The organism is Gimesia benthica (genome assembly GCF_009720525.1).
GTDB classification, from domain to species: domain Bacteria; phylum Planctomycetota; class Planctomycetia; order Planctomycetales; family Planctomycetaceae; genus Gimesia; species Gimesia benthica.
The window spans coordinates 2,743,258-2,800,928 of record NZ_CP043930.1; the positions used below are offsets into that span (position 1 = coordinate 2,743,258).

Below are 57,671 nucleotides of genomic sequence, written 5' to 3' on the forward strand. Positions count from 1 at the left end.
CTATCAGGAAAAGAAGCTGACCGCGGAATTCCTGTCAGCGTTGATCCTGAAGAAAATGAAACAGGATGCGGAAAAAGACATCGGTGCGATCACCAATGCTGTCATCACCGTGCCCTATTACTTCAATGACGTTCGTCGTAAAGCCACTCAGGACGCCGGCCGGATTGCCGGGCTGAACGTGATTGACATCATCAACGAACCAACAGCAGCCACCCTGGCCTATGCCTGGAAACGGAACGAGCTGGGTAATCCCGATGCCATGCCTGACGGCGAACGCACCATTCTGGTTTACGACCTAGGGGGTGGTACATTCGACGTCACAATCGTCCGCTATTCACCGACACAGTTCCGCGTACTGGCAACCGACGGGGACGTGATGCTCGGTGGTCTGGACTGGAGTCAGCGAATCGTGGACCACGTCGCGGAACAGTTCAAGAAAAAGTTCGGCAGCGACCCGCGCGAAGATCCCGTCACCATGCGGACCTGCGTGCAGGAGTGTGAAGACGCCAAGCGGGAACTGAGTCAGAAAGCTCAGGCCCCGGTATCAATTTATCACAAAGGAAACACACTGACAGTCGCGTTGACCCGAGGCGATTTCGAACGCATGACCGCCGACCTCCTGCAGCGTACCCGTGACACCACCGAGCTGGTTATGCAGCAGGCAGGTGTCGAAAAAGGGGAACTGGACGACGTCGTGCTGGTGGGTGGTTCAACCCTGATGCCCGTGGTCGAAGAGATGCTTAAGACCGTTTGTGGTCGCGAGCCATCCCGCAGCATGAACCCGGAAGAAGCCGTTGCCCAGGGAGCCGCGATCCATGCGGCAATTCTGGAAGCCCGCGCTACCGGCGGTGAAAGCCGTATGGCCCAGGCAGTTAACAAGCGTCTGCGTAACGTCAGCACGGCTGATGTGAACTCGCACTCGCTGGGTGTGAAGATCACCGATCCCAACGACCGGACTCGGAAGATCAATCACATCATGATCAAACGCAATACCGAAATCCCTGCCAGTGTCAGCCAGAAGTTCGTCACGACTTCAGACAACCAGCAGCGGATTCACGTGATTATTCTGGAAGGGGAAGCCAGTGATCCGGATGCCTGCACCACCATCGGTGACTTCCGCATCCTGAATCTGCCTCCCAACCTTCCGAAAGGTTCTCCGGTAGAAGTCACCTACCGCTATGATGCCAACGGCCGAATTCATGCGTCTGCCCGCGAACTGACCGGGAACAACGAATCGGCAACGGAAATTGTCCGCGATTCCGGGCTGGATTCCGAAGGCATTGACCGCTTCGAAGTTCTAGCCAGAGACTACGTGGTCGAGTAAAAATCAGTGCGGCGGGTCATCTTCGCCCCGCCGCACCCTTTCTAATAAGTGTCGCTGATGTTTTTCAATTCGTGATTTCACAACACAGAGCAAGGAGTTCTCTCAGGTGGCAATTGACGTCTACAAGGAATGGCTGGGAATCCCGGAAGGCGAACGTCCTCCACACCACTACGACTTACTGCGTCTGGTCAAATTCGAAGATGATGAAGAGAAGATTCGAGCTCATTACAAGAAGCTGAATAATCACGTTCGAAAATACGCCGCCGGAAAATACTCCAACGAATCTCAGGAACTGCTCAACGAACTGGCCAAGGCCATGCTCTGCCTGACTGACCCGGAGCGGAAACGCGAGTACGACGAAAGCTTGGGCCGCGAGTTTGATGAAGATGAACTCACCGGTCCACAGTCCGTTGAACAGGTACTGGTCGAACAGGGACACATCACCAAAGAGCAGGCAGCCGAGCTCAAAGGTTTTGCAGATCAGCGTGGACTGACCATGCGTGATGCCGCCGTCCAGATGCGATTGGTCAACGCGGCCACCGCCACACAGGCCATGGCTCGCTCCCAGGGCATGCCTTACATCGACCTGGAGGAAACTCAGCCGGATAACGATATTCTTCTCGAACTCCCCCAGCACGTCGCCAAACGAAACACGATTCTGCCGCTGTTCATCGACGATGACATGCTGCTGGTTGCCTGTGCGGATCAACCCACCCACGAACTCGAAGATGACCTGCGGATGCGATACCAGGTTCCCTCTCGCTGGGTTCTCGCGATGCCCCGCTCGATCAACGAGGGGATCAAAAAGTACTACGCAGCCGCCGAAGAGAGCGAAGCAGAAGAAGAAGTAGTAGTAGAAGAGACCACTTCCAAAAAGTCAGCCAAAGCTGCCAAGCCGGCCAAAAAGCCCGAGAAAAAGAAACCCGCGAAGGGTGGAAGTCAACTCGCGCCTGAGCAGCTGAAGGAGAGGAAACAGCTCTCGATCATCTTCAGTGGCTGGGCTTTCATCGCCGCCCTTCTGGTCGATCAGTTTGTTCTGAAACCCTATGTCTTTTCGCAGACCTGGCCTTGGCCTTGGGTGCTCTCCACCCTTTCCGTGCCAGCGATCGCGTTCTACTGGATGTCGGGCATGTGGAAGAAATAATTACAGGCCCCCAAACTTGTCAATCTTCTTTCTCTTCAGATTCAACGGGTGGCTGAGGCTTGAGTTCTGCCACCAGATGACCCAGCTTGCGGACTTCGATCACTTCCAGTTGATAACCCTGCCAGTCGCAGACATCGCCTACTTCAGGAATGCGTTCCAGTTTTTCGTGGAACATACCGGCTACGGTCAGCAGACCGTCATCGGCAATTTCATATTCCTGCTGCAGCTTGCGACAGAGGTAACGCAGGGTCGTAATTCCCTCGACGTGGTACACGCCCGGCTCGACTTCACGTACCGGATCACGGCGTAAAATGCGTCTGGCCCGACTCGGTTCCGGAGACAAAATGGTATCAATGATATCATCAAAGGCGACGATGCCGATCGTTTCCCCATATTCGTCGACGACAGAGGCGAAGTTACACTCTTCTGCCTGAAACCGGGTGTAGACGTCTGCCAGGTTAGAACACCAGGGCACATGAATGACCCGCTTCGACTTCTTATTCAGCGAAGAAGTCGAAAACGAAGACAGCTCGGATAAGGAAATAATGCGATCGATCTCTTCCGAGTCCACCCCCTGCTTACGCAGGATGATGTAATCGGTATTGGGGGTAATCCGGGTCAGGTCTTCCAGTTGCAGAGGCATGTTAAATGTGAGATAGGTCCCCCGGGGACGCATCGCCTCTTCAACGAGGATTTCCGAAAGGTCCAGAATGTTATGCAGGATCTGCCGCTCGTGGCGAATCACTTCTTCACTGGCACCTGACGCATCGACGGCACGTTCCAGGTCTTCGGAATGCAGGTACGACTCTTTCTGAATATGCGGCCAGAAAGTCCGTCGCATCATACGACTGATTTTCTGTAACAGCGGAATCACCGGATCCAGTACGCGAATCGAAAATGCCAGTGGCCAGCTGACCATGATCGCAATCTTCTTGCGAAACACAATCGAAAGACTTTTGGGAAGCACTTCCCCAAACAGAATGATCGCCAGCAGGCTGCCCACCGTGAAAAATCCGGCCGCAGCAGTCTGTCCCTCGTCTGCTAATTCCTTGGCTATCACACCGGCGACCGCAAAGTAGGACAGGTTAATCAGCAGGTTCCAGAATAGAACCGCCGTCAACAGGCGATCCGCATCGGCGGCCAGAGCAGCAACAATCTGTTCGCTGGACTTTCCCTTGCTAAACTGCCGGAGCTCAGCACGAGAGAGATAGAAGATGGCAGTCTCACTACCGGAAAAGAATCCGGAGGCACAGATCAGAGCCAGCAGAGCCAGGGCTCCGGGAAACCAGATTGCAATCGTATCAATTAATGCGATCATCGTGAAACGGGACGGCCGCTCTATCCTTTATCGTAAGTAGTTTTTCCCAGGGCAACATCGAACTCAGATACTGCGGGAATATACATGGAAAGCACGGGCAGACCGTAGGCAAACAGAATCGTCACCAGCACACCCAGTGTGCCTCCCAGTAAAAACGAAGTAATAGCATAAAAGGTCAGGAAGGGAAGCAGCCAGGCGGAAATCGCCAGAGCCCGCGATGGGTTCCGGTGTGTCAGAGCCGAATGCAGGGCGGCACTTCCCACGACGATAAACACCAGGAAGCTCTGCAGCTGCAGGGCAAAAGACGAGCGGGCCTGCACCAGCAGGATCATGAAAATCCCGATCCCGATAAACAGGAAGAACATCGTTCCCAGACTGCCGCCGATAGCCGAACGGCTGTTGTCATAGGTCAATCCCATGTGCAAACCTAGCACGATCGAGAAGATCATCAACGCCAGGAAGCCGATCAGGGCGCACAGGAAACCTTCGACCGAAAATGCCCCCTGTGCCACGAGGTAGCACAGAATCAGTACAGGCACCAGGATCAGTTCTTTGCTGTTATAGAAAATTCCGCCCAGCTTGCCGAGCACGAATTCCTTCGCGGAAATATCGGTCACCAGCAGCAGTTCAAGTGTTTTACTGTCTTTTTCCGAGGTGATCGACGTCACCGCCTGCGTATTCGCCAGAACGAGGCTCAACCAGGCAATCCCGGCAAACGCGAGCCCCTGAGGCGGGATCACTCCGAGGTACAGCATTCCTTCCGCAGCCGCTTCAGAACTGGTCGCCGACCAGAGCAGGAAACCGGCCAGCAGAAAGTAAGCCAGCTTGATCACAAACACTTTGCGACCGTAGGCCTTCGTCATGATCTCACGCCAGATGACCGGGTTCGACCAGATGGCACGTGACTTTTCCTTAACGATGACTGGTTGCTGTTCAGCCTGGGCTTCCCCTTCTTTTTCTGCTTTGGGGGTCGCTTTGTAAACCGAGCGGGACGGATTCCAGACACGCAGCCGGAAGACGGTAAACACCCGCAATGCGATTCCCAGCACTGCCAGGCTGATCAGTGAAGGCCAGGCACTCACGGAGATGGACGAGAGACCGGTATTCAGCGAGAGCGGATTCAGAATTTCATACAGGGCCCGGAAAGGATTCAGGCCGGCGATCCAGGGGCGAATTGCTGATATGGGTCCGATCAGACCGACCAGCAGTTCTACAACTCCCAGAAAGACCACCATCCCCAAAACACTGATGGCCAGCGTCTGGAACGTTTTCTCACGCCAGAACGCCACCAGGGCAGCCCAGCTTCCCGTGGCATACACGGTGATCAGGCAGATCAGTTCCATCCAGAGAATCTGCGCCAGTTCGACGCCTCCCAGCAGATGCAGGAAGATACACACGGGGACCGACGCCGCCAGCAAGACGTACACAATCAGCAGACTGGACTGGGTTTTCCCACTGACCAGCTCCCGGTCCTTGAGTTCGGTCATCAGCAGCAGAATCAGGGTGCCGCGATCTTTTTCCTGCGCAATGCTTCCCGCAGAAAACAGGAGTGTAAAAAACATCACCAGCAGCAACTGCAGAAACGAGATCATTTGAAAAATCAGATTTCCCAGCCGGGCAAATTCACCAATGGTGGTGGTCTGAATCTGCTGCGTTCCCAGGATCGTCTGGCCGGCGGTGAAAATCAGGATGAATACCGCAGCCACATAGCCGGAACGAATCAGGTAATGCCGAATCTGTCGGGGTGACGTCAGTGCTTCCCGAATGAAAATAGGATTGTTGAACAATGCTCTCTGGCCTTTTTATCCGATATATGACTGCAGTCAGTCAGAGACGCCCTTCTCCCCTCGACCGGTTATGTTTTTATGATATTAGATCGATCTCTGGATGGCAAATTCGGTCAGTTCCTCAAGAATCTGTCGTGTGGGTGAAGCGGCACATACCTTGAGCGATTCCCGCGCCTGGCGGGCAAAATCCCGTGCCCGGTTAGCGGCATATTCGATGGCGTCGCTATTCTTGATGAACTGTGCCAGCCGCGCTTTGGTCTGCGGGTCGGGTTGTGAGAGGATTTCCTGAATCGTCGCCTGATCGGCAGGACTGCTCTGGTCCAGCAGGCGGATCAGGGGGAGTGTCAGCTTTTCTTTCTGCAGGTCTGAACCCAGTGATTTGCCCATCTGCTCTTCGTCTCCGAGCAGGTCGAGCAGGTCATCGGTAATCTGGAAGGCGACTCCCAGGGCGCGACCATAATCTTCCAGGGCAGTCACCACGGTCTCATCGGCTCCCGCATACAGGGCTCCGAGCTCGGTACTGATGGCACAGAGTTCCGCAGTTTTCCCGTTGATGATCTGCAGATACTGTTCTTCCGACAAGGCCACGTTACCCCGTTCGTAGATCTGGGCCAGTTCGCCTTCGCAGACCAGATTGGTCGCCCGACCAATCAGTCGACAGGCACGGGCATCGCCCAGGCTGGCACTCAGATGGAACGCATGGGTGAAGAGGAAATCACCGACCAGTACGCTGGTTTCGTTATTCCAGCGGGAATTGACGGTTGCGACATGTCTGCGGATCAGGGCGTCGTCCAGAACATCGTCGTGCACCAGCGTGGCCAGATGAATCATTTCGACCACGGAGGCCAGCACATAGTGGCTCTCTTTGATGCCACCCGTCGCGGCAGCAGAGAGCAGCAGCAGAATCGGACGGAGCCGTTTTCCCTGAAAGCGGGTGATATGCTGCAAAACGTCGTGCACGTAAGGATGCTTCGAGCTGACTTCGCTCAAAAAGACCTGCTCTGCCTGTGCCAGTTCACCGCCAATTAACTCTTCGACACGTGCCAGCAGGTCATGTGTCGTAAGATGCTCCCCCATTACAGCCTCACCACAATATCGAATCGATTTCCAGTTTTCGTCTGGCGGTCAGTTATTTATCAAATACGGAACATATGAATCGCTTCCGCCGATCATATTCCGCGACCATTGTAAGCATTCTACCGGCAGATAGGAATGCAAACAGGGGCCTCTGTTGGATTTCGGGGATGAAATCAGACTTTCCCGTCTGCTGGGGTAAGTCAGCAGGGTCAGGCCAGCTCAGCGTGAACGATACTGCCTCTCACATCACGATGCTCAGGCATCTTTGCGGATAAAATGTCCGCTTTTGCCACCCGATTTTTCCACCAGGCGGGTCGGTCCCAGACTCATTGCCCGGTCAACGGCTTTACACATGTCGTAAATGGTGAGCGCTGCAATGCTGACGGCTGTCAGGGCTTCCATTTCCACCCCCGTTTTGCCATCAATCTTGACGGTGGCGATGATCCGGATCGTAGTCTCGTTCTGAACTTCATAATCCAGGCGCACGCTGCTGATACTCAACGGATGACACAGGGGAATCAGGTCTGCCGTCTTTTTCGTCGCCATGATCCCGGCGATCCGGGCAATCTCAAGCACGTCTCCCTTAGAGACCTGTCGATCCAGAATCAGCCTTTGCGTGGCTGGCTCCATTGTGACGAAGGACTCTGCCACCGCGATCCGCGCGGTCACATCCTTGCCCCCCACATCAACCATGCGGCTGGCGCCCTCGTCATCAAAATGGGTCAGTTCAGACATCGCTACCTCGGCTGTATCAAAGAAAAGCGGTCGGCCCCCTCAACTGCAACCGGATACGCAGCCACTGTTTAAGCGGCTTCGGAGGCCCCGTCTGCGCCGGAGCTGGACTGTTTGAAGTGACCATCTTCGCTGATGTCATCAAACCGGACTGACATCCGCTTGGAAACCCCGGACTGTTCCATTGTAACGCCATACAATACGTTACCAACAGTCATCGATCGTTTATTATGTGTGATCATAATGAACTGGGTCGTTTCCTTGAAGTCATCGATCAGACCGGCGTAACGTTCCACGTTTGCTTCATCCAGCGCGGCATCAACCTCGTCCAGAATACAGAACGGGCTGGGCCGGCTGCGGAAGATCGACATCAACAGCGCCACCGCGGTCAGAGTCTTTTCACCACCGCTGAGCAGCGTCAGACCGCGCAATTCTTTTCCGGGAGGCCGGGCGACGATTTCGATTCCACATTCGAGCACATCATCCGGATCTTCCAGAATGATATCGGCTTCACCACCGCCGAACAGTTTACGAAAGATTTCCTGGAAATGACCCCGCACCACTTCGAACGTATCAAAGAACAGCCGCTTACTTTCGACATTGATCCGGCGGATGATTTCTTCCAGTGACGATTTGGCTTCGTTGAGGTCATCCAGCTGCGACTTCATATACTCGAAGCGGCACTCCAGTTCGTCCAGGTCTTTCAGACTGTCCGAGTTGATGCTGCCCATCATCTTGATTTTCCGCCGCAGTCGGTTTACCTGGGCTTCAATCTCGGGACGGATTTCGAGGTACAGCTCCGCATTGAAACCCGGTTCAGTCAGCGCATCATCTTCGTTGACCAGCTCGATCTCGACCGGTTCTTCCGGGGTCGCTGATTCGAAGTCTTCACTGAGCGCATCCTGCTTGATCGCGTTTTCTGCTTCCGGATCTGTTTCCTCTACCTGCGCGACTTCGGTTTCTTCCTCAGCAGCCTGTTCCCGTTCCGCTTCCGCGATCTCTTCCAGGTGCTGTTTGAGAATCGATTCTCCCGAGGAGACGATTTCTTCCAAAGTGAGCTGGTACTCTTCCTCAATTCGCTCGGCCAGCGTCTTGATTTCATGCTCAATGTCGCGCGTCTTGAATTCCTCTTCGTGCTTCTTATCGCTCAGCTCACGACGTTCCTTGCGAATCGCTGCCTCTTCGGAACTCAACTGTTTCTTGTACTGGCGTTTCTCATCCCGCAACTGAGTCAGGTTGCGTGCCTGCTCCAGGAAGTTTTCCTGAACCAGCAGCTGTTCATCCAGCAGGGCACGCGTATTCAGAATGTGCAGATTGATCTGGGAATTCTTCTCCAGAGAAGATTCGTACCGCCGATTCGATTCTTCCTGCTGCTGATGACGCTGTTCCGATTCACTGTTGAGACGACTGAAACGCTGTTCCAGACCGGCCAGACGTTCCTCATGCGTCGCCAGCTCCAGCTTGCGTGCATTCTGCTGTTCTTTCAGTTCCTGGACTTCGCATTGCTTATCGAGCAGCTGTTTTTCACCTTCCTGAATCAGTGCGTTCAGGCGATCCAGTTCTGCTTCCAGCTCCTGCTTCTCGACCAGCACCGCTTCCGCTTCCGCAGTCAGTTTCGCGGAATGTGCTTCCAGATCGTGCAGGTCACCGAGAACCGTTGCCAGTTCTTCGTTCAACTGTTCCCGTTTGTGTTCTGCCGAAACCTTGGCTGCTTTTTCCGTGGCCAGTGCTTCGGACGCTTCCTGCATCTGCTCCTGGCAGGCACTGCGTTCCCCGTCCACCGTCGACAACAGCTCGTCAAGCTTCTCCAACGCAACTTCGTTATCATTCAATGTACGGTCGATGCGGATCAGATCATTCTTCAGTTTTCGCAGTTCACTACGGCGCGTGAAAATCGCTGATTCTCCACCGATTGCCCCAACGAAAATCGACAGGTTTTCCTCGACCAGTTCGCCCTGCAGAGTAACGAATCGACACTGCTTCCCTTCCTCGCGGGAGAGGCGAACAGCCGTCTCCAGGGAATCCACGATCCAGGTATCGGTCAATAACAGTTCGGCAAGCTGACGGTTCTGGGGAGTGTCTTTTACCAGCTGATCGGCACGATAAATCACTCCCCGTTCGCTGCTCAGATCCAGCACACCTTCCGGGGAATTCGTCGTTGTTTCCGACTCTGCCGTCGGTACGCCAAAGCTCTCTGGAACCAGGGAATCTGCCGACAGTGTGAACCCACTCGCCGCATTCGGTTCGGCTGCATTCGCAGAGGGATGCGTGATAAAACCGACGCGACCGGAAATGGAATACTTGCCCTCTTTCAAAAACTGATAGAGGGGATCAAACTCACTGATTACCAGCAGTTGTGACCGACTGCCCAGAGCGACTTCAAGGAGAGCCGCCTGTTCCAGATCGACATCCAGCAGATCCGCCACGCTCCCCAGGATGGTATTCCAGGGAGGATAGTTTGAGGTCTGGGCGCGGTTCAGAATGTCTTTTACCCCGATACTCAAGCCTTCCTGCCGACGTTCCAGATCTTCCAGAACGCTTTTGCGAGCCTGGTAAGCAGAGCGACGTTCCCGCAATTCGGAGAGCTGTTGCGTCCGCTGATCCTGCTGACTGAGCAGATCCTGTTGTTTTTCATCGACGGCAGAGAGTGCCTGTGCGAACTCGGCGACTTTATCACCCGCGGTACGGAAGCGTGCAGTACGCTCTTCGACGACCGCCTCGGCTTCTTCAACACGTGCTTCCAGCTGCAGGCGTTTTTCATTCGCCTTGGTCATCGAGTTGCTGACGGTTTCCTGCTGAGTCTGCATGGAAAACAGACGATTATCCAGGGCCAGCGACTGCTTGTTGCACTCGTGCATCTGCTGCCGCTTCTGCTGGATTTCTTCGCTGATCGCATCCAGTTCCGCATTGACCACGGTAATGCGTTCCTGGGCTTCCTGCAGTTTTGCCCGCTGCAGTTCAAAGCCGGCTTCGGAATTTTCTTTCTCCTGTGTGACCGCTTCCAGATCCCGCTGGATTTCCGTCGTACGCCTGGCCATCAGAATCCGCTGCTTACGAAGCCGGGTGATTTCGGTTTCGAATTCCGTTTTCCGCTCGAGCTGATGTTCGATGGCAGTCTGGTTTCCGGCGATCCCTTCGCGGTGAGTGGACAGCTGCTTTTCCACGGTTCGAAGCTGATCCTCGAATTCGGATACTTCTGCGTCGATGGCGCCCAGCTTATCTTCGTATTCCTGGTAACCCGCATTCAGTTCATCGATCCGCTTCTGGTACTGACCGATCTGGTTATGCAAGTTCGAGAGTTGTGCGGTCAGATGTCGCCAGTCATCGGCGGCCATTCCCATCCAGAGTTTGCGCAGCTCGGTTGATGCCTCACGGTATTTCGCCGCCTTGGAGGCCTGGCTCCGCGTTGAGTTGAGCTGGGCTTCCACCTCGTCGACGATGTCCGTCAGGCGGAGAATATTCTGTCCGACCCGTTCCAGTTTCCGTTCGGCGTCTACCTTGCGGGCTTTATACCGGCTGATACCCGCTGCCTCTTCAAAGACGACGCGCCGGGTAGCCGCATTAGCCTGCAGAATCTGATCAACACGTCCCTGCTCAATAATACTGTAAGCCGAGGTGGCGGCTCCAGTCCCCATGAACAGGTCACGGATGTCTTTCAGGCGTACCGGATTCCGGTTGAGCAGATATTCCGAATCGCCGTTCTTCCAGAGTCGGCGTCCGATATGAACTTCTTCAGCGTCGATATCCAGAAACCGTTCGGTATTCTTGAACGTCAACGTTGCTTCAGCATAGGCGTTTGCTTTACGACCTTTGGATCCGTTGAAGATTACATCGGTCATATCCTTGCCGCGGAGGCTCTTGGGACTCTGGTCACCCAAAACCCACTTGATTCCGTCGACAACGTTACTCTTACCACTTCCGTTGGGCCCGACAACGCAAGTAATGCCTTCCGAAAATTCAAAGATGGTCCGATCGGCAAAACTCTTAAAGCCGAACAGTTCCAATGATTTCAGCATCACTAAACCTTAAACGGGAAATTAAACAACAGACGTCTTATTGAGCAGGGAGTCAGGCACGGTTATTACAATCAAGATGCCTGACCGTCCTTGCCGGATTATTTTTTGAAGTAACGTAACCAGCTATCGAAGGCACCTCGCTTCACGAATTTCCCTTCCTCATCCGTGGGACTGGCTTTCGGCTTCCGTGTATCAGACAGACTGGCTTCACCTTTGTTGTCTGAATCACCTTCTGCCTCTGCCCGTTCCCGCATTTCCTCTTCATATTCCGATTTTTTGGAACGTTTCGACTGAGGAGCTCCATCGTGGAAGATATTGGGGACCATATTTTCGTTCCCAACGCGTGAACCTTTACGACGTTTCGGTTTTGTAGATTTCATTTCGCCCGATTTCAGAGCCATCAATGAATCTTCCGGTTCAGGTCGGAAATACATCCGGCCCCCTTCCGGCAGTGCGTCGATTTCAACCTGTGCGTCAATGTTTCCCTGGCGGTGTGCCTGCAGGATCATGGCGGCGATATCGGGATAGCTGGCTCCCATCTCCACGGCGGTGCGAATCACAACGGCAATGTTCCGTGAGACTTTCTTCCGCTGGTCGGGTTCGCCGACTTCGTATTTACTGACAATCACTTCCTCACTGCCGGCAGCCCCGGTCACCAGCACTTCGCCGGCCCGCACTGCCATGGGAACCCGGAACTCCTGCTCAGAACCAAACAGGACTACTTCCGGATGCTTCCGGTGCGTGATATGAATCATCGGCCCGCCATTACGGGCATTGCTGCCCTCTTTCTGATCGGGATCGTGACTGGTTGCCTGCTCCAGTTCCGTCTGCAGAACGTGCAGCAGGAACTGACCATTCATGTCTTCACCACGAATAAAGGGATCATTTTTATCCAACGTCCAGAGTGCCCGGAAAGCCCCGTAACGGGTTTCGGCACTGGTCATGCACATCAGATCCCGCAGGTAGAGGTGTGCCTCCGGCTCGTCAATTGCCGACATCGCAGCCAGGGCATAGACGCGGAACGCAGGTTCCTCGCGGGCGGCTTCAGCCAGATGCTTCAGCCCTGCTCCTTCTCCCAGGTAAGCCAGTGCGACCGCAGCATGGAAGCGGACTTCGAGCAACGGGCTCTTCAACGCCATCTTGAGAATCGGAATCGATTTCTTACCGATGGCCTCCAGTTGAATGGAAGCCCGTTCCGCTTTCTCGGGGATCATAATTTCTTCACTCAGCTTCTGCATACGTACACGCTGCGCCACATCGGTTTCCCGGAAGGCGATATACCGTACGACCTGCAGATAACGTGAATCGTTGTGTTTGTAGCGTGGCTTGAGTTTCAGTACCACTTTCTTATCGGTCTTGGCTTCGGCTAAAGGCTCTTCGATTCCGTATTGATCATAATGATGGAACCGTGTGCCGATCTTGTTGGCGATACGCTGCGCGTTACGAATACTCTTGAAATCGTTTCGCAGGTACAGTGCCAGATCCCGGTCTTCCGCGGTGGAGATCCCCCCGGCCAGAATACGACCACGGCGGAGCATCCCGTTGGCAACTTCGACATCTTCACCCATTGGCGGAATCAGAATTGGACCTTTGGCTTTCGCCAGGATATGACCTTTGAGCAAACCGCGTCCCTGAATCATTGCCTGTTCAGCCAGGTATGCTTCCATCAACCAGCCTCCTTCCAGGCTGGTCGCTTCACTGTTACCGGGCAGGTAGACTTCAACATCGAAGCTCTCCCCTTTGCGAATCAGCGGAGGCAGATAGGCTTTCACGATAACCAGCGCGGTAGACGGGCTGCGTAAAATCATGTTCGGGTTTTTGACATTCCGGCGGCGCATCTCACGCAGCAGTGCTTCACGGTGCACGGACGGAGGCGGATTGCCGCCGGTCCCTTTGAGGCCGGTCACCAGGCCGACCCCCTGCAGGGCGATCAGGTTCTTCCCGGTAATCTGTGTGTAATCTCCCACAAAGGGCGTTTCGACCTTTGTCTCGAATTTTTCCAGCTCGGAGAAGTCTTCCTCCTCATCCTCATCCGGGCTTTGCGACCGCATGTTGACATTTTTCAGCCAGCTTTGTGGCTTCAAATCGAGTTCCTGGCATCCGGCGAACGAAAACGCCAGTGTGATCAGCACGATGAACGGATTGACAAAGTTCTTCACAGCACGACCCCGTTTGTGAGAATACAGTCTTTTCAGAATGTGTGTTCTCCACCTTAACCGATGCCGGACGGACGTTGATCAACAGGCAGACGGACCGTTCGCGAGAACCTGTCCCTGCATCAGTAAAATTACTGAAATGGACCTGAGGAATCAGACAGTGCCGGAATCGACAAAGTAGAAAACCTGAAGAGAAATTGAGATTTGATTTTGAGAGAGATTAATGTGGATCGGGAGCTTATGGCATTGTGAAAAGCAGGTCAAGAGGGATTTTTGGACCTGTCGAGCGCAGGCAAAATCGTGTTTAAACCGCTCGAAACCTACTTAAGCAGTTGCAGGAATTCAGTTTTCGATATCTTCTGGCTTTGAGCGGACGCTGACCGGCGAGGCCGAATCTCGAACTCTACCTTTGAGATTTGATTAAAAATATCGTATTCACTGGGTGCTGAAGCTTCGAATCGAATTTGATCAGTAAGACGCCTATCGCGTTCATCAAAACTCACCAGATCAGTGGCCGTAACTCGAAACGTTTTTGAGTCCCTGGAACAGACGTCAATCTTGACCGCAACAAGCTCCGTGGTTTTCTGATTGGCAGTGCTGAGCAGAGTGACAGTCCCCTGTCGCAGGTTTTGCAGGACCAGATGTGTGCCATCCTGATCATGAAACAGAGCTGCCTGCGGTGCATACATCCGCAGTTGACCGGAGATGTTCTGAATTTCGACATTTCCCCACAGATTGAAATACATCTCATCCGAATTTTTCCAGGAAACTTCAATGGATTGAGCAATGAAACGCGTATACCCACACACCAGACGAGCTTTACCTGAAATGACAATGCTGCGTCGCCCCTTACTATGCAGACGGACCTTCAGATCCGATCCCTGCAAAACGAACGGGCCAAACTCCAGTGTCTGATCACCGGTCACACTCACTTTATCATGATCCGCTTTCTCCTGACGTGGATTGTCCTCAGCAGAACAGATCACCTGCAGCCCGGCCAGGCATACCAGAATCGCAACAATTCGAGACAACATTTCTGAACTCCGTTTCAGTTTTATTGAGTGAATTCAGCTCCTTTAAAAACTAAATTCTTACAGCCGGGGCAGGCTCTGGCCGGTGTTCTAACAGACAGTTTTTAGAGGGTCCATGCCAATTGTGAGCGAATTCGCCTCTTTACCCGATCAGGGATAATCTGGACTGCAGGTGTTTTCAAACGCGGCGGATTCAGACATGATATGAATACCAAGCTTAGTGACCACTGTTTAAGAAGTTACATCATTCCTGGTTCCTGCGAGATTCCTCTAATGAAATTACCACAAAAATATCTTGTCAAAATTACAATCCCTCTCATCCTGGCGGCCTGCTGGTCTTCCAGCCTGCTGTACGCGGATGGCCCGAAGGATAATCTGCCCGACCAGGTCCGCCGCATCCCCGCGCTGGGTGTCGAAGTTCCTGAGAAACAGCGTGCTCAACTGGAAGAGGGGCTGGCGAAACTCAAGTCGTCAATCGATCAGCTTAAAAAGACTAAGGATGCCCGCATTCGTTCCCTGATCCCCGATGTCGAAATCTACCATCGGGCCGTTCGCTGTGCCCTGGAATACCAGGAGTTTTTCCACGAACGGGAAATCGGCGTGGGCTCGAAGCTGCTCGAACAGGGACAGGAGCGAGCCGACCAGCTGCTGAAAGGGGAAGCCCCCTGGACCAAACAGACCGGCCTGGTCGTCCGCGGCTATATCTCGAAAATTGATCAGACGGTTCAGCCTTACGGCCTGGTCATTCCCGAGAGCTACACGTTCTCGGGTAAGAGCCAGTACCGCTGTGACCTCTGGTTCCACGGACGGGGCGAGCGTCTGAGTGAAGTCAACTTCATTAACCAGGCACAGCGTTCCCGCGGGCAGTACACTCCGACCGACACGATTGTCCTGCACCCCTACGGCCGTTACTCGAATGCGTTTAAATTCGCCGGCGAAGTCGATGTCCTGGAAGCACTGGAATCTACAAAAGAGAATTACCGCATCGACGATGATCGCGTTGCGGTCCGTGGATTCTCGATGGGAGGCGCTGCCTGCTGGCAGTTTGCCGTCCATTATGCTGACCGCTGGTTTGCCGCAAATCCAGGAGCAGGCTTCTCCGAAACCCCGCTCTTCCTGGATGTCTTCCAGAACGAAGAACTGAAGCCGACCTGGTACGAGAAGAAACTCTGGCAGCTCTACGACTGCCCGGGGTATGCCTTGAACCTGTTTCAATGTCCGACGGTCGCCTACAGTGGTGAAATTGATAAACAGAAGCAGGCAGCCGATGTGATGGAAGAAGCACTCGCCAAAGTAGGCATCGACATGGTCCACATCATCGGCCCGGAAACCGCACACCGGATTCACCCCGACTCCAAGGTAATTATCGAAGAGAAAATGGATTCCCTGGCCCGCGTAGGACGACAGCGGATTCCCGAAACCATTCACCTGGTGGCTTACACCCTGAAGTACAACCGCATGAACTGGGTGATTCTGGATGCGATGGACGAAGAATGGGATCTGGGGCGCATCGATGCCCGCCTGCTCTCCGATAACCGGGTCGAAGTTAATACAAATAACGTATCTGCTCTCACGCTGAAAATGTCAGCCGGTGAATGTCCGCTAGACATGACCCAGCCTGTCACTGTGAAAATCGACGGATTGAAAATCAATGTTCCCCGCCCACTCTCCGACCGTTCCTGGGAGGTCTCCTTTCACAGAGAGAACTCTACCTGGGAACTCGGCCCCGCAGTTTACGAACCGGGACAACTGGTCAAAAAACACAACCTGCAGGGTCCGATCGATGATGCTTTTATGGATTCGTTCATCTTTGTCTCTCCGTCCGGCAAATCTGCCTCTCCAACGGTTGAGAAGTGGGTCCAGTCAGAAATGAAACATGCGATCGTACACTGGCGTCAGCAGTTCCGCGGTGATGCCCGCGTAATGCAGGACTCACAGATCACGGACAAGGAAATCGCCGCGAGCAACCTGGTGCTCTGGGGCGACCCGCAGAGCAATCAGATCCTGAAAAAAATCATCGACAAGCTGCCGATCCAGTGGAATCAGGAGATGATCGTTGTGGGCAACAAGCAGTATGCTGCCGACCACCACGCTTCTGTGTTGATCTTCCCTAATCCACTGAATCCAGAGAAATATGTGGTTCTCAACAGCGGGTTTACTTATCGCGAGTATGCCTATCTGAATAATGCCCGCCAGGTGCCGATGCTACCCGACTGGGCAATCATCGATTTACGCACTCCGGCTGGCAGTCAGTATCCCGGGAAAGTGGTTGATGCCAACTTCTTCGATGAATTCTGGCGTTTGAAATGACCCAACACTTCCCCGGGCAATGTGCCCGGGGAGTATTTATGTTCGATTCTTTTTAATGGTGAACTCACTCATGAAATCCCTGACGAATCTACTGACAGCCGTTGTACTCCTGGTACTGACCGGATCGGCCTCGGCCGAGGTGGCCTACCTGAATCCATCCGCTGAGACAGGAATCTCGCAGTGTGCTGTCGTCAAAAACAGTGTGCTCGCACACACTTCTCAGATCCTGCCGATCAATTTCAATGGGGGACAGGTAGCAGCTGGAAATGCGGGAGATCAGACTGCGATGGTACTGCAGAATCTGGATTACCTGCTGGGCAAAGTCGATGCCACCCTGTACCGCGTTGTGAAACTAAATGTTTACGTGGCCCGGGAAGAACTGGTCTCCGAGGTCAAACAGCGACTGGTCAAAGAACTGAAATTCAAAGTTCAGCCCGCCTGTACTTTCGTGGTGACCAAACTCGCAGATCCCAAGGCCCTGGTGGCCATGGATGTCGTGGCGGCACTCGACTCAGATAAAAAAATCGCGAAGACAGAGATCTACAACGACAATGTCTCCGGGTTCCGTGTCGCCCTGTTACCCGCGGGACGGACCGCCTACATTTCCGGTCAGGCCGTCAAAGCGGACACACTGGAAGAAGCTACAAAAAAGACCATGGAAGAACTTCACCAGACACTGAAGTTCCTGGGTGGCTCTCCCGAAAACATCGTGCACCTCAAAGCGTTTCTTACACCGATGAAACAGGGAGAGAGTTCCGCAGAGGTGATCGACAGTTTCTTCCCCGAGAAACGCCGCCCGCCGGTCACGCTGGTGGAATGGTTCTCCACCCTGCCGGTCGAGATCGAAATGATCGTCGCATTACCTGAGCCGGCACCAGCCTCCCGTCCTGCGGAGACCATCGTCTACAAGACGCCGACCGGGATGAAAGCTTCCCCCGTCTACAGTCGCGTCGCGATTGCCGAAGTAAGTGACCGGATCTATGTTTCGGGAATCACTTCTAAAGAGCCGGGTAATTACAGTACACGGATTCACAGCGCCTTCGACCAGTTGAAAGCGATTGTGACGGAAGCAGGCAGCGATATGGAGCATCTGGCCAAAGCGACCTACTATGTTTCCGACAATGAAATCAGTGGCGACTTCGGTAAGATCCGCCAGGAATACTATAATCCGAAGCGGCCCCCGGCAGCCTCCAAGGCGACCGTCAAAAGCGTGGGCATTCCGAACCGGATCCTGCTGATGGATATGATCGCGGTTCCCGTCAAGTAAGCAAATCCGCTTCGATCGAGCAGACAAAAAACGCCCTGCTGTAATGCAGGGCGTTTTTCATTGATTCTCAGTTGTCGTCAGTGCGTCTGCCATTAAGCAATGATGTCATGCACGATGCGGCTGGGCTGACCATCAATCAGCGTCTGCTCCGCCCCGTTGCGGGTGAAGGTCAACTGCTCGGCGTCGAGACCAAACAGATGCATCAGAGTAGCATGGTAGTCGCTGTGACTGACTTTGTCTTTGATGGCATGATGACCAAAGTCATCGGTTTCGCCATACGTCATACCGCTCTTCAGGCCACCGCCGGCCATCCACTGAGTGAAGCCATAGGTATTATGATCGCGGCCCTGCTTGGCGACTCCGGCATCGTTCTGGATCACGGGGAGACGCCCCATTTCACCACCCCAGTGGACCAGGGTTTCATCCAGCAGACCACGTTGCTTGAGGTCTTTGACCAGACCTGCGGAAGGTACATCCACCCGCTTACAGGTTCGCGGCAGTGAAGTCCGCATGCTGGTATGGTGGTCCCAGTGCTGGTTCCCCGTCATGATCTGTACGAAGCGGACACCCCGTTCAATCAGGCGGCGGGCAATCAGACAGCGTTTGCCGAACTCAGCGGATTCCGGCACGTCGATACCGTATAACTTCTGAGTGGCCAGTGTTTCCTGGCTCAGGTCGAGTGCCTCGGTGGCTGCAGTCTGCATCTTGGCTGCCAGTTCATAGCTGGCGATACGAGCTGAAAGATCGTCTTCACGAGGATGCTGGCTCAGATGCCGCTGGTTCAACTGACCGAGGAAGTCGAGATATTTTTCCTGGGCTTTGCCACTCAGGTGCGGCGGTGCATTCAGGTTTAGAATACGTGGTTCTTTCGGACGAATGACCGTACCCTGGTACAACGAGGGCAGCCAGCCGTTGGTCCAGTTATCGACACCCAGAACGGGTGCGCCGCCGGGATCGACCATGGCGATATAAGCGGGCAGGTTTTCTGATTCTGATCCCAGACCATAAGTCAACCAGCTACCCAGTGTCGGGCGACCGGGAAGAATGCGACCACTGTGCATCGCGTAGATCGACTGTCCGTGGTTGTTGACGCCGGTGTGCATCGAACGCATCAGCACGATGTCATCGACGACCTCTCCCAGACCGGGCACCAGTTCAGACAGCTCCATGCCACATTCGCCGTGCTTCTTGAATTTCCAGGGACTGCCCAGCACTTTGGAACTGGCCTGGGCGGCGTTGTCGTATTTGATGTCGCCGGGAAACTTTTTGCCGTCGTACTTCTGCAGCATCGGCTTGGGATCGAACATGTCCAGGTGACTGGGGCCGCCCTGCATGAACATGGAAATCATCGACTTCGCGCGAGCTGGATGATGCGTCGGTTTGACCTTGAGGTCAAAGACTTTCTTTTCCAGTTCCGGCCGTGCCACGGGATTCTTCGCCTGGGCCTGCTCGTGATTGAGCAACCAGGACAGGGCGACCGAACCAATGCCCATGGAACTGGAGGCCAGAAAGTGACGGCGGGAATGCGGGGCTGTCAGGGGGGCTTGTTTATGCATAGTGCGATACCATTCGAGTATCTGAAGTTTCAAAACATGTGAGACATAAAAGGCGTGCGGCTGAAATTCAGCGACCCGCCTCAGTCGACATACAGGAATCCGTTACTGCTGAGCAGTGCCTGGCAGAAGGTTGCCAGTGCCAGCTGTTCCGGAGTTTTGCCTGCACTGTTTTTCTTATCAAACTGAGGAATCTGTGAATCGATGAACGCGATTGACTGTTTAATTTCTTCGGCCGTCGGTTCTTTACCGTAGGCCAGCATCCAGGCCAGTTTGACCTGTTCCGCTTTGTTGTCGGCCCGTTCTTTCTGCAGACGTTCTGCGAAATACTCGGCATGTTCCACCATGAAGCCACTGTTCATCATCAACAGTGACTGTGGAGCCACGGTGGATGAGGATCGTTTTTCACAGTTGGGCTCCATCTTGGGAGCATCGAACATATCCAGTACCGCCAGCGGTTTACTGCGGCTGACCGCGACATAGATGCTGCGGCGGAACTGGCGATCATCCATCTTGATATTCTTACCCTGACGACCGGCAGAATCGACATTGGAGATGCCAACCACGATCTGGCCGACTTCGTCTTCTTTGACGGGAACCGGAGTACCATACAGGTCGTTCTTCAGTTTACCGGTCACGGCGATGATGGAATCGCGAATCGTTTCCGCTTCGAGACGACGGACCGGCATATGACCGTAGAGCAGGTTGTCTGGATCGACGACATCATATTCGTCGGATCGTTGTGAACTCTGCATGTAAGCGGTAGAGGTCATCATCATCTTGTGCAGACGTTTAATTTTCCACCCGTTGGAAACGAAATCGTGAGCCAGCCAGTCCAGCAGTTCACTGTGGGTCGGCGGAATGCCCAGCTTACCGAAGTCGGTTGGAGAAGCCACGATCCCTTTCCCGAAGTGATGCAGCCAGAGACGATTCACGAACACACGTGCCGTCAGCGGATGCTCTCCGTTCGTGATGTACTTCGCGTACGCCAGGCGACGCCCGGTTGTGGGAATGTCTTTGTTCTGAACCGGAATTTCTACCTGCTGGTTCAGACTGGTTTTGACGACTGACAGGCCTGCAGGTTCCAGTTCATGTTTGGGTTGTTCAAAGTCACCCCGATTGAAGAAAAAGGTTTTTGGTACTTTCCCCGGGACTTCAGTGAGAACACGAATGAATTCTTCCTGCGGTTTTTTCTCGCGGATCTTAGCCGCTTTGTCACTGTATTCCTTGAGGATCGCCGTGGTCTTCAGATCGTTAAACCGTTTGGCTTCGTCTTTGAAGTGCTGTACCTGCGCAGCTCCTTCAGGATCGAAATCCTTCAGATTCGTGGTCGAAACCAGGAGACCAGGGAACTCTTCGATAATTTTCTTCTCATCTTCAGTCCGCTTTTTCGCGTCGGCTTTCTGTGCAGCCAAAGCCAGTGCTTTGCGGTCTTCCGGAATTTTGGCCAGCGTTTCTGTTTTGACTTTTTCGACCAGGTCGCGCGCCAGTTCCTTGGATTTCTGAGTTGCTTTGCTGGACTGCTCATACAGAGTCCGGTCGTAGAGATACAACGAACCTGCAGAGAGACGGTTAATACGGGGATAGTCCTTCAGCAGGGCCACCTGTTCCTTGGTCCGATCTTTACCGGCCGTTTTATAAGCTTTGCGGGCGGCTTCCCGCTTCTCTTCAGGAACGTCCAGCAGTTCACGCTCGAGAGTACGGTCGATGAACTTGTTGACCAGTTCGGTTCGTTCCGCGAGAACTTTCTGGGCTTCTTTTTCCAGCTCGTTCGCTTTCTGGCGATCGGCGTCCGACATGATCGAAATCCGACGTCCGGCGGGGGTCCGCCAGTTTTTCCAGTCGAGGGCCGGTTCGAAAATGGCACGGAAACGATAGTAATCGTTTTGTGGAATCGGGTCGTATTTGTGATCGTGGCACTGGGCACACGCGACAGTCATACCCAGGATGGAAGACGAAACAATGTCCACGGTGTCTGTCACAACCTGGTTTTTCGCGACTTCCTTTTCAGCAGGGTTACTGCCGGTTCCATCCGGGGCCATCCGCAGAAAACCGGTGGCGACCAGCTTCTGCATGTCTTCCGGACTCAACTTGTGATAAGGCGGCTTGACCATTTCATCGCCGGCCAACTGTTCCTGCAGGAACTGATCGTAGGGCTTATCCTCGTTGAACGACTTGATGACATAATCGCGGTAGCGGAAGGCCCAGGGGCGTTCCTGGTCTTTGTTGTTGTAGCCTTCGGAGTCAGCATAACCGGCGACGTCCAGCCAGTGACGTCCCCAGCGTTCTCCGTAATGCGGCGAAGCGAGCAGACGGTCGATCAGTTTTTCGTAGGCGTCCGGACTCTTGTCATCCAGAAACTGCTTCAGTTCTTCTGGAGTGGGAGGCAGGCCAATCAGATCGTAAAACGCACGTCGTGCCAGCGTTGCTTTCGCTGCTTCCGCCGTGAAGGTCAGATCCTTTTCTTCCAGTTTGGACAGCAGGAACGCATCGATTGGCTGGCGGACCAGTTTGGGTTGTTTTACCTGTGGTACGGGAGGATTCTTAACAGGCTGGAATGACCAGAAAGCCAGGTCGTCAGGAGCGATATAATCATCGCCGATTTTTTCCGGTTCGGGACGCAGCGTATGCGCGCCTTGATCGACCCACTGTTTGAGAATCGCAAGCTCCTCGTCAGACATGTGCTTGCCTTCGGGAGGCATCTCCTTGGCTTCGATGCGGGCGATCAGTTCGCTCTCGCCACTGTTGCCCGGCACGATGGAGGGACCGCTGTCGCCCCCTTTGACCATGAACCGCTTGAGTCGGAGATCGAGACTGCCTTCCATCTCGCCATTTTCGCCATGGCAGTGCAGACAGTGGACTTTGAGGATCTTGCGCACATCGTTCTCAAAGGAGAGCGTATCCGTTTTTTTCTCAGACTCAGCGGCCTGAGTTGAAGTCAGACAGACGGATGCAGAAAACAGAGACGCCAGGAAAAGTCGACCGATCATAGAAGAAGACTCTCGTGGTAAGGTTTATGGTGAGGGCTACCCGGCGGAAACAGGCAGTCTAAATGGAGGGCTCATGAGCAGCTCAAAGTCGAATAATAACTAAAAGTTGCTTATATATTATGATATCGGTTTTACCCCGAAGTGCAAGAGAGGATTTTCAAACGGGTTGGATTAATCAGAAACGGTAAAAAGATCCGGGTTACATAAAAAAGAGCGGTTTGGTGACCTTTGACAGCACGCAAACCGCTCATCTATTCGTAAAGCATTATTTTAAATATACTTACACAATCTACTAGCCAGTCACCAGTTTTTCCATGAATTCCCCTTCGTTCAGCGTGGGGCGTTCCGGACTTCCCTTGTGGCGATATTCCAGCTTCATGTTACTCAGACCGAGCAGGTGATAAATGCTGGTGTGAATGTCTTTCACATGCATCCGGTCTTCGACGGCATAGAGGCCCAGTTCGTCGGTCCCGCCGATCGTCTGGCCCCCTTTCACACCGCCACCGGCCATGAACATGGTAAAGCCGGTCGGGTTATGATCGCGGCCATCCCCTTTTTCACTCATCGGGGTTCGGCCAAATTCTCCGCCCCAGACGACGAGAGTCGAATCGAGCAAACCACGCTGCTTGAGGTCCTTCAACAAGCCGGCAACACATTTATCCATGCCGCGACAGAGTGCCGAATGACGTTTTTCAATGCCGGAGTGTGAATCCCACTTACTACCAGCACCATTGTAGAGCTGCACGAAGCGGACGCCCCGTTCGACCAGGCGGCGGGCCAGCAGACAGTTGGTGCCGTAGACCTGGGTCTCTTTCTCGTCCATCCCGTACATTTCCCGGGTCGCCTGGGTTTCCTGTGTCAGGTCGACAGCCTCGGGAGCAGCAGCCTGCATACGGAACGCCAGCTCGTAGGATTCAATTCGAGCATCCAGTTCAGACTGCTGTTTGCGTGACGCAGCGTGCCGCTCATTCAGCTTGGCAAGCAGATCGAGTTTGCCAGACTCCTGAGTGACAAACACATCATCAGGACGGTACAGATTGGAGATAGGTTCCTTACCTGTATTCAAGCGGGTTCCCTGGTATACGGCGGGAATGAAAGCCGTTCCCCAGTTACGCGGACCATTGACCACCGTACCGTTGTTGTCCTGAATGACGACGAAGGCGGGGAGACTTTCGTTTTCTGTTCCCAGTCCATAGGTCACCCAGCTCCCCAGTGAGGGACGGCCGGCGAGCGGGATGCAGGTATTCATCTGGCAGACACCACCGGCGTGGTTAATCCCGTTGGTCCAGCAGCCGCGTACGACAGCGATGTCATCTACGCAGGTTGCAATGTTCGGCAGCCAGTCAGAAACCCAGGTACCGGCTTCGCCGTGCTGTTTCCATTTGCGTTTGGAAGCCAGCAGGGGGGCGTTGATTTCGCCCATCGCTGTAATCGGCTTCTCGAAACTGTCGGGCAGCGGTTTGCCAGCCAGCTTCTGCAGTGCCGGCTTGGGATCGAACATGTCGATGTGGCTCGGGCCGCCTTCCATGAACAGGAAGATCACACTTTTTGCTGTTGCCGGGAAGTGCGTCTGCTTGGCTGACAGAGGTGAAAATGATTGCGTAGGCTTCTTTGGTTTCGTCTTTGCAGCTGCTTCGGCCTGCTGTGCGAGCATGGCGTTCAAAGCGATCCCACCGAAGCCGGCTCCAGCCTGCATGAGGAGCTGACGACGATTGACGACAGTATTGATGTCCTGATATTGATTCATGAGATTATCTTTCCGCAAAAGCGTTTAATGATCACGGGTGTTTGATGGCGTTTCTGTCTGATCCTTAATCGAGATACAGAAAACCATTGGAGTTCAACATCACGTGACACAAGTCAACGAGGGCCTGCTGTCGTGCATCGGCGCCTCCCGAACCAGCGGGAGCAGACAGGTGCAGACGATCAGCCAGACTGTTTTTCAGCAGTCCCTGCTGTGTATTAAACTGCCAGAAACCGATGACCGACTCGGGCCGCAGTTCCGGCTTATTAATCAAAAGTTCTTCCGGGGTCAGTGCTGCACGAGACAGCCGGACATTGTCGAGCATCCCGTTCCAGCGACTGCCGGAGGTTTTCTCGCGACCACCCAGAATAAAATCATGCCCCGGACGATAGTCGCCGACGACCTGATGTTTTACTGCAGCCGTCTGCACAGGTTCCTTCGAGTCAAGGGCTTTTACAAAGAAGTGAATGCCGGACTCTCCGGTTTCTGAGATGTCGACGGTTGCGGCGACGTAATAGGACTTATTGAGTTCCAGGTGGATGTTGGAAGGCACAACTTCGTAAGTCAGTTTGCCTTCCTTGTTCTTACCGACAAACTGCAGAATCAGATTCCGCGGCTTATAAGCAGACTTCTGACTGGTGACTCCGAGCGACCAGCCCTGCTGTTTATTATTACCGGTCCAGTGAGAGGCAATCGTATTGACGGCGGCGTTCTCATAGATTGAATCCAGTTTGACCGTTGCTTCGATTGTGAAATCTTCATCGGGCAACGCGTGGGCTGGAGACAGGTGCAGATCATTCAACGTCGAGCCTTTACCCAGCTTGACCGCTTCCGCATCATTCTGCGTGATCTGACCAACGTAGGTCTGCTGTTGAGATTCGGCTGCAGCGGAAACTCGTTTTTCCTGTGACTTGAGGAAGCCGAGCATGAGATCAATTTCCGCCGGTTCTGGTTTCCTGCCGTAGGTTTTCTGATGCAGGAACGATACCAGCTCCCGGTCATTATTAAATGATTCCGACTTAACTGTGCGGGCCATGGCTTTGGCACGCGAGAGGAACCATTTTCCGTTGAGCATCAGCAGGGCCTGGTTTGCGGTCGTGGTGACATCCCGCTTGGCGGTACTCTGAATACCGCCCGGCAGGTCGAACGCCCCGAGGACTTCATCCTGCTTATTCCGCTTCATGATGGTGTAGACACTGCGTCGCGGCTGGCTGGCACTGACACTGGGGCCGCCCAGTTTTGTATCCAGTTCACCTGAAATGAGCAGTGCCGCATCGCGAATGTCTTCCGCATTCAGACGACGGATATTTCCCCGCCAGTGCAGACGGTTCTGGGGATCTTTCAACTCAGCCGGTCCCGGATTGGGATGAAAGGCCGACAGACGGTAAGTCTTCGAATTCATAATCAAGCGGTGCAGACTCTTGATACTCCAGTTATGCTCCACGAAATAGGAGGTCAACCAGTCGAGCAGCTCGGGATGAGTCGGTGCTTCTCCCATGTGACCGAAGTCGTTGGAAGTCGCTACCAGTCCAGTACCGAAATGGTACTGCCAGACCCGGTTGGTCATCACTCGGGTTGTGAGCCGGTTGTTGGGATCGACCATCCAGTTCGCCAGTGCAGTACGTCGCCCTGAAGAATGCGGGGCGGTAGAAATCTGCATAATCTCGGCTTCTCCTGGCTTCAGCAGCGAGAGGAATCCGGGATCAATGGGCGTATGGCTTGGATCATCGGGAATCGTGGTGACTGGTGGTGCACCGGGTGCGTCAGTAACACTCATACCGGTTGGCAGTGGTTTGGGCTTCAGATCATCGAAGGCCGCCAGCTGCTTGAGCAGTTCCTTGTATTTCTTGCCGTCATCCTTGTCGCTCTTCTTCAGAGAATCCAGTGCGCGACTTTCCTGAATATCGACCTGCCGCTGAATGAGATCGGCCAGCTGGTGTTCCAGCGCGGTCCACTCTCCTTGCGGCTTAGCCATAATTTCCTGGAGGTCGGGTGGGAACATCTTGATCTGATTCGCAGCGGCCCGCTCCAGCTTACTTTTGGTGAGCTCATCAATTTGAGCACGAATATCAGCGGTTTTCTTTTCCCAGACTTCAAGTTTTTGATTGTATTCCGCCAGTTCCCGGGGTGTTACAAAAGGAACGTCATCGCGGGGCATCAGCGGAGCGAAGAAGGCCCGCAGGCGATAATAGTCCTGGTTGGGAATCGGATCGAACTTGTGATCGTGGCAGCGGGCACAGCCCATGCTGACTCCCAGGAACACATCCCCGGTGGCGTCGGTGATATTATCCAGAATGTCATTCCACTGAGTTCGGGAATCTCGCTGGTTGTACTCGTAGAGGTAGTGTCTCAGGAAGCCGGTAGCTGCCAGGGCATTGGGATCTTCGGGAGCGATTTCATCGCCGGCCAGCTGCTCCTTGACGAAGCGGGAATAAGGCTTGTCTGAATTGAATGACTCAATGACATAGTCCCGGTAACGCCAGATTTCCGGTCGGAACGCATCCTGGTTGAAACCATCCGATTCCGCATAGCGTACAACATCCAGCCAGTGACGGGCCCATTTTTCGCCGTAGTGCGGACTCTCCAGCAGCTCATCAATCAGGCGTGGCCAGGCATCGGGAGAAGGATCGTTCACGAAGGCGTTGATCTGCTCGACGGTAGGAGGCAGTCCCAGCAGGTCGAAGTAGGCACGCCGAATCAGTACCGTCCGGCTCGCTTCATCCGCGGGAGTGAGCCCTTCTTTTTTCAGACGGCGATAGACGAAAGCATCGACCGGGTTCTTTGACCACTGTGCCTGATCCACCTGGGGAACCTTGGGCTCCTCGACCGGCTGGAAGACCCAGAAGCTGCGATCTTCTTCGGTGAAGAAGGTCTCGTTTTTCCGCTGCTTGATAACATGATCTTCGTGCTGTGGCCAGAATGCGCCTTCATCCACCCAGCGAGTCAGCACGGCAATCTCTTTATCGGAGAGCTTCTTCTCGGGTGGCATTTCGTATGATTCGTATTTGATCGCCTCGATCAGCAGACTTTCGGACGACTTTCCGGGCACGACCGAAGCGGAACCGCTCTCTCCCCCCTGCAGCATTGCTTTGAGGGAGTCCAGCCGCAGCTCGCCTTTCTGCTTCTTTTCGCCATGGCATTCCAGGCAGTGTTTAATCAGCAGCGGGCGTACATTTTTCTCGAAGAACTTCAACTGCTGATGCGCATCAGCGGCGTTCGGAGTTTGAGTTTTATCGGCTGCGTGGACTGCAGGGACCGAGATTAACAGCAATAGACTAACAGCAAGGAGTCTCATGAATTTAGTCTCTTTCATTTAGCGACGCTGAAAATAAAAGGGTATCTATCTTCTGAACGTACTCGAATATATTCTTCTGAACGTACTCGAATATATTGTTATGCAGTAATGCAGTTATTTTTCAGTGGTATGTTTCAACGGAGGGAACCCGGCAATAAAGACCGGATCGACAATGTCCTGGTTGTCGAGGGCATCCTGGAGGAAGATTCCATCGACAGTCTGGCCTTCCGGGACTCCCAGGTCGGACAGATCAATGCCTACAGCCAGAGCTTTCGCGCCGACTACATGCCAGTTACCACCATTGCCGATGGCTGATTCCAGTTCGCTGATCGATTGAATTGCATCCTGCTGACTCTTGTTCTTCTGCTGGAAAATATGCAGCCAGAATTTCTCGAGCAGCTGTGCTTCTGGAGAAGCCAGATCGATATCAAACTGTTCAACTTTGTGTGTTTTCAGTTTTGAGGAAAAGGGGAGCGGTGTGACATAAAAGGCATCGCCAGTGGTGCTATGCACGATGACCTGCAGATCGAACAGCACGATATCCGGACCGGCGTCGTTGACGATCGGCTGATGGAAACGAACTGCCATACCTGGTGTATTTGGTTGACTGGGATCATTGACCGGATTCATCACCGGTGGAGTTGTCAGGGGACTGGTAGCCCCACCCGGATTGACAACGCCTGTCAACAGACAGTGATCCTGATCGAGCAGATGACGACGAAGCGTTTCTGAATGATCGTCGTTACCCGGATCGACGCCGTCATTCCGGGTCAGGAATGATCTCCCGGTGTAGTGTGTCAGCTCGACGCCAATCAGGTCTTCTATTTCGTATTGATATTGTTTTCCACCGCGCTGCACAGTCACGCATTTCAGGTCCTGGGCACGGTTACTGGGTCCCCTGGATGTCGTATAAGTCACGATCCGGTCGGGCAGCTGGGAAACGTACTGGCTCTTGTCGAAGGGAATTTCGTCTACAACCAGACCGTTGTTGGTAGTCAGCCGCTGCGCCATGCCCCGGGTCAGACGTTTGGGAGGAATTTCGCAGGACGGGTCCAGCTTGACGGGCCGGACATCGGTTTCCCCTTCAATCACCTGCACGTCGGTGATACCTGCTTCTGAAACATTCACCGAGAAGCGGGTGCCGTAATCGACAACGTTGGAGAGCGGGGTTTCGACGGTAAAGCCTTCTGCTCCATCGGGAGCATAAACCGAACAGGCACCGTAGCGTACCGCCAGATGCTCGCAGCCCTGGCTCTCAAAGACAGCAGGACCGGTCAAAATCACTTCCGCACCGTTGGCAAAAATCAGCTGCAGTTGACCGGCCGAAATCGCATATTCCTGACCTTCCTCGATCGGGGAACCGACTTTCAGCAGCGGTGCACCTTCTGCAAAACGGACTGCTGCGGTCTGGGAAACTTTCGCGAGCGGTGATTCGTCCAGAGCAGGAATAGCGGGCCCCACCTGACTGAGCAGAGCGGGTACCTGTGGCTGACTTAGAGCGACGAAACTGACGATGACTGTCACACAGATCAATGCGCTCATCAGCAACAGAACCTGGGACGTTTTCCAGACATTCTCGGGCAGCGTATTTGTCTGACTGGCGGGAGAAATATGCGGTTGAAATTCAAAGTCCGCGTCAGTCTGCTCGTCGTGCAGACGATCGAGATTCAGGTGCAGGTCCAGATAGTTGAAATACTTTTTCCGGGCATCGGCATCGGTAGCCAGAATCTCTTCAAGCTGCTGGTGCTGCTCGGGCGTGATGCTTTCATTGCACAGTGCACCAAACAGCTCATACAGGATTTCGTTATGCTGATTGTTCTGGCTCATTTTCCCTCTCCTGTATATGACAACGTGCGTTCAATACAGTGAGTTAACTGACGGCGGATCTGATTCAGTCTGTTATATAACGTCTGAATGGCCGCTCCTGCGGCGTCCGCCAGTTCCTTGACAGGAGTCTGCTCACGATAGACCTGATTAATCAGTTCCCGGTCTTTATCTTTTAATTTCTTGATACATTCCTGCAACGTGCTGGCTCGTTGATCGAGTTTCAGCTGAGGAATCCCGGCCCGCTCGTCAGCAAGCTGTTCAATCACATCTTCCCGGAACTGCAGTCGTTTGCGTTGTGCCACCCTGATGAAGTTCTTGACCTCATAAAAGGCAACGCCACAGGCCCAGGAAAAAAAACTGCTCGACTCATCGTATTCGGGGAACTTCTTCCAGAGGATCAGACTGGTCCGCTGAAAAACGTCCTCAGCGTCATCCCTGTGAGGCAGCAGAGAAAAAATATACGAATAGATCTGGTTCCGATGCTGGGTAAATACATGCAAAAATTTCACATGCAAATCGCCGGAGATGTCAGTCGGGTGCTGTTCATTATCCATCGGAACGATTTCATTCATATTGTTGATTAATACGATACTGATTCGCGACCTGCTTTTCAAAAAGAAAGTCGCCTTATTAAGCTATCGTACACATAAAGAGCGACTTACCCCATCAATTGGGCAATATTGATATAGATCGGAATTTTTCAAGGCTTAAACCCCGCGACTGCACGCCCGCCCACTGCCCCTGCCGGCAAAATATGAGATATTTGTCAAATTTCAAAAAATATTCCGGTAAATCAACGTATTCACATACGAGTGCTTTACTGGGGCTCCTTGTTTGTTTTCTATTGCGACAAGGTCTGGTGAAGCCTTTCTATTTCGCCCCTCTTTACGTACTACGTTTCTCTGGAATCATTATTTTTCATTTGCTCCAGCTGAACAAACTATTTCCTCATAACCAGTTAAGAATACAGGAACGACTCAATGAAGAATGCACGTCGCTCAAATCGCCAGCGGGGTTTTACCCTGATCGAACTGCTGGTGGTCATCGCTATTATTGCTATTTTAATTGCTCTGCTGTTACCAGCTGTACAGCAGGCTCGCGAAGCAGCCCGCCGCAGTACCTGCAAAAACAATCTGAAGCAGATCGGGCTGGCCATGCACAACTACCATGAGACGTTCGGAATGTTTCCCCCGGGATACGTGGAAGAAGTTCTGCCCTCCAATGGCGGTTCAGTTGTTGACAACGAAGGACACTGGGCCTGGAACGCCATGCTGCTTCCATACCTCGATCAGGCACCTCTGTACAATCAGTTGAATGTCGGTACTGTTCCCGTTTCGACCATGCTGAATAATGCCACGGTCCGCGGCTCCATGCAGAAAACACTGCCCGTATTTCGCTGCCCCTCTGATACCGGCCCACAGATTCATGTAGAAGCTGGCCGCCGGATCATGGCCACCGGTGGATCTGAATTTGGTCTGGCCGTCACGAACTACATTGCCTCCAACAACTCATACGGTCTGAAGAAAGACGCCGGTACCGATCCGACCAACTACGCCAACGGTGCGTTTTACCGGAACAGTAACGTACGGATGCGCGACCTGACCGACGGGAGCAGTAATGTGATTCTGGCTGGGGAACGGGCCTACAAGCTGGGTTCGAATAATGCGTTTGCTGGTGCCCTGTATGCTGCCCGTGACTACAACGCCACTGGTCCTGCTATCAGTTCTGCCGGTTCCAGTTCCAACCAGGGACTGATCTCCATCTTTGGTGGTGGAGCCGCTCCCATCAATGCGAATGCTTCAACCGGACAGGGTCGTATCGCATTCAGCAGTAAGCACGTTGGTGGAGCACACTTCCTGTTTGGCGATGGTCGCGTTGCTTTCCTGAGCGAGAACATCGATCACCGTGCCGCCTCCATTCCAGCCGACAGTACGTTCGAATATCTGATCGGCATCAATGACGGCAACGTCGTCGGCGAGTTCTAAACGAAGCGGTCGTCCAGAGTGAATCTGTTTTCTTGAGAGACAAGCGGCCAATGCTGCTGCTTGTCTCTCTTATTTTGGATTACGCCTCTCTGCGCTGGGTTGAGATTCCACAAGCCCTGCCCTAAGATCGTCCTTTGCTTTTTCCCATACTTACCCGGCGAATCGTCGTCGAAACGCGCTCAGGAGATGATGAATGAAATCGACAGGTACACCAGCCTGGTTCTTATTGTTTTGTGCCCTGTGTCTGCCGCTGGTCGGCTGTGGTGGTGCCCCGACTGACCAGCCCGACCTGGGAACCGTCACCGGGACTGTCACCATGAATGGACAACCACTGACCGACGTGATGGTGGTATTCAGCCCCGAAAATGGTCGCTCTTCCATGGGCGTAACCGACGCCGAAGGAAACTACGAACTGGAATACGTGGGCGACACCAAGGGAGCCAAGATTGGCCAGCACAAAGTGAGTATCACAACAGCCCAGACCGACAGCGATTCTGAAGAATCCGGCGGCGAAGAGAGTGGCGCTCCGGCGAAAGAAACGATTCCTCCCATGTATAATTCACAAACCACTCTGACCGAAGAGGTCAAACCGGGGGAGAACATCATCAACTTTACGCTCAGCACTGAATAATTCCACCCGCTGACCACAAAACATCAACGCCCCTGAATTCCATGGAATCAGGGGCGTTTTTTATGGTGTTTCAGTGTTGTCTTCTCAGTTTTCCAGTGACAACAGATAAGCGATCAGATCAGCCATCTCCTGTGTCTGAATCTTTTTCTCAAAGCCTTCAGGCATCAGTGACTTGCCAGAACTTTTGATCTCGTCGATATTCTCTCGCAGGATGGTGACCTTTTTATTCTCCGCCTTCTTGAGCGTAATGCTGGAGGGCGTTTCATTGACAATGATTCCCGTTTCAATCAGCCCCTCATCGGTGACGACTACAAATTCCAGGTAGTTGGGAGAGACCTCTTTATTGGGGTCGAGCACATGCACCAGAATTTCGGAAGCAGTCCGGTTTTTAATGGTCGCCAGGTTCGGGCCGACTTCATATCCTTCCTGTCCCAGCCGGTGACAGGTCAGGCATTCACGTTTAAAGATCCGCTTCCCAGCTGAGAGATCTGTCTTCGCTGACAACGCAGGCTGATAGGCGGCGATAATCTCCCGACGCGGCCCCAGCACTTCACCGGCAAATAACTGTTTTGCCTGCTTCTGAATTTCCGGATTCGTACTCTTCATCAGAATATCGCGCCGGACCTGCGGAATCTGGCTCAAGGAAACCGTGCGATCCTCGAGTGCAGAGAACAGCTGCAGAATCCAGTCCTGCCTTCTGAGCAGACGGTCCACAATTTCTCTTCTGATCGCGGGAGTCAACGAAGGATATTTTTCCAGCAGCAGATCCGCCACTCGGGGATCGGCAAAACTGGTGAGTGCGACCACCACCGCCGACTGCAGCTCCTGTGTTTCGCGCGCATCCAGTAACGGCAGCAGGGCTGACTGTGCAGCAGCCAGATCGGTACAACTCAGCAGGTCGATAGATCCCAGCCGTCTGGCAGAGGTTTCCCGCCGGTAAGCTACGGTTTTCTTTGCCTGTGAGATCTGCGTGCGGATCAGGCGAGCGGCATCCGTATTCTCAGCGGTCGCGTACAGCAACAGTGATTTACCGCTGCGCTTCAGCCCCTCACCCAGTCCACGCAGGAGCTCAGTCTGCACCGCGGCCGTCTGCCGGGGTTTATCGGGATAATTATAGCGGGCTGCCAGTTCGAGGATTCGATTGACCTCTGCTGGCTGCTGACGAGTCCCGATCACATTGGCCAGTTGACTTAACAGGGGACGTGCCTGAGGGCTGGCTGCAAATTTGACATCCGAAAGCAGGCTGGCCAGGAAATCCGCCGTCGATTCGGACAACGAACTGAGCACCGCCGTCCGGATCCAGGGATCACCGTAATCCTGGCGCACAATCGTGTAGAGTGCTTTCGCTGCTTCCGGTCCTGTCACTTCTCCCAGGGTAAAAGCCGTCTGGAACCGGACGCGGGAATCGTCGTCTTTCGCCAGCGCAATGACTTTCTTGTTCAACGCTGGACTCTGATTCAATTCCGGCTCCGCCAGCCTGACCCCGGCCCGCCTGATTTCCGGTTCACTGTCGGACAGGGCCTGCAGCAGCAGTTCTTCATTCAGTGCCTTGAGTCCCTGCAGAGACCAGAGCGCGTGCAGTCGTGCCAGGGCAGACGGGCTCTGCTGGAAGAGTTGAATCAGCAGCGGGATCGCCCGGCGATCCTGACGTTCATAGATCAGTCGATGCGCGGTATCACGCCACCAGACATTCGGGTTTTCCAGTTCAGCAACCAGTCGATTGATATCAGCTTCACCCAAACGCGGCGGTTCCGGTTTCTGGAAGCCATCCGGATATTTCGCGGGCAGCATCCGATAGATGCGGCCCCGGTCACGTCCGCTGGTGAGATCCAGATGTGCCTTGATATCCTCGGGCATCGACCAGGGATGCTCGATGTTCTCGCGATACATATCGAGCACGTGCAGCGTCCCATCGGGGGCGTTCAGAAAGTTGACTGGCCGGAACCAGTTATCGGTCGACGCCAGGAATTCCACCTTTTCATGGGCGCGATCTGCTTTAAATGTAACCCCGTCCGGTTCAATCCGATACCGCATCACGAGATTACCGGCCACTTCTCCGATAAAGGCGTTGTTGTAATACTCGGACGGATAAGCGGCACCTCGATAGAGTGTGACTCCCGACGAGGATGTCACAAAACCAGTGGCATATTTCGCACTTTTGGGGGAACGCGAATTGGGATCGTTGGCGACGCGCTGCGCATTGATAATTCGCCAGGGTTCGGGAGGACTGGCTCGAAAGACGGCAATTGCATCGCCGGCATCCGCGACGTCATTGATGGCCGAAGTCACCGGCAGATAGCGATTTCGCTGCAGATACTTTGTTGGCAGAACGATGTGCATCAGCGGGTTGCGGATGTTACAGAGGAACCGGTTGCCCCAGTCGTCGAAAGTATTTCCGAAACGGGCGCCCCCTGAGATCACTTCGAACGTTTCTGTATCTGCATCGAAGCGGAAATCACGACGTCCCATGTTGATCGGATCACTCTTGGGAGCCCCTACGACCTGGATGACTCCGCCGTTACTCCCCCCTGCACCATAGATCTGATGATCGAGGCCCCACTTGAGGTTATTCATTACAGCCTGCACGTTGTACTTGCGAAAGCCGGTGAAGACTTTCCGTTTGATATCGGCTTTATGATCGCCGTCTGTATCTTTGAAATACCAGATATCGGGAGTCGCTGAGACATAGACGCCCCCTTTCCAGAAAGCCAGTCCCGTGGGCCAGGAGAGCCCCTCAGCAAAGATCGTTGAACGATCGAACTTGCCGTCCCCGTCGACATCTTCCAGCACCCGCACTTTGCCGATCGGTGCTGACTTCTGCTCAGCCCAGGCTTCATCTTTCGATTTATCCGTGTAGGGATAATCATTCATCTCGATCACATACGCGAGTCCGTTCTCGTCATACTGCATCGCTACCGGATCGGTGACTAAAGGTTCCGCCGCCAGCAGTTCCATGCGAAAGCCGTTCAGCAGGCGGAAGGTCTCTTCTGCTTTTTCCGGTGCGGTTGGTTCCAGGTGCGGCAGCTTTTCGGCCAGCGAATCTTGCGGCATCGGACGATTCTCAGCGGAAGTGATGCGACCAGCGTTGATCGCTCCGATCGCAAGAATGGTTCCCACAGTGAGTAGCAGAGTCGGTTTGCAGAGAATAGAACGCATCAGAAACCTCTCAACAGCTAAAGTGACATCCTGCAGTGCACAGAACATTAAGAAGGAAGGTTAATAAATTGTAGGCGCAGGTCCTGCCTGATTACAAGCGAGCTCCTCTGGGACCCCGACTTTTGAGAACCGCGCATAAAAAAACTCTCTCCGCCGACAGCGAAGAGAGTTGAGTTCGTGTAGCTGATACTGCGCTTAAACAGCAGGCTGTCCGGTGAAGTATTCCGGTTCCATGCCTTCTTTCCATTTAATGTTGCAACCGATGCTGGGCTTCTGATTTTCGGTAACCGGATCCCCGGCGATCACGGCATCACAGGCTGCTTTGAGGTCGGCACCAGTCACGGGTTTGTCATTCCCGGGACGGCTGTCGTCGAACTGGCCACGATAGACGAGTTTCTGTTCCTGATCGAACAGGAAGAAGTCGGGAGTACAGGCTGCTTTGTAGGCCTTGGCAACTTCCTGAGTCCCATCGTAGAGATAAGGGAAGTTGTAGCCTGCGGATTTTGCTTCTTCGACCATCTTTTCCGGACTGTCGTCTGGGTGAGTGGCCACATCGTTGGCGCTGATGCCGACGACTGCCAGTCCTTTAGCCATGTATTCATCGGCAAATGCAGCCAGTGCCTCACGAAGGTGAATCACGAAGGGGCAGTGATTGCACATGAAGATGACCAGCAGGCCTTTGGAATCTTTGAAATCGCTGAGCGATACGGTCTGTCCGTCGACATTCTTCAGCGAGAAGTCGGGGGCCTGCGTTCCGAGGGGCAACATTGTTGAGGCAGTTTTCACCATGGTATGTTCTCCTTTCTCAATCGATCAGGAAGTATTACGCTATTCCTGAGCAGAAGTTTTTGATGCAAATTTTTCGATCAGGGGGGCAACCACCTGACGGGGTACGAAGTCCCTGAGTTTTTCTTCAGCCACATCACCACCCAGCTGCGCGATCTGTTTGATCAGCGAACTGGAGATGTGCGTGTATTTTTCACTGGCCATCAGGAAGACCGTTTCGATATCACCTGCCAGCGTGCGGTTAGCCAGCGACATCGTGAATTCTGCTTCCACATCGGTCAGTGTGCGCAACCCGCGAAGCATGACACCGCCGCCACACTCTTTTACGAAGTTGACAGCCAGCCCCTGGAAGCATTTGACTTCCACATTCGGAAAATTCTGGACGAGCAGTTCCAGCAGTTGTTGTCGTTCCTCGGGGGAAAACAGCGGACGTTTATCGGGGTTGATCCCGATGCCCACGGTGATCTTGTCGTAAATCACGGCGCCCCGTTCCACAATATCCAGATGACCCAGGGTTGGTGGATCAAAACTGCCGACATAAACAGCATGATGTGGATTGAGCGAACCTGTCACGACACTGCCTTTCCTCTCCGGGGGTGATCAATAACTCCTTTCATTGTAGCTGGATTCGCAATTGATCCAAACGGACAGCCTCCACTTTCTCTGATGAATCAACAGATTTGAATTCCAACCGCGGTCTGAATTGAAAATCAACTCGACACCTAGTGTAATAGGATCTGTACTTTCAAGTTCAGGCAAACCGGGAAAGCCGGGTTGCCTCTGCCATAGAATCTTCCCTGAACTGCCAGAGAGCATTTACAGAGATCATTTACCAGGAGTCTCCTGCCATGCGATTGTTACCTCGCCCCTCAACTGTCTCGCTGTCCGTCTGGGCCGGCGTAATGCTGTGTCTCATCAATCCGCTGACCGCTGCACCTCAGACGCTGCAGGAAGTTTCTGAATTATTACAGGCTCCCGTCAGTCAGGCTAATCAGAAACAGGTGCTGGAATTTTTCAAAAAGAAATACCAGAAAGAAAAGGATCTCACCAAAGGGGACCAGAAGTATCTGATTCAGAAGACCGACGATGGTGGCGGTTACGCCGGCTGGTTCTTCAAAGCACAGCCGGGTGACCAGGTCGTTATTTTCGCTGAAAAGGGCCGCTCATGGCCCATGATCGAGCTGGGAAATACCGGTTACTTTGCCCGGGTAGAACGTTTCCCGAACTTCTCCTCAGTTCATTATCGTTATGACGTTAACGGAGACCGTTTACCGGCCGGCAAAAACAGTCGCTTCGGGTTCGAAAGCTATGAATGGAAACCCGAAAGCGTGAAACAGCCTGGTGTACCCGAGGGTACGCTCACCAAGATGCCCGCCTTTGAAAGCCAGAAGCATTATCCCGGCACCGTCCGTGACTGGTGGGTCTATGTGCCAGCTCAATACAAAGACTCACAGACTCCTGCCAAGCTGATCGTCTTCGCAGATGGCGGCGGTTACTGTCACAATGAAGGAAACGCGACCATCGTGCTGGACAACCTGATCCACGCGAAAAAAATTCCGGTGACCATCGCCGTCTTCATCAATCCGGGCGTCTTCCCTGCCGGCACGAAAGGGAAGCAGGAAGTCCGCAACCGCAGCAACGAATACGATACCTGCACCGCGCAGTATGCCACATTCCTCGATGAAGAAATGCTGCCTGTCGTTCGCAAAGAATACCGGATCTCGGACAAGCCGGAAGATCATATTTTCTGTGGTGCCTCTTCCGGAGGAAGCTGTGCCTTCACGGCCGCCTGGCATCGTAATGACCTGTTCGGCAAAGTGATCTCATTTGTGGGTAGTTTCTGTGACTTCCGCGGAATCGACGATTACCCGTCCCGCGAAAAAAACACGCTGCCTCTCGACCAGTTTGGTCCCTGGAAAACCGCCCACGACTACCCGGGGCTGATCCGTAAACAGTATCCTCAAAAGAAGATCAAAGTCTTTCTGCAGGACGGAGATAACGACCTGGACAACAAGCTGGGCAACTGGTTTTTGAACAATGAACGGATGGCAGCCGCGTTGGCTTACAGTGGCTACGAATACTGGTTCGTTGAAGGACATGGCATGCACAGCAGTCGGCACGGAAAAGCGGTTCTGCCGGAAGCACTGGTCTGGATCTGGCAGTCCGATTCAGAGAAATAACGAGCAGGGTTTCGAGCGAGTTATTTCCCTCGAATCGTACCATTCGTTCACAATTTTATTTGACGAACGAGAGACAGCTCGATAAATTTACTTCATTAAATATTCAGTGGGGGATCCTCCGGTTGCGGGCTTCAGCGACAGGACCCTGGAGCCAGCGCCTGTTCCGTCTCCCCTGAATTTCAGGAAGTATTCAATTAAGATTTACGCTGACAGAAATGAGCTTAGCGTTCTACCCGGTGTGGAACAGTGTCTGCTGACTGAAGTTTCCAGAGATTGCTGCCTCAGAGTTACCTGCCTTGAACGTCATCACAGCCTGGATTGTGCACTGGCTGGAACACAAGTGATTGTCTGTTAGTACTTTTACTGATTTCAAGGAGGATCGCTTATGACCGTCGAAACCTACTCTCAAAAAGCCAAGAAGCTGTCAGAAAAGATTGAACAGACCATTGCCCTGAGAACCGGCAGTCAGGTTCAGTCGCTGAAAGTGGATATTCTGGGAGAGATCGTCGTGCTTTCGGGACGCACTGATTCCTTTTACCACAAACAGCTGGCAACCCACGCCGCACTGAGTGAAATCGATCAGTACGCCCTCACCAACAACATTCGCGTTGAATCCTGATCGAGGTCTGCTTTCCTGCAGGATTCAGGGAAGGTCTCACACCGTAATGGAATCTGAGCCAGCGACAGGATCAGGATGATCTCTCGCGGCTGATTCCCCGACTATCAACCGACTCGAAACCGTTCAGCCCTCTGACTGCTCACCGGCTGAGGTGGACTCGGTGCCCTCTTTGTTTCGGCTGCCGAACTGAAACTTCTTCTCTTCCCCCCGCATGATCCGTCCCAGGTTGCTGCGATGACGGATAATAATCAACAGGGGAACCGCGATACTGAATGCGGTCAGACTCCATTTTTCCCGCGTGAAGGCTGCACTTCCCAGTTGCACGAACTGGGCGATGCCAAACGCGAGTGCCGCCACAATCGAACTGAGCGCCACGATCCGCGAGACAAAAAATGTCAGCGCAAATGCCCCGACAGCCGCCAGGGTTGACCAGGGTCCTAGTACCAGAATCACACCCAGACTGGTCGCAACTCCTTTGCCTCCGCGAAAGCCAAGCCAGACCGGAAACATGTGCCCGACGATCGTGGCGATGCCACTCAAAACGCGGGCATGATCGAAGTCGGGGGAATCCGGGCTGACAAACAGCGCGGGGATAAACAGGACCGGCAGCAGTCCCTTCAGTGCATCGAGCACCAGTACCACAATGCCCCATTTGGCGCCCAACGTGCGGGCCACGTTTGTCGCACCGATGTTTCCACTGCCGACCTTACGGATATCGGTTCCGGCAACCAGCCTGGCTGTCACCAGGCCAAAAGGAATGGAACCGGCCAGATAGGAGAGGACCGCGACAAAAAACCAGAAATAATCTGTAAACATCAGCAGGGGCGATTCGTATAATAAAGTCAGAGGCATGACAGGACGTTTTCTGTGCTCGTGATAATACCCGACAGCGGTAGATGAGCACAACGACAGGTCCTGACGCCAGTTACAAATAATCAACATCAGTACCCACCAGCCGGGGTCCAGCGATGATTCTATTCGCCTCCCCGGTTAAAAATCTGACAAACTGTTAGCCCTGTCCCCTTGAATGTATTATTCTGAACAGGACAGGGCTCCCTTCTTTGATACTCTGTTTCTCTCTCTCACAAAACCATGACAGAAAAAGCACTCCCTATTCTCTCGTCCGGCAATGCGTCTCCAGCGGATCGCGATCAGGGTCTGTATCCCGCGCGCTGGTGGCATCGTGAGGGAGAAAAAATCGTCTGTGATCTCTGTCCCCGTGCCTGCGCCCTGGGGGAAAATGATCGAGGATTCTGCTTCGTCCGCCAGAATCTGGGCGGCGAGATGGCACTGACCACCTTTGGTCGCAGTACCGGATTCTGTGTCGATCCGATCGAAAAGAAACCGCTGAACCATTTTTATCCCGGTTCAAGCGTCCTGTCTTTCGGAACCGCAGGCTGTAACCTGGGTTGTAAGTTCTGTCAGAACTGGGACATTTCCAAATCGCGGGAAATCGAACGTCTGAGCGCCCGGGCTTTCCCGGAAGAAATTGCCCATGTCGCCGCACAACTGGGCTGCCAGAGTGTCGCGTTTACCTACAACGACCCGATCATCTGGTCGGAATATGCGATCGAAACTTCCAAAGCCTGTCATGCCCAGGGCGTCAAAACCGTCGCCGTGACAGCAGGTTACATCACCGAGTCAGCCCGCGCGGATTTCTTTGAACACATCGACGCCGCCAATATCGACCTCAAAGCGTTTACCGAAGAATTTTACTACCGCATCACGTTGTCTCATCTCCAACCTGTCCTGGATACCCTGGGCTGGTTAAAACGCGAAACGGATGTCTGGTTCGAAATTACCAACCTGGTGATTCCCCAGGCCAATGATGATGACGACGAATTCCAGCGGATGTGCGACTGGATCCTCAACGAAGTGGGAGACGAAGTCCCGCTGCATTTCTCTGCCTTCCATCCGGATTTCCGCATGCTGGACCGGGGTGGCACTCCCCCAGAAACTCTGATCCGGGCCCGTGAGATCGCACTCGCCGCCGGTTTGAAATATGTCTACACCGGAAACGTGAATGATGTCCGCCGACAGAGTACTTATTGTCCCTCTTGTGGCGAGACACTGATTGAACGCAACTGGTACCAGCTCGGAAAGTATGCCCTGAATGGCAACCGCTGTCAGTATTGTAATACTCAGGTTGCCGGGCATTTTGATCAACGACCGGGCGACTGGGGTCAAAAGCGACTCCCCGTGGATATGCAGTCATTTTTGAAACAGCATCCACTTCCTTCTTCTTCCAGCGAACAGCAGAAAGGTTCCACGTCGATGCAGAGCGATTCCACGACTGCCAGGATCGAACTTTCTCCCGAACATCATCAGAGACTGCTGCAGAAAGCGGCTGCGGTGGTAGTGGGAACAGCGACTCGCACCGTGCCGGCCGAGATCGCTTTGGAAGACCTGGAGAACATGGTCATCAACGGCGCATTTGTCAGCCTCAAACGACAAGGACAGCTCCGTTCCTGCTGTGGTAACTTCGGTCAGCCTCTTCCGCTAGGACAGGCGCTCCATCAGGCAGCCATCCGCGCCGCGAAAGACGACCCGCGGTTTCCCCCCATCTCACCAAGTGAAATCGAACAACTGGACGTTGAAGTCTGGCTGCTCTCCGATCTGGAACTGGTAGAAGAACAGGGCCTCGATCGTTTGAAAGCGGTTCAGGTCGGCCTGCATGGACTGCAGATTCGCGCCGATGGCCGCAGCGGATTATTACTGCCCGGGGTGCCATTGGATCATGGCTGGAGTGAAGAGGAATTTCTGAACCAGACCTGCATCAAAGCGGGGCTCCCTCCGACCGCATGGAAAGATCCGGGAACCACCCTGCTCCGCTATCAGGGCGTTTCCTGTAAGGGCAAGCTGGTCGAGATGCTGGACACTCCGCTGGAGAAAGCGGCGCCTCAGATTCTGAGTCACCGCGAGTTCGCTCAGTATCAGCAGTACATCCAGTCAACGATCGAAGCATTACGATTGGGACAGGTTCCTTCCTACTATTGCCCGCAAGTCTCGGATGCCAATATTCAGGGAGTGGCCCTGATTCTGATTCACGGCAGTTCTTCAGAAGAGCTGGTGCTCTCTAAATGGGCGTTGAAGCAGTCGTTCCCGATGCAGTCGACCGTCTTCTCGATGTGCCAGCAGCTCGCACAGATCATTGCCCGACAGAATTTGAGGCCGGGTGAATTCCAGGTCAAACTGGTGCTGGCGACTGATCCCGCCCTGCATGGCCCGGTCGAAGGACTTAATCTGGAGAACTTCGATTCCCACAACCGCAGTCTGCTCGTGATGGAGGGTCAGAAAACGGGCTGGTTCTATCAGCGGGAAGAGTCCGCAGCCGAAATCATCGCACGGGCCCAGGAGTCAATGTCACTGATGCAGTTGGAAACTGCCCAGGTCGCCAGCATGGCCACACAATCAGCCCTGCCCCGGTTTGAGATCGTCAATCGCCCCCGGGCAGAACTGGGAACGGAAATCCGCCCCACGGGAGTTGCAGGCACGTTTTACCCTGCTGACCCCGAGAGCGTGGAAACGCAGTTGGACGAACTGTTTCGCGATGAAGCGGAACCTCAGTCGTGGGCTGCAGCCATGGTGCCTCATGCAGGCTGGAAGTACTCCGGCAAGATCGCTGCTGATGTTCTACAGCGAATCAAAGTGCCCTCCACGATCATCGTGATCGGTCCCAAGCACACACGGGAGGGTGTGGAATGGGCGGTGGCCCCTCACAAGGTCTGGCAACTGCCTAATGGAAACCTCGAAGCAGACGTCACTCTCGCACGCCGACTGGCTGAGGAGATCTCCGGGCTGGAACTCGATGCCGCCGCACACCGGAGTGAGCATGCCATCGAAGTCGAACTCCCCTTGATCAAACGTCTGGCCCCCGATTCCCACGTCGTCGGCATCGCCATCGGCGGAGGAAACCTGCAGCAATGCGACGAATTCGCGGCGGGGCTGGCTCGGGTCATCGAACAACTGGACGAACCGCCTCTGTTGCTGATCTCCAGCGATATGAATCACTTCGCCACGGATGCCGAAAACCGTCGACTGGATCAACTGGCCCTGGAAAAGATGGACGCCCTTGACCCTGATGGTCTGCTGGAGACGGTGCGGGCACAGCATATTTCCATGTGTGGTGTGCTGCCCGCTGTGATTGTGATGAAGACCCTCCAGAAAATGGGCAAACTGAGTCAGGTGGAGCGAGTGGGCTATGCAACTTCGGGCGATGTGACCGGCGATCGATCGCGGGTCGTCGGATATGCAGGCCTCTTGATCAACTGATGACCTCTGATTGCGGCAAGTCCAGCGGGTTTCCCGGGAATCGTCAAAATTGATGGTGACCCCAGAGCCGGTTTTCTACTAAAATCCCGACTCTGTTAAATGTTACTGTTGTCACTGACGCGTCAAACGGAATCGGAGCCCCGTGCTATGTCTATTGGTCGCATAATCTTCTTCACTGGTTTTGCCCTCCTGGTTACATTCTCCCGTTCGCTACCCGCGGCGGATGCCCCCTCTGTTGAACTGGCACTCACCTTCAAGCCGATTCAGCAGGACATCGAAATCGAAACTCCCGAAAAATCGGAATACGGTCGCTGCAAGGTCGAAGTCGAACAGAGCAAGAAGAGCTCTGGCTGGATCGTTTACGGACCGAATGGTCAGGTCCTGCGTCGCTTCGTCGACACCAATGGCGACAACGTTGTCGATCAATGGCGGTATTTCAACCGCGGCCTGGAAGTCTACCGGGACATTGATGCCAACTTTAACAACAAGGTCGACGCGTCGCGCTGGATGAATCTGGCAGGGACCCGCTGGGGCCTCGATAAAAATGAAGACGGAATCATTGATGAATGGAAAATGATTTCGCCCGAAGAAGTCACCCGGGTTGCCATCAGCGCACTGGCGAAAAATAACACAAAGGTGTTCGAATCCCTGCTAATCACCGATGACGAATTGTCCGCGTCCGGGATTAAGAATCCCTTCGCTGACAAGATTCGTGAATCGACCAAAGCGGCTTCCGCGAAGATTCCCGAACTGCTTTCAAATTCGAAAATGCTTTCGTCCGATACGGTCTGGGTTCGCTTCGACGGTGCGATGCCCGGATTGATTCCCGCCGACGATGTAAAAACCGATAAAGACCTGCAGGTCTTTGAAAACGTGATGGCCATTGTCGATACCAAAGGCAAAAGTGGACTGGTGCAGTTCGGTGAACTGATCCGCGTCGGTGATGCCTGGCGTCTGACCCAGGCACCGCTGCCCATCGAAGGTGAATCGATTCAGGTCACCGAAGGGGGCACGCTGATGCAGCCGGTCGCCGGTGCCAGCACACTGCCTACCAACTCAACGGTTGGCCTCTCGAAAGAAATGCAGGGGCTGCTGGATGAATTACAGAAACTGGATCAGAACGGCCCTTCCCCTGAGCAGGGTCCGCAAGCCGTCGCCCGCTACAATGCAGATCGAGTGGCGATCATCGAAAAACTGATTGCTGCTTCCAAGAACGAAGACGAACGTTCCCAGTGGACGCGACAGATGGTTGACGGTCTGGCCGCCGCCGTTCAGACGGTAGGCTACAAAGACGGACTGGCACAACTGAAACGGATTCGCGACGAAGTCCAGAAGTCCTCACAGGATCAGGACCTGGTGGCTTACGTCACTTACCGGACCCTGCTCGCTGATTACAGCACCCAGTTACAGAGCACACAGAGCGACAAACTCCGCGATGTGCAGACCTGGTGGCTGACACAGCTCGAAGACTTCATTAAGAAATATCCGAATTCCGATGACTCTGCTGAAGCGATGCTGCAACTGGCAGTCACCCAGGAATTCAGTGGTAAAGTTGCGGAGTCCAAGAAATGGTACACGAAACTGGTCGAGTCTCACGCCAGTTCAGAAGCGGGCACCCGTGGTGCAGGCGCTCTGCGACGCATGAACCTGGCTGGCCAGGAACTGGAGCTGTCAGGAAAAGGCCTGACAGGAGGCGGCATCGATGCCAAACAGTATCGCGGCAAAGTACTGCTGGTCATCTTCTGGTCCAGCTGGTGCAAACCCTGCACGGAAGACCTGCCTCAGATTCAGGACCTCTACAACAAGTACCACAGCCAGGGCTTTGATGTACTGGGAATTAACCTCGATGCCAGCCCGGAACTGGCAGAAGCCTACATCAAACAGCACAAAGTGGCTTGGGCTCACATCCATGAAGAGGGTGGACTGGAAAGTGCCCCTGCCCGGGACTTTGGTGTGATCTCCCTGCCGACCATGTTCCTCGTGGACAAGTCGGGTAAGGTCGTCAACCGGAGTGCTACCGTGGCTGATGTCAAGAAAGCCCTGCCCGATCTGCTGAAGTAGGCCGGGCACCGAAAGACGCTGACTCACGACAGGGAGAGCACCACGTCTCTCCCCAGTCGTCCGTCATGCAAGGCGGAGGCGACAAGCACGCCCTCAGCCCCGAGTGCCGCCTGAGCCTGGAGCTCTGCCGCATTGCGAATCCCCCCTCCAGTAATCAGCATCAGCTCGGGAAATCGTGCATGCAATGTCTGACACAACTCTTCGGTGCCGGTCCCCCGACCGGTGCCGACCTGTGCCAGATCGAGCAGGATCATCTGCGAAACGCCCTGTCCCCGCGCCAGCTCTGCCACATCGAGAGGACTCGCAAGCTCCGCGAACGGGTTCCCAGCAGCAGTACTGACTAAAGGCTGCCCCACTTTCAGGTCGAGACTGAAGACCGTTCTCTCACTCCCCCACTGATCCACGAGTGCCGCCAGTTCATCAGGTCCTGCCAGCGTCTCCAGGCCAGCCACGATGTTGATGCCCGGATATTCCTGCAAAGCTGCACAGTCCGCTGTAGTGCGCAGACCGCAATCGAGCAGGAATGTATAACCTTCTGCAAGCAGGCCCTGGTACAACTCAAGATTCTGCCGCTGGTGGAGAATGGCATCGAGGTCGGCCACATAGAAATCACTGAGACCAAATTCAGCGCGAATCGCGCGGGCCAGGTCGAGTGGATCACTGGAGTCAGTCAGATTGCTTTGGAGGGGTTGATACAGATCGCGTTCTCCCGCCACCCCCCGCACCACGGTTTGATTCAGAATGTCCAGTACCGGAATGATTTTCATCGCGTCTCTTACTTCAGAAATCCGTATTTCAATACAACCAGAAAAACTTAGTTTAACAGTTCCCCAGCAGTCTGGCTCCCCCGGGACAGCGGATCTGATTACAATAACAGCTTGAATATGAACCGGGGGAGACAACGGGCTCCCCTCTCGCTTCCAGATGAAAAGAGCCACTGATGCAGATTATCGAAGCCGACTTGAGTGAACCCCGTAACGCCGCGGCGGTGGTGACTCTGCTCAACAGTTACGCCTGTTCGCCGGAAGGGGCCGGCAAACCGTTGCCACAAACGGTGCAGGAGAATCTGGCCCCGCGTCTGCATGAACGTAACGATGCAGTGGTCGTTCTCGCCTTCGAGGAAGAGACCCCCGTCGGCCTGATTATCTGCATTGAAGGATTTTCCTCATTCGCCTGTCAGCCCCTGCTGAATATTCACGATGTGTATGTTGCCCCGGAGTTTCGTGGCACCGGTCTGGCCGGGCAGCTGTTTGAATTCGTCGAACAGATCGCCCGGGCACGAGGCTGCTGTAAACTCACCCTGGAAGTTCTGGAAGGAAATCAGCGTGCCCAGGCGGCTTACCGTAAATTCGGTTTCAACGGCTACGAACTGGATCCTCAAATGGGACGCGCGCTGTTCTGGGAAAAGAAGCTCTAAGCAAGTCGAACCTATCATTCTTATGTTAGAATCACAGTCAGATGAAATATGATGTCGTCGGTCTGGGAACCGTTGTGGTGGACCACCTGGTCCTGCTGGCACAACACCCACCCCAGGATGCGAAAACCAACATTATCAGCGACGCCTACCAGGTAGGCGGACCGGTGCCGACGGCGCAGGTTGTGCTCAGTCGCCTGGGAAAACAGTGCGCATTTCTCGGCAGTTGGGGCGACGATCAATATGGGCCCCTGATTGCGCAGGACCTCGCAGTGGAGCAGCTGAACCTCGATGCCAGCCGTCTGCTCCCCGGCACCCGCTCGGGATATGCCCAGGTCTGGATCGACGAACAGGCGAGCACGCGAACCATCGCCTGCTATCGTCCCGAGCACTGGCTGCAACCGGAAGATCTGGATCGACAAATCATTCAGGAGGCCCGCTTCCTGCATCTGGATGGCTGGCCTCAGGAAACGTGTCTGCAGGCAGCGCAGATCGCCCGGGAAGCCGGCGTGACCGTCTGTCTCGATGCCGGTTCTCTCAAGCCGGGGATGGAGACACTGATCCCTTACCTGAACGTCATGAACTGCCCCCGCCGGTTTCTCAGCGAGTATCTGCAGACCGACGATGTGCTGGCAGGTGGCAGAGCCCTGCTGGACGAGGGACCGGAGCTGGTCACCGTGACCGATGGAGTGCGCGGCGCGTGGTTATTCAGTCAGGAAGGCTGTCTGCACTGCGCGGCACTCCCCGTGCTTTCTCTGGATACCACAGGGGCCGGCGATGTTTTCAGCGGTGCCCTGCTCTATGGCTTGCTTGAGGACTGGCCGCGAGAGCGGGTGCTGAAATTCGCCTGTGTCACCGCAGCGTTGAAATGCGAACGCCTGGGCAATCGGGATGCACTGCCGTCCCTCGCGGAAATCGAAGCCGTCCTGCAGACTAAGGAGCTGAATCTTTCACAACTGGATTGATCAGCGTCCCGATACCGGTGATCTCGATGGAGACGATGTCCCGATCTTCGAGAGTGAATTCGTCCGGCGGAACGATGCCGGTTCCGGTAAGCAGAATCGCACCGCTGGGAAAATCATTCTCTTTCACGAGCCAGCTGATGAGATCTTCCAGTCCACGGGCCATTTCTGCAACGGACGTATCGCCGCGGAAGACTTCTTCGCCATCCCGTTCGATGGTCAGAATGATCCTGGTGGCATCACGATCCAGGGGGCCCTCATGCAGCAGGACACAGGGGCCCAGGCCGCAACACTGTTTGTAGAATTTCGCCTGTGGCAGATAAAGCGGGTTTTCGCCTTCGATATCACGGGCGGACATATCGTTGCCCACCGTGTAACCCACCAGTTTCTGATCGGGAGAGACGATCAGAGCCAGCTCGGGTTCGGGTACAGACCACTGACTGTCAAAGCGGACACGGACAGGCTGATTCGGACCACAGACCCGGTTGGGAGTTGCTTTGAAAAAGAGCTCGGGACGATCTGCGGTGTAGACCTGGTCGTAATGCGAAGCGGCTGTTTCGGATTCTTCCATCCGCGCCACCTGACTGCGTTTGTAAGTCACCCCGGCGGCCCAGACTTCCTGGTAATCAACGGGGGCGAGGAACTCCAGCTGATTGAAGGGGACGGGCGGCAGCTCTTTGTCGATCAGGAATTTGGCCAGTCCAGCGGGATCGGCGGAATGCAGGATGTCCGACAGACGATGGATGTTGTCGACCTGTGACAGATCCAGCAGCTGCACTCCGTTTGCTTCCACGATGGCGACATGACGTTCCCCGTTTGACAATAGCACTTTCGCGAGCTTCATCTTCAATTTTCCTTCTGATACTGGTCCAGGGCGGCTAAGGTCTGTTGCATATCTTCTGGTAATGGTGCCTCAAACTGCATCGGTTTTCCACTGTGCGGATGACTAAATTCCAGACGATAGGCATGCAGGGCCTGTCGTTCGATCAGAATGTCGCTTTCCAGCTCCGCGGCGTCCGCTTCGGCCTGCACGCTCAGATCCTTCATTTTCAGAGTGATCCGGCCGCCATACACGCGGTCCGCCACAATGGAATGTCCGATATGCTGCATATGTACCCGCAGCTGGTGGGTACGCCCGGTGCGGGGCTTGAGTCGCACATAGGTAAAGGCCTTATAACGCTGAATCGCTTCGTAATAAGTGAACGCGTCGCGGGCATTGCCCCCTTCATCACAGACGATCATTTTCTCCCGGTGACGGGGATGCACGCACATGAAGGTCTCGATGTAATCGGTGTCGAATTCCATGCATCCCCAGACAATCGCCCGGTATTCCTTCTGAACTTCCCGCTTTTCAAACTGGGCGCTCAGACGGGCGTGAACCTGGTTATCCTTGGCGACAACCAGCAGACCGCTGGTATTCCGGTCGAGACGATGGACGATTCCGGGCCGAAACTGGCCGGCGACATCGCTGAGTTGATCGAAGTGATGCTGCAGGGCTCCTGCCAGCGTTCCCGCATAGTTGCCTTTGCCGGGATGGACGATCATATCCGAAGGCTTATTGATGACGGCGATAAAGTCGTCTTCGTAAATGATATCCAGCGGAATGTCTTCCGGGGGAAGCTGATTATCGGGCAGTTCAGGCAGGCGAACCGAGACCCGGTCGTTGACTCGCATGCGGCGGGCAGCTTTGACGGGCAAGCCGTTGACCAGCACTGCCTCCTGCTTAATCGCTTTCTGGAATAAGACGCGGGTGTAATTCGGATACAGGCGACAGAGATAATGATCTATCCGCCAGCCATGAGCGCGTGCCTCGACAGTAATTTCGATCGGCTCAGTCGAGAGTTCCGGCGGTGACGAAAGTTCGTCAGACATTATGGTTTCTTTTCGGGCGCTGGTTCCGGCTTCGGTGCCTCGGTCTTGGGTTGTTCAGCTTTAGGTTGTTCAGCGGGAGCCTTCCCTGCTTCTGGAGCCGGCTTACCTTCAGTCTTAGGTGCTTCGGTTTTTTCGGGAGCAGCCGGAGTACCCTCACTGGCTTTCCCTTCTTCCGAAGTCAGAGGCTCAGGCAGACCGGGCAGGCTCGGCAGAGCCGGGAGCTCCGGCAGACCGGGAGTGCCTGCACCACCTGCGGGGGCACTTCCCTGGGGTGCAGCTCCCTGAGGAGCCATACCGGGCATGGGCATATTGAAACCAGGACGCTGACGGTCGCCGGGCTTGGGATTCTGCTCGTGGAACCATTTATAGAACTCTTTGGTCCCTTCCTCATCCAGAGCAGCAACTTTCTCGCCATCAACCGGTTTCACCCGCTGTTCAGCCAGCTGGCGGAAAACAGACTCGGGGAATTCGTTAATCAGCTTCTGATAAAGCTCGGTGGCGGTTTTCAGATCGCCATTGGAGGTTGTTTCTTCAACGCGTGCCATCCCGAACAGAGCCCGTTCGCGGATTTCCGGAGGTGTTGAGGAAGAATCCAGCAGTTTCTGGAACTGCTCTTTAGCGTCCTTCAGTTCACGATCGCCGGCACTGCGATCGGTGAAAGAGCTGCGAATACCAGACTGCAGATGACTTTCAGCAGCGTGAATCAGTGCCCAGTTCGCTACGGGTGTACCTGCGTAGTCTTCGGCAACGTTTTCGAAGTCTTCAGTAGAGCCTGCAGCCGCCAGGCGGGTCCAGGCTTCGGACTGGGCAGAGGTTTTCTGAGAATTCCAGATGATCAGCACGATCAGCAGCACGAGTAATGCCCCGATTCCCCCGAGGATTTTCGTGCCATATTTTTCCACAAAGGGCTCTGCCTGAACCATCAGTTTGCCCAGGTCATTGGTTTGCAGATCGTGTCGATGTTCGCTCTTCATCAGAGTCTCTCACAGTGAATATTAAACAGACCTAAACTCATGCTCTCCCAACGAGATAACTGAGTCCATCGCGCGAGTATATTGCCCCTGAAATTACGCGTCAAGCTGATCCCCCGGCTGAGAACGCTTTCAGTGTAAAGAATTCCAGATTTTCGATTCCAGGGGGCGATTTTCAGTCCAGATCAGGGGAAAAAGGCACTGATCAGACATTCCCACACCGGAGAAACCACATCTGCCGAGATTCAGGACATGACCGAGTATTTCCGGGCTGACTGTACCCATCTGGCTGAATCATCCAGCAGGCACGAAGGCCTTTTTCAGACTGCCGAGAAAACAGGGATAGGTAAACAATCCGGGCAGCATGACCGCATAGATCGTGATAGACGCGATTTCCATGAGTTCGAGATACGCCACCACTTCCATCCCCCAGGATCCGAGCAGAAACAGTGCCGTGGTCAGCACCAGAATGGTCACCTTGCCTGTCTGATCGGGACGATCCACGTAGAGTAACAAGCGTCGCTGGAATAAAGCGAAGAGGATCAGACCGGTATAACCGACCAGCTTCAGTAACAGGGCGACCGGCATGGGCATCAGACTGGGGTCGGAATACATGAAGCCGGAAAAAATAATATTGGCACAGACGCCGGCGATGACGCCCCACAACAGATTGCGACAGTCCGCTTCCGCAGGCACGGCCCGGCAATAGATGGCTCCCGCGAGCATTAAAAGATTGCCCATCATGCTTAAGATCGGCAGAAGCGTCATCATGACAGAGAGTAGATCAGTAGTGAAGCGGAAGTAGAGTACCCCCAGCAAGGCAAAAAAGACCAGGATGATGCCATACAGAAACAGATTCAAGCCTCGCCTGGTCTGCAACAGTGAACGCGAATTTTCCCGCAGCCATTGATGGCCTGGGAGTCGTTCCGGATCTGGCATTGCCCCTGATTCGCCCATGTTACTCTCAAATATTTGAAGTGATACAAAACGCAGATATTAGCACATCTAGCAGAACATCTCGGCAAACCAGCTGCAAGTGTCAATTACCCGCATTCCTGATAGCGCAGGAGATTGACCTAAGGCATCTGTTTCTGAAGCGTCTTGAGCAACTTGAGATTCTCCTGCATCTGCTGTGCACTGGCCGCCTGCTTCAGCATCGATCCTGACAGAACCTGAGAAAGGTCAGTGGTCTTGTCGATTCTCTGTATCAGCAGGGTATCTGGAAAGCTCCTTTCCTTTTCCATCACTTCCTCCCATTCACTGTCTGACAGATTCTCAACTGCAAACAGGTCGATCAGCAGTGGTTCCCCGGCTTCCTTCAGAACTTCAGCGTAAAAAAGATGTTCGTTCTCTGGTTGACTCTCCAGCGGAACATGTTCCCAATTATAGACTCCCGTCTCAAAGCGTTTATCGGGGACTGCCATTTGCTCCGACGCTGGCACGGGTGGAGTTGCAGCCAACTGCTTGAGAATTTCCGGCGAAGTCTCTTCAGAAAAGAACAGGACTTTGCCATCGGCAAAGAGCAGATGACCGCCTTCCCAGTTCGGGCAGCCGAAACTTCCCGATTCCGCACACAGTTGAGTTCCCAGAGGACGCCAGTTAAACGGATAAGCCCATGGTTGAAATTCACCAGCCACATCTCCAGTCACCCAGGTATATGTGGTGCCCCGCTCCATCTGATCGAAAGTGACACTGCTGTTACGGTAGTAGAGATGCGGATTTCCCAGGTAATGCGTCAGACCAAAGCCGGTACTTGTATAGTTCAACCTGACTTCCGGATTCAAATAATGAGGCCGTACGGTTTCGATCACAGTTCGATTGGCTGCACTCAACCAGGAATCATCCAGACTAAGCTGAGAATAATCCGGACTCGCATCCAGATAGGGAAGATACATCGTCATCCAGCCCTGCGTGGCGGTGCCGTCCTCGCGAATCACTCCACCGGAAGGAAAACAGCGATGCGCGTCTGCATAGTTATGTGCCGCCAGTCCGATCTGTTTCAGGTCGTTCTTCGCAGTCGCTCTGCGTGCCGCTTCGCGTGCCTGCTGTACCGCTGGAATCAGCAAACCGAACACCAGGACAATCAGGAGCAGAACGACGCTTATTGAAATCCAGCGCTGCATCATCTCCTCTCCTTTCTCGCGAGGTTCTAATCCGGTAGTCGTTCCTGCAGGTTCTTCAAAAGTTCTGCATTGTGTTGTAACTGTTCGGGGGAGGCAGACTTCGGCAGTGATGTGGCTTGAATCGCCTCAGCGATGTCGGTGTTCTTATCAACCACGAAGAGAAAGTCGGGGCCGCGGAGCTTTGGTAAATCCGGCACCTGTTCCAGGTTGACCTCTGAATAGACTTCAATCCTGAGTGGCTGATCGGTTTGCCCCCTCAGTACGTGCACGTAGTACAGCTGTTCCGCCTGGGGATCTGACTGTAAGGACTGATTGTGCCAGGAGAAGTCGCCCGTCTCGAAAGTTCTGTCCGGGACTTGTGTCTGTTCGGCAGTGGGCACAGGTGGGGCCGCGGCGAATTTTTCGAGGATCACATCCGAAGTATTCTCTGAAAAGAAAGTGACACTCCCATCGGCAAACAACAGATGTCCGCCCTGCCAGGGGGGATGGCCGAAGCTATTCGGTCCGCCACAGAGTTTCGTTCCCAGCGGTCGCCAGTTGAAAGGATACCCCCAGGGCTGGAAGTTGCCGGCCACTTCTCCCGCCAGCCAGGTATGCGAGGTGCCATTCGACATTTGCTCGATGCTGACATTGCTGTTGCGATACAGCAGATTGGGATTTCCCAGGTAGTTGGTCAGGCCGTACCCCTGGCTCGTGAACCGCGAAAAGTTTCCGGGAATGATGAATACAGGGCGGGATTTCTCATAAATGGCTCTATTCTCATCCTGGTCCCAGGGTTCTGAAAAGTTGATTCTAGAATAATCATCACTCTGATCAAGATAAGGCAGAAGCATCGTAATCCAGCCGTGCATGGAGACATCGTCTTCGCGGATCACGCCGCCGGGGGGCAGGCACTTGTGTGCGTCATGATAATTGTGCACCGCCAGGCCAATCTGTTTCAGGTTATATTTCGACTGAGACCTGCGCGCCTCTTGCCTGGTCTGCTCCACCGCGGGCATCATCAGGCCAATCACCAGGATGATTAATAGCAAAACAACGATTACCGAAATCCAACGCTGCATCTTCAGACTCCTCAACTCACTTTACGTTTATAGTATTTATTGTGCATCAGTTTGTGGTATTTGTCGCTGAATGGATTTTAACAGTTTCATATTTGCTTCCCACTGTTTGGGAGTGGTTTCTTCCCCGAGAGTCGTGTCTTTGAGTGTGGAGGCAATGTCTGTCTGCGGACCAATATGTGCCAGGAACAGAAACACAGCCCCCTTTCCCTTATACTCTGGTTCGTCTCCCGGCCTCACGATGTATTTAGAGCAGACGCTCATTTTCAATGGCATGCCAGCAGGGCTTCGCAAGACTTTGACGATATATTGATTTTCCCCCTGTGGATCAGACTGCAGGTCGATTCGCTCCCATTCATACTCGCCGATAATAAAGGTGCGTGGGGGAACTGCGGTCTGTGCGCCGGTTGCGATCGGTGGTGCGTCTGCGAGTGCCTGCAATATTTCAGGAGCAGTCTCAGTAGAGTAAAAATGCACGCTGCCATCCACCAGCAGGAGATGTGTGCCATCCCAGGAAAGCTGGCCGAAAGTGTCCGGTCCTTCACAGAGTTTTGTTCCCAGAGGACGCCAGTTGAACGGGTAGCCCCAGGGCTGAAAGTTTCCGGCGGCTTCCCCTGCAAGCCAGTTATGTGAACTGCCTGTGTCGATTTCTCTCAGTGTCACGGAACGGTTTCGCGACAGTAGATTTGGATTCCCCATATAATAAGTAAGCTCATATCCGCCGCTCGTCAGCCCCATGTCTCTGCCCGGAATCTGATAAACTGGGTATTTGACCTCAAAGACCCGGTTATTCTCCGGACTGTCCCAAGGGTAATTAAAATTGAGCATGTTATAATAGGGACTTGCATCGAGGAACGGCATAATAAACGTCATCCAGCCATGCATGGCGGTTCCGTCTTCGAGAATCACACCGCCGGGAGGAAAGCAACCATGAGTGTCATGGTAATTGTGCAGTGCCAGCCCAATTTGTTTCAGGTTGTTTTTCGCTGACGACATGCGGGCTGCCGTGCGGGAACGATGTATGGCTGGAACAAGCAGTGCGATGAGCAGCAGGAAGATCCCCATCATCACTGCCAGATCTCTCCAGTGCTGTCTGGACATCGCCGACTCCTTCCATCAGGTTGATGGGAATTTCTTCGTTTTAAAGCAGCCTGTCACGCATATTTCCAGTGGCCTTCCCATTTGTCAGTCCAGAGGAACCGGGCGGCGAGATGGCCGTTGCGGCGGAGTTCCAGCCAGTCGATGTGTTCAATCTGGCAGACGATTACCGCGAAATTTTCGTAACCCAGTTGGGCCTCTTCATCATTGGGCAGCCGGTCAAACAGGTAGTCGGGCAGATTGGGCGAAGCAGTTTCAGCCTGCGTTCCCGGAGCAGAAACCGTGATATAACCGCGACGGTGCTCGGGACTGCTAGCCTCCCAGTGCCGGGCAGCCTGATCATTTTGGGTATGCACTTCAGCCCGGCCACGCAGACGGATCTGCACCCGTGTGACCGGATCATAGGCCACCCACTCCATCCAGGGATTTTCCTCAAGCTCCTGGACTTTGTCTGAACGCTGATCGGTGTAGCAGATCACTTGCCGCTGCTCGATTTCCACAGCTCTCAGGACCACGGTGCGCACGCGGGGACGATTGTCTAAAACAGTAGCCAGGGTGCCCAGCCGCCAGGGATGCGTTTCCGTTTCGACAGCATAGTTCAGGTGCCGCCAGGTCTCGTTTAGAATCGTATGGACTTTGGCCGGGTTAAAATCAAATTGCCTGGTCATGAGTGTTCTGTCCTGAAGAATCGGCTGCAAGGATGGCGCGTCTCACTCAATTGTGGGCGCTGAACGACGCTGGTCAAGCAAAAGTTATCAGGTTCCAGGGGCATCGTGGGATAAAGCTTCATCGCGGGGATGATAAAACAGCGCAACAGGCAGGATTACCAATGCCAGCACGAGGAAGACATGACTCATAGGCCAGTTCAGCGTATTACAGACCGTGGTAAAGAGACCAAAGAAGACCGCGGAGAGCACGATGCCCACCCAGTTGATCAGATTCATTGTACCGATCATGCGGCCCTTCTGCGATTTGGGAGGTCGGGTCTGTAGTTCCACCTGGAGCGGGACAATGAAGAGACCAGCGAAGAAACCGACAAGGGTCAACACTGTCCGCGACATCCACTCGGCGGCGTTGAGGGGAATGAAGGCTTCCCAGAGTGAAGCATCGGTTTGTTTGACGGTTTCCAGTCCGTCTCCGGGTCCCCACCAGCCGATCCCCGACATGAGCGCCAGGCAAAGGACCAGCCCCCAGGCGCCGACAGTGACCAGTTTGAAATTCACCCGTTTATGCGAAACACGTCCCGCGGCAACACATCCCAGCGAAATCCCAACCCCCATACAGGCCGCCATCAGACTGGTACGACTTTCACTTAAGTGCAATTGTCCAATCCCGAAGATATTCACCAGGGGCTGCACGATGCCTCCCACGAACCAGAAGACCGATGAAATCAGCAGTACTGATAACAGGCGACGATCCTGCATTAGCAGAGTTCGTGTCTCGGGGTTAATGCCCAGTGTCGACCAGCGAAAGGGGAGGCCCGGATGCGCCACCGGTGTGCGGCGAACCCAGAAGGCAGAGATCGTGCCGATCACGGCAATCGCGATACAGAAACAACTGGTTTTCCAGAGTGCATCGGGAAAGGCCTGCTTTACGAAGCCCGCGGACGCCATGCCGAAGATGATGGCGACGAATGTTGTCATCTGAATCACACCGTTAGCCTGAGGCAGGTCATCGCTGCGGAGCATTTCCGGCAGGATCCCATACTTGGCAGGTCCGAAGATCGCACTCTGGGTACTGAGCAGACCGAGAACGATCAGCAGAGGCAGCAGTTGACCGGTGAAGAAGGCCGCCATCGCCAGCAGCGCAATGATAATCTCAGCTACTTTACAGGCGATGACAATCGTTCGTTTTGTGTGTCGATCGGCGTACCAGCCACCTAATCCTGAGAAGAAGACGAAGGGGAGCGCGAAGACTCCCAGTGCGACCCCCTGCTGATCTTTCGCCCCTTGCAGCGCCTGTTGCGCGCAGAACAGCAACACCAGCTGTTTATAGAGATTGTCGTTGAAGGCGCCCCAGAACTGCGTGACCGTCATCCCCCAGAACGAGGAATCATGATACAGGGATGGCAGTTCTGTTTGAGACGTCGATTCCGTTTCGGTCACCAGTTACAGTCCTTGTAAAGGGGGAGCATTCAGACAACCCGGACCCGGGTTCAAAGCAGCTAAACCATAGTGTCTGCAACGGTTTCTTACAATGTTGATTCAATGAAAGCCGGGATTCTCAACGGATTTTCACAATCACACGTGCGCATTTCAGTCTGCTTCACAGGCTCTGCATTCGCTTACTCAACCGTTGATGTTTCGGGCACTATCCCACCGGCTGCCGCGGCGGCGTTTTTGATACGGATGACTTTGAATTCGTCTGCCCGCTGCTTGCGGGAGAGCTGAATGATCAGCCCCTGGTTCCCGGCTTCACCATAGATCCAGAGCTCATTGATCGCCCCGCCGGAAATACTGCGACTGACCTGTGTTGGCGCTCCCAGTGCTTTCTTAACCTGATCCCGGTTCATGCCGGCGACCACAGTACCGTTGCGAATCGCCTTGCGAATCGGGTCGTCGCGAAACTCCTTAACTTCCTGGGGATCGAGCCATTTATCTTCATGCAACATATACCCCAGCCGTCCCAGCATGGTTGCGGTTTCCGTCGATTTGGGATTCAGTTCCCAGGCCTGCAGCAGAAGTTTAACTGCCCCGGGCCTGTTCCCCGTCAGCTCCATCAGGTCGCGGGCCACACTCACGCGGCCATCCGCATCGCCGGGCTCAAGTTTCTTCCGACGGGCTTCCACCCAGTTTTCCAGGGTCTGCTTCGCTTTGGTCTGATCGCCGCGCTGCTGGTATTCTTTCGCCAGATCCAGAACGTACTGTCGGGGGAGTTCGTCAATCCGATGGAAGTCAAAGCTGAGCTGCATC

At 54.1% G+C, this 57,671-nt stretch carries 40 protein-coding genes and 1 pseudogene (2 of these 41 only partly in view); 13 read left to right on the plus strand and 28 right to left on the minus strand.

Annotated elements, in window-relative coordinates; translation table 11 throughout:
• Positions 1–1,324 carry the 3' portion of an Hsp70 family protein gene (locus F1728_RS10395; RefSeq protein ID WP_155364040.1) on the plus strand. It extends 260 nt beyond the left edge of the window, so 1,324 of the gene's 1,584 nt are visible here — the last part of the coding sequence; its start codon lies off the left edge, out of view; it ends in the stop codon at positions 1,322–1,324.
• A gap of 106 nt (positions 1,325–1,430) precedes the next feature.
• On the plus strand, positions 1,431–2,468 hold the full coding sequence (locus F1728_RS10400) for a GspE/PulE/PilB domain-containing protein (protein ID WP_155364041.1): 1,038 nt from the start codon (positions 1,431–1,433) through the stop codon (positions 2,466–2,468).
• A 19-nt stretch (positions 2,469–2,487) separates the two neighbouring features.
• Here the strand turns inward: F1728_RS10400 and F1728_RS10405 are convergent, their stop codons facing one another.
• From F1728_RS10405 to F1728_RS10435, 7 genes are all read right to left on the minus strand, one after another.
• Entirely contained in the window at positions 2,488–3,786 is a 1,299-nt protein-coding gene (locus F1728_RS10405; RefSeq protein WP_155364042.1) for a CNNM domain-containing protein, read from the minus strand.
• Between the two features lie 20 nt (positions 3,787–3,806).
• Positions 3,807–5,573, minus strand: coding sequence for an ABC transporter permease subunit (locus F1728_RS10410; RefSeq protein WP_155364043.1), 1,767 nt, complete (start codon positions 5,571–5,573; stop codon positions 3,807–3,809).
• An 84-nt stretch (positions 5,574–5,657) separates the two neighbouring features.
• The gene (locus F1728_RS10415; protein WP_145180963.1) at positions 5,658–6,650 is read right to left on the minus strand and encodes a polyprenyl synthetase family protein; all 993 of its coding nucleotides are present in this window, start codon (positions 6,648–6,650) and stop codon (positions 5,658–5,660) included.
• A 255-nt stretch (positions 6,651–6,905) separates the two neighbouring features.
• On the minus strand, positions 6,906–7,385 hold the full coding sequence (gene moaC / locus F1728_RS10420; protein ID WP_155364044.1) for a cyclic pyranopterin monophosphate synthase MoaC: 480 nt from the start codon (positions 7,383–7,385) through the stop codon (positions 6,906–6,908).
• A 68-nt stretch (positions 7,386–7,453) separates the two neighbouring features.
• On the minus strand, positions 7,454–11,398 hold the full coding sequence (locus F1728_RS10425) for an AAA family ATPase (protein WP_155364045.1): 3,945 nt from the start codon (positions 11,396–11,398) through the stop codon (positions 7,454–7,456).
• 98 nt (positions 11,399–11,496) lie between these two features.
• The gene (locus F1728_RS10430) at positions 11,497–13,557 is read right to left on the minus strand and encodes a flagellar basal body P-ring protein FlgI (RefSeq protein WP_155364046.1); all 2,061 of its coding nucleotides are present in this window, start codon (positions 13,555–13,557) and stop codon (positions 11,497–11,499) included.
• Between the two features lie 317 nt (positions 13,558–13,874).
• On the minus strand, positions 13,875–14,588 hold the full coding sequence (locus tag F1728_RS10435) for a hypothetical protein (RefSeq protein ID WP_155364047.1): 714 nt from the start codon (positions 14,586–14,588) through the stop codon (positions 13,875–13,877).
• Between the two features lie 270 nt (positions 14,589–14,858).
• On the opposite strand from F1728_RS10435, the gene F1728_RS10440 reads away from it, so the two are divergent.
• Positions 14,859–16,895 (plus strand): prolyl oligopeptidase family serine peptidase, encoded by a 2,037-nt coding sequence (locus F1728_RS10440; RefSeq protein WP_194242761.1) that lies wholly within the window; start codon positions 14,859–14,861, stop codon positions 16,893–16,895.
• 70 nt (positions 16,896–16,965) lie between these two features.
• Entirely contained in the window at positions 16,966–18,162 is a 1,197-nt protein-coding gene (locus F1728_RS10445; RefSeq protein WP_194242762.1) for a RidA family protein, read from the plus strand.
• Between the two features lie 92 nt (positions 18,163–18,254).
• Here F1728_RS10445 and F1728_RS10450 read toward each other — a convergent pair whose 3' ends face one another.
• The 6 genes from F1728_RS10450 to F1728_RS10475 all read right to left on the minus strand — a co-directional run bounded on the left by F1728_RS10450 (position 18,255) and on the right by F1728_RS10475 (position 30,125).
• On the minus strand, positions 18,255–19,718 hold the full coding sequence (locus F1728_RS10450) for a DUF1501 domain-containing protein (RefSeq protein WP_145180956.1): 1,464 nt from the start codon (positions 19,716–19,718) through the stop codon (positions 18,255–18,257).
• Positions 19,719–19,798: 80 nt separating this feature from the next.
• The gene (locus F1728_RS10455) at positions 19,799–22,705 is read right to left on the minus strand and encodes a PSD1 and planctomycete cytochrome C domain-containing protein (RefSeq protein ID WP_155364049.1); all 2,907 of its coding nucleotides are present in this window, start codon (positions 22,703–22,705) and stop codon (positions 19,799–19,801) included.
• Between the two features lie 292 nt (positions 22,706–22,997).
• Complete coding sequence (locus tag F1728_RS10460) at positions 22,998–24,452, minus strand: DUF1501 domain-containing protein (protein WP_145180954.1); 1,455 nt, start codon at positions 24,450–24,452, stop codon at positions 22,998–23,000.
• Between the two features lie 64 nt (positions 24,453–24,516).
• Positions 24,517–27,744 carry a DUF1549 domain-containing protein gene (locus tag F1728_RS10465; RefSeq protein ID WP_194242763.1) on the minus strand — a complete coding sequence of 1,076 codons (3,228 nt, stop codon included), beginning with the start codon at positions 27,742–27,744 and terminating at the stop codon, positions 24,517–24,519.
• A gap of 114 nt (positions 27,745–27,858) precedes the next feature.
• Positions 27,859–29,571, minus strand: coding sequence for a FecR family protein (locus F1728_RS10470; RefSeq protein WP_155364051.1), 1,713 nt, complete (start codon positions 29,569–29,571; stop codon positions 27,859–27,861).
• A complete protein-coding gene (locus tag F1728_RS10475) occupies positions 29,568–30,125 on the minus strand; it encodes a sigma-70 family RNA polymerase sigma factor (protein ID WP_194242764.1) in 558 nt (185 codons plus the stop codon). Before F1728_RS10475 ends, F1728_RS10470 begins: the two co-directional genes overlap by 4 nt.
• Positions 30,126–30,551: 426 nt before the next feature.
• On the opposite strand from F1728_RS10475, the gene F1728_RS10480 reads away from it, so the two are divergent.
• Together F1728_RS10480 and F1728_RS10485 are read left to right on the plus strand one after the other, a co-directional pair.
• On the plus strand, positions 30,552–31,556 hold the full coding sequence (locus tag F1728_RS10480) for a DUF1559 domain-containing protein (RefSeq protein WP_155364053.1): 1,005 nt from the start codon (positions 30,552–30,554) through the stop codon (positions 31,554–31,556).
• Positions 31,557–31,749: 193 nt separating this feature from the next.
• A complete protein-coding gene (locus tag F1728_RS10485; protein WP_155364054.1) occupies positions 31,750–32,187 on the plus strand; it encodes a transthyretin-like family protein in 438 nt (145 codons plus the stop codon).
• 84 nt (positions 32,188–32,271) lie between these two features.
• Here F1728_RS10485 and F1728_RS10490 read toward each other — a convergent pair whose 3' ends face one another.
• The 3 genes from F1728_RS10490 to coaD form a co-directional block, all read right to left on the minus strand.
• Positions 32,272–35,343 carry a PVC-type heme-binding CxxCH protein gene (locus F1728_RS10490; RefSeq protein ID WP_194242765.1) on the minus strand — a complete coding sequence of 1,024 codons (3,072 nt, stop codon included), beginning with the start codon at positions 35,341–35,343 and terminating at the stop codon, positions 32,272–32,274.
• A 195-nt stretch (positions 35,344–35,538) separates the two neighbouring features.
• Complete coding sequence (locus tag F1728_RS10495; RefSeq protein ID WP_155364056.1) at positions 35,539–36,132, minus strand: thioredoxin family protein; 594 nt, start codon at positions 36,130–36,132, stop codon at positions 35,539–35,541.
• 39 nt (positions 36,133–36,171) lie between these two features.
• Entirely contained in the window at positions 36,172–36,702 is a 531-nt protein-coding gene (gene coaD / locus F1728_RS10500) for a pantetheine-phosphate adenylyltransferase (protein WP_155364057.1), read from the minus strand.
• Positions 36,703–36,977: 275 nt separating this feature from the next.
• On the opposite strand from coaD, the gene F1728_RS10505 reads away from it, so the two are divergent.
• Both F1728_RS10505 and F1728_RS10510 read left to right on the plus strand, forming a co-directional pair.
• Positions 36,978–38,309 (plus strand): alpha/beta hydrolase, encoded by a 1,332-nt coding sequence (locus tag F1728_RS10505; RefSeq protein WP_155364058.1) that lies wholly within the window; start codon positions 36,978–36,980, stop codon positions 38,307–38,309.
• Positions 38,310–38,694: 385 nt separating this feature from the next.
• Positions 38,695–38,928, plus strand: coding sequence for a BON domain-containing protein (locus tag F1728_RS10510; RefSeq protein WP_155364059.1), 234 nt, complete (start codon positions 38,695–38,697; stop codon positions 38,926–38,928).
• A 123-nt stretch (positions 38,929–39,051) separates the two neighbouring features.
• Here F1728_RS10510 and plsY read toward each other — a convergent pair whose 3' ends face one another.
• Complete coding sequence (gene plsY, locus F1728_RS10515; protein WP_155367367.1) at positions 39,052–39,744, minus strand: glycerol-3-phosphate 1-O-acyltransferase PlsY; 693 nt, start codon at positions 39,742–39,744, stop codon at positions 39,052–39,054.
• A 276-nt stretch (positions 39,745–40,020) separates the two neighbouring features.
• Here plsY and amrS point away from each other — a divergent pair.
• The 3 genes and pseudogenes from amrS to F1728_RS10525 all read left to right on the plus strand — a co-directional run.
• Positions 40,021–41,151, plus strand: a pseudogene (amrS, locus tag F1728_RS32555) (AmmeMemoRadiSam system radical SAM enzyme); the annotation flags it as partial.
• A gap of 192 nt (positions 41,152–41,343) precedes the next feature.
• Positions 41,344–43,200: an AmmeMemoRadiSam system protein B gene (gene amrB, locus F1728_RS32560; protein WP_390644230.1), complete on the plus strand. Its 1,857-nt coding sequence runs from the start codon at positions 41,344–41,346 to the stop codon at positions 43,198–43,200.
• A 147-nt stretch (positions 43,201–43,347) separates the two neighbouring features.
• A complete protein-coding gene (locus F1728_RS10525) occupies positions 43,348–45,261 on the plus strand; it encodes a redoxin domain-containing protein (protein ID WP_194242766.1) in 1,914 nt (637 codons plus the stop codon).
• A 23-nt stretch (positions 45,262–45,284) separates the two neighbouring features.
• Here the strand turns inward: F1728_RS10525 and F1728_RS10530 are convergent, their stop codons facing one another.
• The gene (locus F1728_RS10530; protein WP_155364062.1) at positions 45,285–46,028 is read right to left on the minus strand and encodes a HisA/HisF-related TIM barrel protein; all 744 of its coding nucleotides are present in this window, start codon (positions 46,026–46,028) and stop codon (positions 45,285–45,287) included.
• Positions 46,029–46,198: 170 nt separating this feature from the next.
• On the opposite strand from F1728_RS10530, the gene F1728_RS10535 reads away from it, so the two are divergent.
• Together F1728_RS10535 and F1728_RS10540 are read left to right on the plus strand one after the other, a co-directional pair.
• Positions 46,199–46,678 (plus strand): GNAT family N-acetyltransferase, encoded by a 480-nt coding sequence (locus tag F1728_RS10535; protein WP_155364063.1) that lies wholly within the window; start codon positions 46,199–46,201, stop codon positions 46,676–46,678.
• A 41-nt stretch (positions 46,679–46,719) separates the two neighbouring features.
• Positions 46,720–47,640: a carbohydrate kinase family protein gene (locus F1728_RS10540; protein ID WP_155364064.1), complete on the plus strand. Its 921-nt coding sequence runs from the start codon at positions 46,720–46,722 to the stop codon at positions 47,638–47,640.
• On the opposite strand, the gene F1728_RS10545 is transcribed toward F1728_RS10540, so the two are convergent.
• The 10 genes from F1728_RS10545 to F1728_RS10590 all read right to left on the minus strand — a co-directional run.
• Positions 47,609–48,481: a fumarylacetoacetate hydrolase family protein gene (locus tag F1728_RS10545; RefSeq protein WP_155364065.1), complete on the minus strand. Its 873-nt coding sequence runs from the start codon at positions 48,479–48,481 to the stop codon at positions 47,609–47,611. The genes F1728_RS10540 and F1728_RS10545 overlap by 32 nt on opposite strands.
• A gap of 2 nt (positions 48,482–48,483) precedes the next feature.
• A complete protein-coding gene (locus tag F1728_RS10550) occupies positions 48,484–49,509 on the minus strand; it encodes an RluA family pseudouridine synthase (RefSeq protein WP_155364066.1) in 1,026 nt (341 codons plus the stop codon).
• Positions 49,509–50,483 (minus strand): hypothetical protein, encoded by a 975-nt coding sequence (locus F1728_RS10555; RefSeq protein ID WP_155364067.1) that lies wholly within the window; start codon positions 50,481–50,483, stop codon positions 49,509–49,511. The genes F1728_RS10550 and F1728_RS10555 overlap by 1 nt, the downstream gene beginning before the upstream one ends.
• A gap of 291 nt (positions 50,484–50,774) precedes the next feature.
• Positions 50,775–51,419 (minus strand): hypothetical protein, encoded by a 645-nt coding sequence (locus F1728_RS10560; protein WP_155364068.1) that lies wholly within the window; start codon positions 51,417–51,419, stop codon positions 50,775–50,777.
• Between the two features lie 137 nt (positions 51,420–51,556).
• Entirely contained in the window at positions 51,557–52,606 is a 1,050-nt protein-coding gene (locus F1728_RS10565; protein WP_155364069.1) for a DUF1559 family PulG-like putative transporter, read from the minus strand.
• Between the two features lie 23 nt (positions 52,607–52,629).
• Positions 52,630–53,664, minus strand: a complete 1,035-nt coding sequence (locus F1728_RS10570; RefSeq protein ID WP_155364070.1) for a DUF1559 family PulG-like putative transporter — start codon at positions 53,662–53,664, stop codon at positions 52,630–52,632.
• 36 nt (positions 53,665–53,700) lie between these two features.
• Entirely contained in the window at positions 53,701–54,762 is a 1,062-nt protein-coding gene (locus tag F1728_RS10575; protein ID WP_155364071.1) for a DUF1559 family PulG-like putative transporter, read from the minus strand.
• Between the two features lie 53 nt (positions 54,763–54,815).
• On the minus strand, positions 54,816–55,427 hold the full coding sequence (locus F1728_RS10580) for a pyridoxamine 5'-phosphate oxidase family protein (protein ID WP_155364072.1): 612 nt from the start codon (positions 55,425–55,427) through the stop codon (positions 54,816–54,818).
• Positions 55,428–55,514: 87 nt separating this feature from the next.
• Complete coding sequence (locus tag F1728_RS10585) at positions 55,515–56,864, minus strand: MFS transporter (RefSeq protein ID WP_155364073.1); 1,350 nt, start codon at positions 56,862–56,864, stop codon at positions 55,515–55,517.
• Positions 56,865–57,043: 179 nt separating this feature from the next.
• Positions 57,044–57,671, minus strand: partial view of a tetratricopeptide repeat protein gene (locus F1728_RS10590; RefSeq protein ID WP_155364074.1) — the 3' end only. Its footprint extends 938 nt past the window's final position; only the last 628 of its 1,566 coding nucleotides appear in the window; the start codon falls outside the window, past its right edge; it ends in the stop codon at positions 57,044–57,046.

What these genes read in the sequence shown, in the direction of transcription:
- F1728_RS10405 (WP_155364042.1), bottom strand. Translation starts at nt 3,786, where the DNA reads ATGATCGCATTAATTGATACGATTGCAATCTGGTTTCCCGGAGCCCTG.
- F1728_RS10415 (WP_145180963.1), bottom strand. Translation starts at nt 6,650, where the DNA reads ATGGGGGAGCATCTTACGACACATGACCTGCTGGCACGTGTCGAAGAG.
- moaC (WP_155364044.1), bottom strand. Translation starts at nt 7,385, where the DNA reads ATGTCTGAACTGACCCATTTTGATGACGAGGGCGCCAGCCGCATGGTT.
- F1728_RS10425 (WP_155364045.1), bottom strand. Translation starts at nt 11,398, where the DNA reads ATGCTGAAATCATTGGAACTGTTCGGCTTTAAGAGTTTTGCCGATCGG.
- F1728_RS10435 (WP_155364047.1), bottom strand. Translation starts at nt 14,588, where the DNA reads ATGTTGTCTCGAATTGTTGCGATTCTGGTATGCCTGGCCGGGCTGCAG.
- F1728_RS10440 (WP_194242761.1), top strand. Translation starts at nt 14,859, where the DNA reads ATGAAATTACCACAAAAATATCTTGTCAAAATTACAATCCCTCTCATC.
- F1728_RS10445 (WP_194242762.1), top strand. Translation starts at nt 16,966, where the DNA reads ATGAAATCCCTGACGAATCTACTGACAGCCGTTGTACTCCTGGTACTG.
- F1728_RS10450 (WP_145180956.1), bottom strand. Translation starts at nt 19,718, where the DNA reads ATGCATAAACAAGCCCCCCTGACAGCCCCGCATTCCCGCCGTCACTTT.
- F1728_RS10455 (WP_155364049.1), bottom strand. Translation starts at nt 22,705, where the DNA reads ATGATCGGTCGACTTTTCCTGGCGTCTCTGTTTTCTGCATCCGTCTGT.
- F1728_RS10460 (WP_145180954.1), bottom strand. Translation starts at nt 24,452, where the DNA reads ATGAATCAATATCAGGACATCAATACTGTCGTCAATCGTCGTCAGCTC.
- F1728_RS10465 (WP_194242763.1), bottom strand. Translation starts at nt 27,744, where the DNA reads ATGAGACTCCTTGCTGTTAGTCTATTGCTGTTAATCTCGGTCCCTGCA.
- F1728_RS10470 (WP_155364051.1), bottom strand. Translation starts at nt 29,571, where the DNA reads ATGAGCCAGAACAATCAGCATAACGAAATCCTGTATGAGCTGTTTGGT.
- F1728_RS10475 (WP_194242764.1), bottom strand. Translation starts at nt 30,125, where the DNA reads ATGGATAATGAACAGCACCCGACTGACATCTCCGGCGATTTGCATGTG.
- F1728_RS10480 (WP_155364053.1), top strand. Translation starts at nt 30,552, where the DNA reads ATGAAGAATGCACGTCGCTCAAATCGCCAGCGGGGTTTTACCCTGATC.
- F1728_RS10485 (WP_155364054.1), top strand. Translation starts at nt 31,750, where the DNA reads ATGAAATCGACAGGTACACCAGCCTGGTTCTTATTGTTTTGTGCCCTG.
- F1728_RS10490 (WP_194242765.1), bottom strand. Translation starts at nt 35,343, where the DNA reads ATGCGTTCTATTCTCTGCAAACCGACTCTGCTACTCACTGTGGGAACC.
- F1728_RS10495 (WP_155364056.1), bottom strand. Translation starts at nt 36,132, where the DNA reads ATGGTGAAAACTGCCTCAACAATGTTGCCCCTCGGAACGCAGGCCCCC.
- F1728_RS10505 (WP_155364058.1), top strand. Translation starts at nt 36,978, where the DNA reads ATGCGATTGTTACCTCGCCCCTCAACTGTCTCGCTGTCCGTCTGGGCC.
- F1728_RS10510 (WP_155364059.1), top strand. Translation starts at nt 38,695, where the DNA reads ATGACCGTCGAAACCTACTCTCAAAAAGCCAAGAAGCTGTCAGAAAAG.
- plsY (WP_155367367.1), bottom strand. Translation starts at nt 39,744, where the DNA reads ATGTTTACAGATTATTTCTGGTTTTTTGTCGCGGTCCTCTCCTATCTG.
- amrB (WP_390644230.1), top strand. Translation starts at nt 41,344, where the DNA reads ATGGTCATCAACGGCGCATTTGTCAGCCTCAAACGACAAGGACAGCTC.
- F1728_RS10525 (WP_194242766.1), top strand. Translation starts at nt 43,348, where the DNA reads ATGTCTATTGGTCGCATAATCTTCTTCACTGGTTTTGCCCTCCTGGTT.
- F1728_RS10530 (WP_155364062.1), bottom strand. Translation starts at nt 46,028, where the DNA reads ATGAAAATCATTCCGGTACTGGACATTCTGAATCAAACCGTGGTGCGG.
- F1728_RS10540 (WP_155364064.1), top strand. Translation starts at nt 46,720, where the DNA reads ATGAAATATGATGTCGTCGGTCTGGGAACCGTTGTGGTGGACCACCTG.
- F1728_RS10545 (WP_155364065.1), bottom strand. Translation starts at nt 48,481, where the DNA reads ATGAAGCTCGCGAAAGTGCTATTGTCAAACGGGGAACGTCATGTCGCC.
- F1728_RS10550 (WP_155364066.1), bottom strand. Translation starts at nt 49,509, where the DNA reads ATGTCTGACGAACTTTCGTCACCGCCGGAACTCTCGACTGAGCCGATC.
- F1728_RS10555 (WP_155364067.1), bottom strand. Translation starts at nt 50,483, where the DNA reads ATGAAGAGCGAACATCGACACGATCTGCAAACCAATGACCTGGGCAAA.
- F1728_RS10560 (WP_155364068.1), bottom strand. Translation starts at nt 51,419, where the DNA reads ATGCCAGATCCGGAACGACTCCCAGGCCATCAATGGCTGCGGGAAAAT.
- F1728_RS10565 (WP_155364069.1), bottom strand. Translation starts at nt 52,606, where the DNA reads ATGATGCAGCGCTGGATTTCAATAAGCGTCGTTCTGCTCCTGATTGTC.
- F1728_RS10570 (WP_155364070.1), bottom strand. Translation starts at nt 53,664, where the DNA reads ATGCAGCGTTGGATTTCGGTAATCGTTGTTTTGCTATTAATCATCCTG.
- F1728_RS10575 (WP_155364071.1), bottom strand. Translation starts at nt 54,762, where the DNA reads ATGTCCAGACAGCACTGGAGAGATCTGGCAGTGATGATGGGGATCTTC.
- F1728_RS10580 (WP_155364072.1), bottom strand. Translation starts at nt 55,427, where the DNA reads ATGACCAGGCAATTTGATTTTAACCCGGCCAAAGTCCATACGATTCTA.